Here is a 44,206-nt window from a genome sequence, read left to right on the forward strand (position 1 = left end):
AGACACGTCGGATGTTGAAACCAACGTCTTTACCATTAGCTTCTCGGATACAAATCTAGGTCAATACACATTTACGTTACTTGAAGCACTAGACCATGTAGATGGCCTCGCAAATAATAATTTGAGTTTCGACTTACCGGTTTACGCGGTCGATAGCGATGGCGATGATTCACTGGTGTCTCAACTGAATGTGACCATTGGTGATGATGTACAGGTCATGCAAAACCAAGTGCTTAATATTATTGAGCCAACGGTTGCTGATTTGGCTGCAGGTACTCCGACGACAGCCACTGTTGATGTGATGCCTAGCCAAAGTGCCGATGGCGCGACAATCACTCAGTTTACTTACGATGGCGGGGCGGCAATAACACTCGACCAAAACGACACCGGTGAACAGAAGTTTGTATTTACTGAAGGTTCACTGTTCATCACCTTGCAAGGTGAAGTGCGTTTCGAGCCAAATCGCAATCTAAACCACACAGCGAGCGAAGACATCGTGAAGTCGATTGTGGTGACTTCAAGTGACTTCGATAACGATCCCGTGACAGCAACGGTTACGCTGACGATTACCGATGGTGATATCCCAACCATCGATGCCGTGACAAGCGTTACTCTATCTGAAACTAACCTTAGCGATGGCTCTAGCCCGAGCGGTAGCGCAGTAAGTCAAACCGAGACGATTACTTTCACTAACCAAAGTGATGATGTGACGAGTTTCCGCATTGAACCAACTGAGTTTAATGTCGGTGGTGTACTGAAATCGAATGGGTTTGCGGTCGAGATAAAAGAAGATTCTGCTAATCCGGGCACTTACATAGGCTTTATTACCAACGGTTCGAGCGCTGAAGTCCCCGTGTTTACCATTAGCTTCTCTTCAGCCACGTTAGGTGAATACACTTTCACTCTACTTGAAGCGCTAGACCATGTTGCTGGCCTAGCGAACAATGATCTGAGCTTTGATCTGCCTGTTTATGCGGTAGACAGTGATGGTGATGATTCACTGGTATCGCAGCTTAATGTAACGATTGATGATGATGTTCAAATCATGCAAGGTGGTGCGCTCAATATTACCGAGCCGACCGTCGCTGATTTAGCGGCTGGTACACCGACCACGGCTACTTTTGATGTCATGCCAAACCAAAGTGCTGACGGCGCGACCATCACTCAGTTCACTTATGATGGCGTCGTAAACACCCTCGATCAAAATATTGCAGGCGAACAGAAGTTTATCTTCGCAGAAGGCAAACTGTACATTACCCTCGAAGGTGAAGTTCGCTTTGAGCCTAATCGAGATCTTGACCATACGGCCGGCGATATTGTTAAGTCGATAGTGGTGACCTCAAGCGATTTCGACAAAGACTCAGTCACGTCAACCGTTACGTTAACGATCACCGATGGTGATATTCCAACCATTGATGTTATTCCAACGGTTAGCTTATCTGAAACGAACCTGACGGATGGTTCAGCCCCAAGTGGCAGTGCGGTAAGTCAAACCGAAACCATCACCTTCACTAATCAAAGTGATGATGTGGTCCGCTTCCGCCTTGAACCAACAGAGTTCAATACCAATGATGCACTCACATCGAATGGTTTAGCTGTTGAATTACGTGAAGATCCGCAAGGGTCGGGCAACTACATCGGATTTACAACCAGCTCGTCGAATGCGGTAACCACAGTATTTACGTTGAGTTTTTCTGGGACAACCTTAGGTGAATACACCTTTACCTTAATCGAAGCCTTGGATCATCAAGATGCACGTGGCAACAACGACCTGAGTTTTGATCTGCCTGTGTATGCGGTGGATAGTGACGGCGACGATTCGTTAGTCTCGCAGCTTGGCGTGACCATTGGCGACGATGTGCAGTTGATGCAAGACGGCACAATCACCAGTCGTGAGCCTGCAGCAAGTGTTGAAACATCAAATACCTTTGATGTGATGCCAAACCAAAGTGCTGATGGAGCCAAAGTCACTTCATTTGTTTTCGATGGTAAGACTGCAGAAAGTCTTGATTTGAATGTGAATGGTGAGCAAGAGTTCGTCTTCACCGAAGGTTCGGTATTTATTACGACGGAAGGTGAGATACGATTCGAGCCGGTACGTAATCAAAATCATGCTGGTGGTGATATTACCAAGTCGATTGAGGTGACGTCTGTTGACCTCGATGGCGATATTGTCACATCGACAGTGACACTGAAGATTGTTGATGGTGACCTTCCTACTATCGATCTTGTTCCCGGAATTGTGTTATCTGAAGTGGATCTGGCCGATGGCTCTGTGCCAACCGGTAATCCAGTGACAATGACACAAACCATTACCTACACAGCGGGTAGTGACGACGTAAGCCATTTCAGAATTGACCCTACGCAGTTCAATACTTCAGGGGCTTTGAAATCGAACGGCCTAGATGTCGAAATAAAAGAGCAGCCAGCTAATTCTGGTAATTACATTGGCTTCGTCAAAGACGGTTCTAACGTAGAAACCAACGTCTTCACGATCAGCTTCTCGACGAGCAATTTAGGGCAATACACGTTCACACTGCTTGAAGCGTTAGATCATGTAGATGGATTACAAAACAATACTCTAAGTTTCGATGTCCCTGTTTTAGCGGTTGATACCGATGGTGATGATTCTGCAATGTCGCCAATGACCGTGGTGATCACCGATGATGTACAAGGCGTTCAAGATGGGGCGTTAAGTATCACTGAGCCTTCACTTGCTGATATAGCAGCAGGTACGCCAACCACGCCAACAATCGACGTTATGCCGACACAGAGTGCTGATGGCGCGAAAGTGACTCAGTTTATCTACGATGGTGGCACGGCTGTTACGTTAGACCCAACTGTGTCTACAGAACAAGTTTTTACCGTAACCGATGGCTTACTGTACATCACGATTGAAGGTGAGGTGCGCTTTGAACCAAGTAGAAATCTAGACCATTCATCTGGCGATATCGTGAGAACGATAGTCGTGACGACCAGTGATTTTGATAACGATACCGATACCGCGGATGTCACGTTGACGATCAAAGACGGAATTGATCCGGTTATCGATGTAGTGCCAGATATTAACCTATCGGAAGTTGGTCTTGCTGATGGCTCTATGCCGAGTGGTTCAGCGGTTAGCTCGACACAAACGATCACTTATACCGTGGGTAGTGATGATTTAAGCCACTTTAGAATTGCAACCAACGAGTTCAATCCTGGCGACCTACTCAAATCAAATGGTCTTGTTGTTCAGTTAAAAGAAGATCCTGCTTCACCTGGCGACTACATCGGGTTTACTGATGACGGGGCCGGTAACGTAACTAATGTATTCACCATTGATTTTGATAGCGTTAATAAAGGGCAGTTCACCTTCACTTTGATTGAGGCGTTAGATCACCTTGATGGTGATCTTAATAACAGCCTCAACTTCAACCTGCCTGTTTACGCCGTTGATACCGATGGTGATGATTCGGTTAAACGCGATGTCATGGTAACGATACAAGATGACATTCAACAGATGCAAGATGGCACGTTAAGCATCACAGAGCCAAATACTGGCACACCAACCACTGCTACTGTTGATGTAATGCCTACACCAAGTGCTGATGGGGCGACCATTACTCAGTTTACTTTTGGTGGCGGTTCAGCGATCACCTTGGATCAAACTAACAATGGCGAGCAAGAGTTTACCTTCACTGAAGGCTCATTGTTTGTCACGCTAAGCGGTGATGTAAGGTTCGAACCAAACCGAAATCTAGATCATTCTGCGGGCGACATTGTTAAGTCGATTGTGTTTACGTCTTCTGACTTTGATAAAGATACCTTTTCATCAACAGTCACGCTTACGATTGTTGATGGCGATGGACCAACAATCAACGTTGTGCCAAGTGTCAGCTTGTCGGAAAGCTTACTTGCGGATGGTTCGACACCTAGCGGAACGCCTGTCAGTGTGACTCAGACTATCACCTCGCTAGCGAGCAGTGATGACATTGGAAAAATAGTCGTTGAAGCTGGGCTGTTCAATACCAACGGCGTGTTGAAGTCTGATGGCCTTGAATTGAGTTTACGTGAGGAGCCTGCGGGTTCTGGCGACTACATTGCGTTTACGACGGATGGTTCGGGTGGTGAGAAAATCATATTCACCCTAGATTTTGATGATACTAATCCTAGCCAGTATACCTTTACGCTGCTTGAGCGTTTGGATCACGTTGATGGCTTAGGAAGCAACGATCTGAGTTTTGATCTTTCTGTTTACGCGCAAGACACCGATGGCGATATTTCAGCGTCTAAACCGCTTTCAGTAACCATCACCGATGATGTCCAGTTAATGAAGTCTGGTGCGCTTAGCATCACTGAACCAAGCACGGGCACACCTACCACAACGACATTTGATGTGATGCCTGCGCAAAGTGCTGATGGCGCCACCATAACCAAATTTACTTATGGTAGTCAGCCTGAAGAGTCTCTGGTGCAAACCAACACTGGTGAGCAAGAGTTTGTATTTACGGAAGGTTCGTTGTTTATCACGCTTGAAGGTGATGTGCGCTTTGAGTCTAATCGAAACCTGAATCATTCTGGTGGTGATATCGTTAAGACGATTACCGTGACATCAGAAGATAAAGACGGTGATATTGTTACTTCGACCGTGACATTGACGATTTCAGATGGTGCTCCACCGGTAATTGATACTGTACCAACGGTTGCATTGGAAGAAGCGAATCTCGTGGATGGTTCATCTCCGAGCTTACCTGTGAGCCAAACTGAAACCATTGCTTTCACAGCGGGAAGTGATGATGTGAGCTATTTCCGTATTGATACCACTCAGTTCAACACGTCTGGTGATTTGAAATCGGATGGCCTAGTGGTTCAGCTTAAAGAAGATCCAGCCAACAGCGGAACCTATATTGGTTTCGTTGAGAGTGGGGGTGTTCAAACGGATATCTTTACCATCACTTTTAATAGTGTAGTGCTAGGCGAATACACCTTCACTTTGTTGGAAGAGCTCGATCATCTGCCTGTGCAAGGCAACAACGATCAAGTATTCACTCTGCCAGTGATCGCGGTCGACCAAGACAATACCGACTCTGTGATGAAACCTCTTACGGTGACCATTACCGATGATGTTCCAACCATCACTGATACTACTGTCGCCAGTACGTTTGTGGTTGATGAAGATGATTTAGGAGCTGTTGTGACTCAGGCTACAGGCTCGTTTGTGACCATAGAAGATGCAGATAAAGTTGAGGCTTATGAGCTACGTAATATATCTGACCTAGAAGATGATCTGACATCAGGTAACGAAGCGATTTCGATCACAGAGGTCACCGGGGCTGCGAACACAACCACCTATCAAGGAACCACCACAAGTGGAACACCGATTTTTACTCTTGCTTTGGGTAACGATGGGTCATACACCTTTACCTTGCTTGGTCCTCTAGACCATGAGCCTAGCTCAGAGGCGAGAAATAAGCTGCCTATCTTCTTTGATGTAGTGGCTGTTGATAGTGATGGCGATGATTCCAACCAGTATCAATTACCAATTCAAGTCATTGATGATGTTCCGGAAATGACGCCGCCGACGGGCGAAACGGTTGTCGATGAAGACGATCTTACAGGCATAGGTTCGGATCAATCTGAAGATACCGTTATTAATGGACTGTTCACGGTCGATGAAGGTGCTGATGGTGTTGTTAAGTACGAATTAGTCGATGAAGATTTGGTTCTGACTGGCTTAACTTCCGATGGGGAAAATTTAGAGTGGCTGCCTGTTTCTATCTCAGGAAGCACGTTTACCTATGTTGCTCAAACGGTGACCAGCAATGAGGCCGTGTTCGAGATTATTTTCGATACCTCGGATAACAGCTATCAGTTTGAATTGTTTAAACCTCTTAAACACCCTGATGGTGCCGATGAAAACAACATCGAACTTGGTTTCTCGGTCGTGGCTGAAGACTTTGACCAAGACCAATCAAACGCAATCAATCTGACAATCACAGTGACGGATGATGTTCCATTAGTGACAACTCAGTCGATTACTCGTATTGAAGGTCAGAACTATAATGGTTCTAAAGTCGATATGTTTGCTGATGCGACTGATGTGGGTTCTGATGGCGCAGTACTGAGCAAAATTGAGGCCTTTGACGGAAGTGGAATTGTTTTCCGAGCTGAGAACAGTGGGCCTTACAGTAGTGACTTCGATTTAAACATTGGCAGCCAACAGGTTCGCGTTTACGAGCAAACGGATGATGGTAATGGAGGCGTTGATACTCGACAGCTTGGTCGACTTCGTATTAACTCAAATGGCGAGGTTGAATTCAGAGCTAACGGTTATCTCGATCATGACGGTCTTGACACCATCGACTTCTCGATTAACGTGATTGCGACGGACGGCGATTTAGATACCTCTGAAACACCGTTAGATATCACGATTACAGATAGGGACTCTACAAGAATCGCGCTGAAAGTGACTACCTTCGAGGATGCGGGTAGAGATTTAACGATACCTTACGCAACGGGTGATGAACCGACTCTTGAGAACGTTCAAGATAACCAAAATGGTTTGCCTAATGCACCAGCTCAAGTTGCGCTGCAAGTTAGTCTGTATGACCAAGATAATGCTGAATCTATTGGGCAGTTGACGATTAAAAGCCCGAACGGAGGTGATAGTCACCAAGGTACTTTTTATTACTTTGATGGTGCTGATTACATTGAATTGGTACCTGAGTCAAATGGAAGCATTATATTTGGTTCTCCTGAACTTGAACAAAGCTTTGCTCCAAACCCGAGTGAACCAAGACAAACTATCGCGACGATAGACAACCTGTTCTTTGTTCCGGACCAACACGCTAGTTCGGATGAAACTGGTGGGCGAGTTCGTTATGAGCTTGAAATTGAGAAAAATGGCTCCACGGATCACACCATCAACTCAAACTTCAGAATCGAGATTGAAGCGGTGGCTGATATAGCGACTTGGGATGATTCCAACAGCACTTATCATTATCAAGTGAACGAAGATGAAGACAACGTTACTTTGCAGCTGAACGCAGAGTCGCAAGATAACAGTAATACTGAGACGATTACCTATGAACTTGAGGCTGTTCAAGGTGATGGGAAGTTCGAGCTGCTTGATAAGAACGGCAATGTGCTTACGCTGACGACGGATGGTGTATATGAAATAGCGGCAGAAGACATTAACAGCACCGTAGTTAACCCGATCGATAACTTCTCTGGTCAGATTGAATTCAAAGCAATAGCGGTTACAAAGGAAACACTGAACCCTTATGAAGATACCGCCAATGGCGGAGCAAATGATAAAACTCAAGCTCGTTCTGTAGAGCAAAACATCATTATTGATGTCACTGCTGACGCCGACCCAGGAAAATTCAGTGTGAGTCGTATCAAGATCAACGAAGACAATATCGATGACCCTGATTACATTGGCCCTTTGGACAACAAAGACGCATTCACGTTAGACGAAGTCATTACCATGACAGGGTCGGTGGACACAGATGGCTCTGAAGAACTGTTTGTCCGTATCAGTAATATCACAGAAGGCGCAGTGCTTTACTTTGTAGGTACAACCACGGTAGTTCCTACCGTTAATGGTACCAATTATCAAGAAATCGCATATTCCGATTTGGCTAATGTTGAGGTTGTTCCAACTAAACACAGTAATGTAGATTTCACCTTTGATGTTACCGGTGTAGTCAAAGATACTGCAAACCTGTCAACCAACCCTCAACAAGTTGATGAAGAAATCCTAGGAACTAAAACGGTTAACGTTGAGGTTAAAGGGGTTGCAGATATTCCTTATGGCGGTACAAACGGTTCGGCTTGGACAGCAATCACCGATGGCACAACACCTGGTGTTCAAACCACGATCCAAGAGAGCCAGAATGGAGACAGCTACGCCGAGCTTGATTTCACCGTGTTGTCGGGAGAGAGAAGACCTGATCCTGCAGCAGTAGATCAAACCCCATTACCTGACGATGGTTCAGAATCCATAACCGTTATCCTCTCGGGTATTCCTGATGGCGTTATTCTGGAAGACGGTGACGGTACCATTATTGACCTTAACTTTGTCGGTTACGAAACCGGTCCGGGTGGTAGCCCCGATCTTTCTAAACCTATCTACGAAGCGAACATCACTGACGCAGGTAAAACCTCAGGAATCCGCATCAGACCTGTCGATTCTTCAACAGAGAACATTCACATTCAGGGTAAAGTGATCGTGACTGAGAATGACGGTCATACGCTTACGTTTGACCAAGAAGTGCGAGTGTTGGTCGAACCTAGAATCGATACCTCAGCGACGTACAGCACAGTCACTAATGGCGATGAAGATACGGCGATCAGTATTGATTGGCACCCAGAGGGTACTGATTATATTGATGATGATGAGCATTTCACTTCTATTGTGATCAGTGCCATTCCGACAGATGTTGAAAGTGTTGTGGTTAATGGCGATGTAACTTGGGTTTACGATGCTTCAGCAGGCACTTTAACCATTACGCCGAAGAGTGGACAGACGGCAGAAGAGTTTACTCAAATTGCACTGAACAATAATTTTATTCAGATCACACCTGAACAAGACTCGAGCACCGACTTTACGCTTAATACGGTTGTCATGATCGAAGAGCGAGATCATGAGTATGTTGATGCGACTGATCCTGGTCAGGGCATCGCTACCGCGACAATCACGGGCTCGATTGATGTTATCGTACGTCCAGTCGTTGAGCCGAAAGACGCTAGCAACAAGCTTATCGTCGATGATGTGCTGGGTACTGGAGCACTAGCAACCGTAGTTGCTGATGCAAACACTGGCGTGCTTAAGTTCACAACCAACAGCGATAATACATTGGTTACGGATGAGTTCGTCATTCGATATCAAGAAACAGATGCTTCGTCCGCTATCGAAGAAGTTGACCAGTTAGTTATTGAATTAACAAACGTGGACGGTTCGGAGCTATCAGATGCTGTACTCAATCAACTGCTCGTTATTGGCGCTGCTTATGAAGGCAATGGGCGCTGGGTTGTAACGAATGAAGACATATTTAGCATCAGTGCATCGAACGGCCTTGTTCTTCCTTCAGGAAACAGCGGGGCAGGAGGGTTCAATGACATCAAGATGGATATCTTTAGCACGGTAATAGACCGAGGTGATGGTGCTGAGGTTGAGTCATCTACGGCCGCTCGTAGGGACGGAGAAGTCACTCTGTCATTCCCTCAAGTGGTGGCTGGGAGTACTAAGGTTGCAGCCGATATTGATATAACACCAGACAGTGTTGTTGATGCGATTGAGGACACCCAGTTAGATCTAGGTACGGCATTGAATGGTTTAATTACTTTCTCGGGCGAAGATGACTCAACTGATCAAGTGACCATCATTATTGATGACAGTGTGACCATTAATCCAGGAGCGGTGAACGAAGTCACCTTCCCAATTAGTTTATCGGGAAGCAGCGACCTAGACTTTGTTAATGGCAAATATGTATTCCAGACTACCGTCGATCAAGGGGTCTCGACCGACCTCTCTGGACTACTGCTTAACTTACCAGTCGACTACTCCGGCGACTTTAGGTTGCCGTTGACGATAGTAACTAAAGACGTATTGTCGGGGGATGAGAAAACTCTAGTGACAGAAGTAGTCATTAAAGTTGCTCCTGATGTTGAAGGTAACCCAGATATTGACGTTACTGTCGTTGGTTCGCTTGACGATTCGTTTAACCCTGTCGATACCGACGGTCAAGCAGGGCAAGATCCAGTCGGCTACGAAGATACCTATATCCAACTTGATTTCAGCTCGACCATTGATGACCAAGTAAGCGGAGTTGAAGGTGGTGACGAAAAATTCACCTCTATCACACTGACGTTAAATGACACGAGTGTTGGGGCTTTCTATACCAGCGCAGGGGTATCGCTTGGCACATCGGTGACCTTTAATGAAGCTGAGATTAATGCAGGCGCGTTGGATAATGTACTATTCCGACCGGCGTTAAATTACCCAACAGATAATGACGTAAATCAGGTGCAAGTGAATGTCAGCGGGACGATTACCGATACTGCTACATACAATGATGCAGCTTCGCCAACTGGCAGCGCGACTGATACCGATACTTTCTCTACCAATGTCAGTTTTGAAGTCGTTCCTGTGGTGGATGACGTGTCTGTCACTGGCCCGGGTAGCGATCCTGATGTTATCGAGATTACGGGTACTGAGGACCAGCTGATTTCTTTGTCGGGCACAGGGCCTGTATCGATTGCACTGACTGACCTTGATGGCTCAGAACAGTTTGTGTCGATTAAGTTTACAGATGTACCTGATGGCTTCCAGATGCGTGCAGATGCTGGTTCGGCATACACGGTGAAGAATAATGGTGGTGGTGAGTGGAGTGTTCAACTACCTCAAGCATCAGGGTTATCGTTCGACTTGAGTGAGATTTCGATTTTACCGCCTAAGGACTTCAGTGGTACGGCTGAATTTGGTGTTGCCGTATTTACTCAAGAATCTTTGTTGGGTGTGCCTACTGCAGCATCAAATCTGCCAAGCTTTAAGCTGCATGTGGTACCTGTGGGTGATGATGTTGATACTAATCCAACAGATTCTGTGACAGGTAACGAAGGTCAAAACATTGATATCGAAATCAATGCGACGATTTTGGATAAAGAGCTATCTGCAACGGGCAACGGCACTTATACCGAGAATGCACCAGAGACACTTCGAGTAGAAGTTGCGGGCGTTCCTCAAGATGCCTCTATCTATTATCCAGACGGCACAACCTTGGCTAGTTATGATCCAGTTACGCAGCTTTGGACACTTGATGTTCCTGCACAGTCGCTCGATAAGATCGTATTCAATTCAGGTGAACACAATAGCGATACGGGTAATGTATTAGGCATTAATGGCCCGCTGCAGATTACCGTTCGCTCTGTGGATACTGACGCTGATAACACCGAATATTTGGGGACGCCAACCAGCTTCGATGTTGATCTGGTGATTGATCCTATTAACGATCAACCGATCTTTGTGAACGTAACGAATATTGAAACATCGGAAGACATTAGTGTTGCTATCGACAACTTTAGTATCTACGACGTTGATGCTAACTTTGATAATCCAGACGCTCCGTATGTTCTTACGTTGCAAGTCGATCAAACACTTCCGGGAGCGCAAGGTGTGTTTGAGTTTACGAGCTCACCTGACGTGACGTTTGTATTGCAACCTGGTGGCTCATTGGTGATTACCGGTAAAGAAGCCGACATCAATACCGCATTGACTAATGGAGCCGTGACTTTCAAACCAGACCCAGACCAGAACTATCTCAACCAGAGTGGTTTAGTCACGATTAATGCAACACTCGATGACGGCGGTAATAATGGCTTGATTGATGCGGGTGATCCGAATACAGCACAGACCAACCAAACTACTTTCACCATTAAAGTAACGGAAGTGAATGACGCTCCTGTGGCAACTGATGTTGATTTAGGTTCGATTGCTGAAGATGGTCAAATAGTGATTGTGGAAGGAGACTTGATTTCAGTAAGTTCTGACATTGAAAACCATAACCTGACGGTTACGGGTGTAACCCTGACTCAAGGACAAGGCCAATTAACGCGCTTTGAAAACGCAGGTGGCGCCGATAACGCGGCGATTACCGGACCATTCTGGCTGTTCGTTGCAGATAATGATTTCAACGGTGATGTGAAATTCAACTATTCCATTATCGATGATGGCACAACCAATGGTGTGGATGATTTCTTGACCGATAGCGCTGAAATTAGCCTCATCGTAACGGAAGTGAATGATGCACCTGTCGCGACAGACGTTGATTTAGGTTCGATTGCAGAAGATGGTCAAATCGTCATTGTTGAAGGGGATTTAATTGCAGCAAGCTCTGACCCAGAAAACCACAACTTAACAGTAACTGGTGTAACTCTGACTCAGGGACAAGGCCAACTAACCCGCTTTGAAAATGCAGGTGGCGCCGATGACGCGGCGATTACCGGACCATTCTGGCTATTTGTAGCGGACAACGACTTTAACGGTGACGTTAAATTCAATTACTCAATTACTGATGACGGTACAACTAATGGCGCGGATGACTTCCTAACCGACAGTGCTGAAATTAGTCTTGAAGTAACGGAAGTGAATGACGCTCCTGTAGCAACGGACATCGACTTAGGCAACATCCTTGAAGAAGGTCAGTTGATCATCAAAGAGGGCGATTTAATTGCTGCGACGAGCGATCCGGAAAACGACACGATTACCGTGACTAATCTGGCGCTCGATGAAGGCCAAGGTCAACTACAACGCTTCGAGAACGTAGGTGGTGCTGATGATGCTACGATCACTGGCCCATACTGGGTATTTACGGCAGCTGATGAATACAACGGCAACGTTAAGTTTACCTATACCGTAGAGGATGATGGTACAACCAACGGCGCTAATGACTTCCTAATGGATACAGCGGAGATCACCGCGATTGTCGATGGAGTGAACGATACACCGGTCGTTAATGGTGACAGTGTCACTACGGTTATTGACGAGGATGCTGGTCAACTGTTGAGTGGTATCAATGTCAGTGACCCTGATTATGTAGATACATTTTCTGATGATCTGATGACCGTCACGCTGACGGTGGATTACGGTACATTGAATGTATCACTTCCAGCAGTGACGACGGTTGTTGTTAACGGCAACAACACGGGTTCAGTCATCTTAGTGGGGACATTGAGTGACCTGAATGCGTTGATTGATACGCCAACCAGTCCAAATGGTGTTTTCCTTGATGCGAGCCTGTCTCCAACCAATAGCATTGGATTAGAAGTTGTTGCCAAAGACAGCGGCAACCCTTCAGGTATTGCGATAGAGACAGCACCTGTGGTTTACAACATCGCGGTGACGCCAGTGGCGAATGCACCAACCCTGTCTATCGATAGTGCGACTAACTACGTGAGAAACATTACTGCGAGTCAGTCTGTGAGTGCGAGTGGCATTCCTTTAGTTGGGATTATCGCAGCCTTAACGGACATTACAGAAGAGCTAACGCTGCATATCAGTGATGTACCTGCTGGCGCTCAAATCACCAGTGCTGCGGGTTCTGTGACGGATCTTGGCGGTGGTGTTTGGGTAGCAACGGCAGATGCAATTGAAAGCTTGCAAGCGGTTGGGCTTTCTCAAACTCCAGGTAACTACACACTGAAAGTCGAGGCGGTTTCTGAAGAGACTGACAACAACGATACAGCAACCTCTGCATCGATTGACCTTAACTTGAACATTGTGTCTAACGCAGTTGATATTAACTTGGCTTCGGAAACCGATGATGTTCAGTTACTGGCTGGTGCTAATGCGACTGACTTAACGGGTGGTTCAGGGAATGATCGACTTGAAGGTGGCGCAGGTGACGATACGCTTGTTGGCGGTGACGGTAACGACACCCTGATTGGCGGCGGAGGCTCAGACATTCTGACTGGTGGTGATGGTATGGACTCGTTCGTATGGCTTAACATCGAAGATGGTGTTGAAGATACGATTACCGACTTTGATTTGTCGGAAGGGGACAGCATTGACTTGAGAGAAGTGTTGCCGGAGCTTAAAAATACATCTCCAGACATGACCGCGTTGCTAAAACAGATAGACGCGAAAGTGGACGGGGATGATATTGAGCTTACGATCAACCCGGATGGCTTAGGTACTACGGAACAGGTGATTGTGGTTGAAGACCTTGCGCCAAAGCTAACCTTAAGTAGCACCATGCCTTCGGATATTTTGGATGCGTTAGTGCAACAAAATGTCATCACTCACGGTTAACGCTAAATTGGAGGCTAGCTATTAGAATCTAACGATTAAACTAAAAGCGAACCATTAAACCATAACGAAAGAGGCCAGCATTGCTGGCCTCTTTTTTGTTACGGTATAAATTGAAAAGAGTTACTTAAGGGAGTTGTGGATCAGGAACTCTTCTTCAACACCTTTCAATTTCATCTCATCCATAATGAAGTTCACCGTGTTCAACAAACGTTGTTCACCTTTAGGAATCAGATAGCCGAACTGACTGTTGGTGAATGGAGTTTCGCAGCGTGCCGCTTCAAGACGTTCATCAGTTACTTGATAGAATAGACCTTCAGGCGTTTCTGTTACCATCACATCAACTTTGCCTTCTGCTACTGCTTTCGGTACGTCGAGATTGTTCTCGTAGCGTGTGAAGCTTGCATTCTGCAAGTTCGCGTCGGCAAAGATCTCGTTAGTACCGCCAATGTTCACGCCCACACGAACAGAAGAGAGGTTCACTTTCTCAATGCTGTCGTACTGTTCTGCGGTGCCTTTTGCAACCAAGAAACACTTACCAAAGGTCATGTAGCCTTGAGTTTGTTCCGCGTTTAACTGACGCTGCATTTTACGTGTAATGCCGCCCATTGCGATGTCGTACTTATCGTCGTCTAGATCGGCCAGTAGATCTTTCCATGTGGTACGAACAATCTTCAATTCAACGCCTAATTGTTCCGCGATGTGCTGTGCAACGTCGATATCGTAGCCAGAGTAGCTTTTACCATCGAAGTAAGAGAAAGGCTTGTAGTCACCTGTGGTGCCCACACGCAGAGTACCTGATTTTTGAATGTCTTCTAGCTGGTCAGCGTGTGCGACACCAGAAAGTGCCAGAGCAATGGAAGCAAGTAATAGTGATGTTTTTTTCATTGTAATTGTCTGTTGTGTTTGTGTTGTCATTCAAAGTAACAGAAACAATCAGAGAAAGAGATCAAACCATTGGAAAGGTTGGAAAAGAAGATGAAACGAGGGCAGGAGATAGGTATTTCTATGGTTTGTGAGCATTGATCGAGGTGCGTTTCATATTCCGTTTTGATAAACCGAAGACAAACAAAAAGCCCATGTTATCGAATAACATGGGCTTCATTTTGGTTTAACTTGTTAGCTGCTTATTTAGCTATTTAGCAACTGACTCGTTGTTCATCTTAGCCGGAGCTTTAGATGCGTTAACCAATAGGATACCAACGGTTAGTACCATTGAACCACATAGTAGGAACAACAAGCGTCCTGTTGGTTCGTTTGGAATCAGAGCCATTGCTAGGATACCGAAACCTGCTGTGCTGATAAGCTTACCAAGCATTGAACGCTGTTTAGTATCTAGGTTTTGTTGCTCTTCACCTTCCGCTACAAGCGGCGTGTTCCAGTTAGTGAATAGTTGGTCAACTTCTTTCTCACGCTCTGGCGATAGGCCTTTGTAGAAGCGAGAAGTCATGATGAAGTAACCACCAGTAAACACTACGTGAGCAGCTAGGCTAAGACCCACTTTCAAGTCGCTCCATTCACGGCCAGTAAGCGCTGTTTCTAGACCAAATAGGTGCTCGATGTCTTCTGCTTGAAGCGAGATACCGAAGATGTAAGAAACGAAGCCACCAACGATTAGCGTAGACCAACCAGACCAGTCAGGCGTCTTACGAATCCACATACCAAGTAGTACAGGGATAAGCATTGGGAAGCCAATTAACGCACCTACGTTCATTACGATATCGAACAAGCTTAAGTGACGCAGAGAGTTAATGAACAAGCCAATCGCGATGATGATAATACCCATCATGATAGTGGTTAGCTTGCTGACAATAACCAGCTCTTTCTGAGTCGCGTTTTGACGAAGAATCGGGCTGTAGAAGTTCATTACAAAGATGCCAGCGTTACGGTTCAGACCTGAATCCATAGAAGACATTGTCGCAGCGAACATTGCTGACATAAGAAGACCAACCATACCTGCTGGCATTACGTTCTGTACGAATGCTAGGTAAGCAGCATCACCGGCTTTGTCGCCCATTGATGTGTATTGCTCAGCGAACTCAGGCATGAATGCACTAACGTACCAAGGTGGTAGGAACCAAATTAGTGGACCAATAACCATAAGGATACATGCTAGGCCTGCCGCTTTACGTGCGTTTTCACTGTCTTTTGCACATAGGTAACGGTATGCGTTGATGCTGTTGTTCATTACACCGAACTGCTTCACGAAGATGAATACAACCCAAAGGATGAAGATGCTCATGTAGTTTAGGTTGTTACCTAACATGAAGTCGCCGTCGAAGTTAGCAACAATGTTAGTTAAGCCGCCACCGTGGAAGTAAGCTGCTACCGCACAAGTGATTGTCACGGCCATGATTACAAGCATTTGCATGAAGTCAGAAGCAACAACCGCCCAAGAGCCGCCGGTTACTGCCATCAATACTAGAACCATACCCGTTACCACAATGGTAGCTTCCATTGGGATGTTGAATACCGCTGCTACAAAGATAGCTAGACCGTTTAGCCAGATACCTGCAGAGATAAGGCTGTCCGGCATACCTGCCCATGTGAAGAACTGTTCAGACGTTTTACCAAAGCGCTGACGAATAGCTTCGATCGCCGTTACCACACGAAGTTGGCGGAACTTTGGAGCGAAGTACATATAGTTCATGAAGTAGCCAAAAGCATTGGCTAAGAATAGGATTACAATAACGAAACCGTCATTGAATGCGCGTCCTGCGGCACCTGTAAACGTCCATGCTGAAAATTGTGTCATGAAGGCAGTTGCACCAACCATCCACCACAACATTTTGCCGCCCCCTCTGAAGTAATCACTTGTAGAGGTGGTGAACTTACGGAACATCCAACCAATCGCGATTAAAAAGAAGAAGTAGGCGAGAACAACAAAAGTATCAATAGTCATCTTTTCAGCCTTTTAAATATCATAATTAACTGGGCTTAGATTAACGCGTCTCAAGGTTTATTTGTACTACAATATGTCTTTAGTATGATCTAGGTCGCATTGATTTTTCGGCCTCTAACACGTGGTTATATAAGTATTTGTTTTAATTGAATTTAAATGTGAGTGTATTTTGTTTGAGATCTAAAATAAATTGAGGGTTAAATGTTTATATGTATTACAATATAAACAAAAGCGCTTACTTTGCCGTATCTATAAGATTTTAATTATAACCGTAACAAATGTGCTACAAATTGGTGTGTTGTGCGACGACATTCACGTTAATTTGGAACTCTATACTGAAAAATTCTGTATTGGGATTTCAAGTGTAGCTCATTGTTTTCACTTCGCTATTTTGTATTTGTCTGCGGCTCTGTAGCCTTTCTATGCTATTTATTCATTTTTTCGTGCCATAGAGGTGCATATTTGGAATTTTTGTCACTGAGTGGGCGTTAAACTGGACGGACGGGACACATTTTGCGGTGCACTTTGTCTATTGTGACCTTCATTAGATGCCACGAGAGATGTTTGATGACGTATCGAAAAGGAACATTGCTGGGTAAGGGGCTGGATAAGAAGCTGGATAGGCGATAGGGGGCACCAGTAACGCTTCGTTAGATGCGTGCTGAAGTCGATTGAAAGCTTACATTACTTGTTATTGCCTGTCTTAGTCGCGGAGCTGGACGAGCCCATAGAGAGAAAGGCGATAAGGTGTGGGGGAAACATAATGTTGATTGAGCGTGTTTTACGGTTAGTCAGCGCAATAAACGCCAGATAACAAAAAGCCCCACCGAGGTGAGGCTTCATCACTCAATCTAAAATAGATTAAGCGTTAACGTGATCAACTGCGTCACGAACCAGCTTGCCTAGTTCGTCCCACTTACCTTCGTCGATAAGGTTAGTTGGAACCATCCAAGTACCGCCACACGCAAGTACAGAAGGGATCGATAGGTATTCATCAACATTCTTCAAGCTTACGCCACCAGTAGGCATAAATTTAACAGGGTAAACCGCTGTTAGTGCTTTAAGCATACCAGTACCGCCAGAAGGCTCAGCAGGGAAGAACTTCAACGTGCGAAGGCCCATTTCCATTGCTTGTTCAACTAGGCTTGGGTTGTTAACACCCGGTACGATTGCAACGCCTTTATCGATACAGTATTGAACAGTGCGCGGGTTGAAACCTGGGCTTACGATGAAATCAACGCCAGCTTCGATAGATGCGTCAACTTGCTCGTTAGTCAGTACAGTACCTGAACCAATTAGCATGTCTGGGAATTCTTTACGCATGATGCGAATCGCTTCGATTGCACATTCTGTACGTAGCGTGATTTCTGCACATGGCATGCCGTTTTCAACAAGTGCTTTACCTAGAGGGATAGCGTCTTCAGCACGGTTGATAGCGATTACAGGAATTACTTTTAGGTTTGCTAGTTGTTCATTTAATGTCGTCATGAATTCTTTCTCACGTTAAATGTGGGCTTGCTTTCAACTAAGCAAACCCTTGATTAATAGTTAAAGTGCGTAATTATAGAGACAGATCAGGCGTCGCTTCTAGAGGAATGATAGCACCTGGATGCTGAATCACAGTCCCTGCCACAATATGACCTGCTAACGCTGCATCACGTGCATTGCCACCGCTTAAGCGCTTAGCTAGGAAGCCCGCGCTGAACGAGTCGCCAGCCGCTGTAGTATCAACAATGTTGTCTACTGGGTTTGGAGCAACGTACTGAGCGCTTTGGCTTTCAACTACTAAGCAGTCTTTAGCACCACGTTTAATGATGATCTCTTTCACACCAGATTCAGACGTACGTGCAATACACTGTTCAATGCTTTCGTCGCCGTACAACTCTTGCTCGTCATCGAACGTCAGTAGAGCCGTGTCAGTGTACTTAAGCATCTTCAAGTACCAAGAAATCGCTTCTTGTTGACTTTCCCAAAGTTTTGGACGGAAGTTATTGTCGAAGAATACTTGGCCGCCTTGCGCTTTAAATTTGTCTAAGAAGTTGAATAGCTGCGTGCGTCCATTCTCTGTCAAGATAGCAAGCGTAATACCACTTAGGTAAACCGCATCAAAAGAGAATAACTTATCAAGTAGAGCAGGCGTGTCTTCCTGGTCAAACATGAACTTTGCTGCAGCATCATTACGCCAGTAGTGGAAACTGCGTTCACCAGTTTCATCGGTCTCGATGTAGTAAAGCCCTGGTTGTTTGTGATCAAGCTGAGCAATTAAGCTAGTGTCGATACCTTCCGCTTGCCACTTTTCTAACATGTCGGTACTGAATGGGTCAGTGCCTAGCGCTGTTACGTAGCTCGTGTTGATATCTTGCTCTTTTGTTAAGCGAGACAAGTAAAGTGCAGTATTTAGTGTATCGCCACCGAAACTTTGCTTAAGCCCGTCTTGTTTCTTTTGTAGCTCAACCATGCACTCGCCAATGACCGCGATGTTTAATGATTTCATATGCTTACCTTAGCAACTGAGGTTGCGCTGTTTATTATTTTAGGAAATCTTCACGCGCAGGGTTGAAGATATCAAGAAGGATGCTGTCTTGCTCTAGTGCAACTGCACCGTGCATCATGTGTTTACGAGCGAAGTAAGCATCGCCTTCTTTAAGGACTTTCTTTTCGCCTTCAATCTCAGCTTCGAAGCTACCACGAACTACGTAACCGATTTGGTCATGGATTTCGTGAGTATGAGGGTGGCCAATCGCGCCCTTATCAAAACATAGGTGTACTGCCATTAGATCGTCAGTGTAAGCAACGATTTTACGCTTAATGCCGCCACCAAGTTCTTCCCATGGGTTTTCATCTAGGATAAAGAAAGAGTTCATTGTGTATCTCCTAATCTGTTTAAATCTTTTAAGTGTTACTTAACTTGCATCCATCATAAGGGAATGAGCCTAATTGTAATACAATATATCTAAATTTGTGTGATATCGATCAAGCGATACTTTATATAGCGTAAATAAATCAACAACTTAATAAATGGCTAATATTTACCATTAGCCAGCTACATCAATGACTTATGGCTAATTATGTGACTCTACTCATCATTTAGCGACGAATAGGTATAATTAAAGCTCATATTGTATTACTTTATATGGAGTTTGAAAATTTAATCAAAGTTTAAGCAGATAAACTCTTTATTGAGGGTGACAAAGAATATGACGACTAAACCAGTATTGTTGACTGAAGCAGAAATCGAGCAGCTTCATCTTGAAGTGGGCCGTTCTAGCTTAATGGGCAAAACCATTGCAGCGAACGCGAAAGATCTAGAAGCATTCATGCGTTTACCTATTGATGTCCCAGGTCATGGTGAAGCTGGGGGTTACGAACATAACCGCCATAAGCAAAATTACACGTACATGAATCTAGCTGGTCGCATGTTCTTGATCACTAAAGAGCAAAAATACGCTGACTTTGTTACTGAATTACTAGAAGAGTACGCAGACAAATACCTAACGTTTGATTACCACGTACAGAAAAACACTAACCCTACAGGTCGTTTGTTCCACCAAATCCTGAACGAACACTGCTGGTTAATGTTCTCAAGCTTAGCTTACTCTTGTGTTGCTTCAACCCTGACACAAGAACAACGCGACAATATTGAGTCTCGTATTTTCGAACCAATGCTAGAAATGTTCACAGTTAAATACGCACACGACTTCGACCGAATTCACAACCACGGTATTTGGGCTGTAGCCGCTGTCGGTATTTGTGGTCTTGCTCTTGGCAAGCGTGAGTACCTTGAAATGTCGGTGTACGGCATTGACCGTAACGACACTGGCGGCTTCCTAGCGCAAGTTTCTCAGCTGTTTGCACCGTCTGGCTACTACATGGAAGGTCCTTACTACCACCGTTATGCGATTCGTCCAACGTGTGTGTTCGCTGAAGTGATTCACCGTCATATGCCTGAAGTGGATATCTACAACTACAAAGGCGGCGTGATTGGTAACACAGTACAAGCGATGCTTGCGACGGCTTACCCGAACGGCGAATTCCCAGCTCTGAACGATGCATCTCGCACAATGGGTATTACAGACATGGGTGTTCAGGTTGCAGTGAGCGTTTACAGCAAACATTACTCATCTGAAAACGGCGTTGACCAAAACATTCTTGGTATGGCGAAGATTCAAGACGCAGTTTGGATGCACCCATGTGGTCTTGAGCTATCTAAAGCTTATGAAGCGGCGTCTGCTGAGCAAGAAATCGGCATGCCTTTCTGGCCAAGTGTTGAATTGAACGAAGGCCCTCAAGGTCACAACGGCGCGCAAGGCTTTATCCGTATGCAGGATAAGAAAGGCGACGTTTCTCAGTTAGTGATGAACTACGGCCAACACGGCATGGGTCACGGTAACTTTGATACGCTGGGTATTTCTTTCTTCAACCGTGGTCAAGAAGTACTGCGTGAATACGGCTTCTGTCGTTGGGTGAACGTTGAGCCTAAATTCGGCGGCCGTTACCTAGACGAAAACAAATCTTACGCTCGTCAAACAATTGCACATAACGCAGTAACGATTGATGAAAAATGTCAGAACAACTTTGACGTTGAACGTGCAGATGCAGTACACGGCTTGCCACACTTCTTCAAAGTAGAAGATGAGCAAATCAATGGCATGAGCGCATTTGCTAACGATCATTACGAAGGTTTTGACATGCAACGCAGCGTGTTCATGCTAAACCTTGAAGAATTAGAATCTCCGCTACTATTAGATCTTTACCGTTTAGATTCTGAGAAAGGCGGTGAAGGTGAGCATCAGTACGACTACTCACACCAATATCAAGGTCAGATTGTTCGCACTAGCTTTGAATACCAAGCAAACAAAGAGCTGAACACGCTAGGTGAAGACTTCGGTTACCAACACCTATGGAACGTGGCAAGCGGTGAAGTGAAGGGCACAGCACTGGTAAGCTGGCTACAGAACAACACCTACTACACGTGGCTAGGTGCAACGTCTAACGACAATGCTGAAGTTATCTTTACTCGCACTGGCGCTAACGACCCAAGCTTCAACCTACGCTCAGAGCCTGCTTTCATTCTACGTAGCAAGGGCGAAACAACACTGTTCGCTTCTGTTCTTGAAACGCACGGTTACTTCAACGAAGAGTTCGAGCAATCAGTCAATGCACGTGGTGTTGTGAAAGACATCAAAGTAGTGGCTCACACCAATATCGGTTCGGTAGTTGAGATCACCACAGAGAAATCAAACGTGACAGTGATGATCAGCAACCAACTTGGCGCGACTGACAGCACTGAACACAAAGTAGAGCTGAACGGCAAAGTATACAGCTGGACAGGCTTCTACTCAGTAGAAACAACTTTAAACCCAGAATTAGCAAGCAGAGCAGAGCAGGGGAAATAATAATGAGCTATCAACCACTTTTACTTAACTTTGATGAAGCAGCAGAGCTTCGTAAAGAACTTGGCAAGGATAGCCTTTTAGGTAACGCACTGACTCGCGACATTAAACAAACTGACGCGTACATGGCAGAAGTTGGCATCGAAGTACCAGGTCACGGTGAAGGTGGCGGTTACGAGCACAATCGTCACAAGCAAAACTACATCCATATGGATCTAGCGGGTCGTTTGTTCCTGATCACAGAGGAAACAAAGTACCGTGATTACATCGTTGATATGCTAACTGCGTACGCGACGGTATACCCAACATTGGAAAGCAACGTAAGCCGTGACACTAACCCTCCGGGTAAGCTGTTCCACCAAACGTTGAACGAGAACATGTGGATGCTTTACGCTTCTTGTGCGTACAGCTGCATTTACCACACTATCTCTGAAGAGCAGAAGCGTCTTATCGAAGACGATCTTCTGAAGCAAATGATCGAAATGTTCGTTGTTACTTACGCACACGACTTCGATATCGTACACAACCACGGCTTATGGGCAGTGGCGGCGGTAGGTATCTGTGGTTACGCGATCAACGATCAAGAGTCTGTAGATAAAGCACTTTACGGCCTGAAATTGGACAAAGTAAGCGGCGGTTTCCTAGCGCAACTTGACCAACTGTTCTCGCCAGACGGCTACTACATGGAAGGTCCTTACTATCACCGTTTCTCTCTGCGTCCAATCTACCTGTTCGCAGAAGCGATTGAACGTCGTCAGCCAGAAATCGGTATTTACGAATTTAACGATTCAGTGATCAAGACAACGTCTTACTCAGTATTCAAAACTGCATTCCCAGACGGCACATTGCCTGCTCTGAACGATTCATCGAAGACGATTTCTATCAACGATGAAGGGGTTATCATGGCGACGTCTGTGTGTTACCACCGTTACGAGCAGACTGAAACTCTGCTTGGTATGGCTGATCACCAAAAAAATGTTTGGGTTCATGCTTCTGGTAAAACACTGTCTGATGCGGTTGATGCAGCAGACGACATCAAACCATTCAACTGGGGTAGCCTGTTTGTAACAGACGGGCCTGAAGGCGAAAAAGGCGGCGTAAGCATCCTTCGTCACCGTGATGTGCAAGACGACGACACAATGGCGTTGATCTGGTTTGGTCAGCACGGTTCAGACCACCAGTACCATTCTGCGCTAGACCATGGTCACTACGATGGCTTGCACCTAAGCGTATTCAACCGTGGCCACGAAGTGCTGCACGATTACGGCTTCGGTCGTTGGGTAAACGTTGAGCCTAAGTTTGGCGGTCGTTACATCCCGGAGAACAAGTCTTACTGTAAGCAGACGGTTGCTCACAACACAGTAACGGTTGATCAGAAAACGCAGAACAACTTCAACACAGCATTGGCTGAGTCTAAGTTTGGTCAGAAGCACTTCTTCGTAGCAGACGACCAGTCGCTACAAGGTATGAGCGGCACAATTTCTGAGTACTACACTGGCGTAGACATGCAACGCAGCGTGATTCTTGCTGAACTACCTGAGTTCGAAAAACCGCTAGTAATTGATGTGTACCGCATCGAAGCTGACGCTGAGCACCAGTACGACTTACCCGTTCACCACTCGGGTCAAATCATTCGCACTGACTTCGATTACAACATGGAAACAACGCTTAAGCCATTAGGTGAAGACAACGGTTACCAACATTTATGGAACGTTGCTTCAGGCAAAGTGAACGAAGAGGGCTCTCTAGTAAGCTGGCTACATGACAGCAGTTACTACAGCCTAGTAACCAGCGCGAATGCGGGCAGCGAAGTGATTTTTGCTCGCACTGGTGCTAACGATCCAGACTTCAACCTTAAGAGTGAGCCTGCGCTTATCTTACGTCAGTCTGGTCAAAACCACGTGTTTGCTTCTGTACTAGAAACGCATGGTTACTTTAACGAGTCTATCGAAGCCTCTGTAGGCGCTCGTGGTCTGGTTAAATCAGTATCTGTTGTGGGCCATAACAGTGTCGGGACTGTTGTTCGCATTCAGACTACTTCTGGTAACACTTACCACTACGGTATTTCAAACCAAGCTGAAGACACGCAGCAAGCAACTCACGCTGTTGAGTTCGCGGGTGAGACATACTCGTGGGAAGGGTCATTCGCTCAACTGTAAATGATCAACACACATACCGTTTAACGATGGTGTGTGCTGATGTGGTGCTTTGCGGGAACGAAGCGCCATATCATGTTCGATTGTAAGGGTGTTCGCATCTAAGTAACTGAACGAAATTAATGTCGATGACAAAGAATATCGGAAATAAGTCAAACCGAGTAACTCGTTGTGAGTTGCTCGGTTTTTTTATGCGTGTAGGACAGAGGCTGATGTAATTTGGGAAGGGGATCTCATTTAATAATCTCTGGCGGTTAATGAATTGCGCTTCTAAAGGTGTACCTTTTTCCCATGGTTTTTCGAGGCTGTGCTGGTGGTTTTCATACCGATACAAAGAGGGTTAGTTTTGAGTACGGATTTATGAGTGATTTAAGATAACGTTTCTCACAGGATGTTTTTTAAATCTCTGATTATAAAAATTTGCAGGTTGTGATTCGTTTGGATTTTACTCAATTGGCTGTAGGTTGAAATACTGTTATAGTAATCCTTAAATAATACATAAACATAACATATAAAATAAGTGAACTTATGGTTAGCACTTTTAATTCAATTTCGGGCTCGAAGCGTAGCCTGCACGTGCAAGTAGCGCGTGAAATCGCTCGTGGAATCTTGTCTGGCGATCTGCCGCAAGGTTCTATTATTCCTGGTGAAATGGCGTTATGTGAACAGTTTGGTATTAGCCGAACGGCACTACGTGAAGCAGTTAAACTATTAACTTCTAAAGGTTTGTTAGAGTCCCGCCCGAAAATCGGTACTCGTGTAGTCGACCGCGCATATTGGAACTTTCTTGATCCTCAGCTGATTGAATGGATGGATGGTCTAACCGACATAGATCAATTCTGTTCTCAGTTTTTAGGCCTTCGCCGTGCGATTGAACCTGAAGCGTGCGCACTGGCGGCTAAATTTGCAACGGCTGAACAACGCATTGAACTTTCAGAAATCTTCCAAAAAATGGTAGAAGTGGATGAGGCTGAAGTATTTGATCAAGAGCGTTGGACAGATATTGATACTCGTTTTCATAGCTTGATCTTTAATGCGACAGGTAATGACTTCTACCTGCCATTCGGCAATATCTTGACTACGATGTTCGTGAACTTCATCGTGCACTCTTCTGAAGAAGGAAGCACGTGTATCAATGAACACCGTAGAATCTATGAAGCAATCATGGCTGGTGATAGTGATAAGGCACGAGTTGTGTCTGCTGCACACTTGCAAGATGCCAACCACCGTCTGGCGACGGCGTAATAGAAATAATCTAGAGCGTAGGTAGATGAGTCACCTCATATAGAGATGAACAGCATTACGCTCGGATAAACGACTTAAAAGGGTATGCCAAGTGCATACCTTTTTTGTTGTCTACCGTTTACGAAAATTGGCTGCTTTCATGTATGAAAAAAGCCAGAGACTGTTGTCTCTGGCTTTGAGTTGTTTCAATATTCTAGCTTAAACAAGCGGCTAATCATGATGTTCGTAAGTTTGCTTTTGTTTCTGCTTTTTCTTCATTTTTAACGTTGAATAAACCGAGAATACAGCTAACACGATAAACGCGAGAGCAATAGGACGCTCATAAAGGAAAGACCAACTGCCATCGTACATCAGCAGTGATTTTCTAAGGTTTGTTTCTGCCATTGGCCCTAAGATGATCGCAAGCAGAATCGGTGAAGAAGGGATATCCAGTTTAGTTAAGATAAAGCCAAGTAGACCGAAACCGATTGCAATACCCACATCAAACATCGAGTTGTTAATTGCGTAAGCGCCGACAATTGAAAGGAAGACAATGATTGGAATCATGATGATCTTCGGTACTTCAATGATTCGACAGAAGAAGCGAATACCCATTAAACCAATCACTAACATCACAAGGTTAGCGACCAACATTGAGCTGAACACGCCATAAACCACTTCGGGGTTTTGGGCGAATAGCAGTGGGCCTGGTGTGAGTCCTTGTACTATAAGTGCACCAAGAAGAACCGCTGCCACGGCATCTCCAGGAACACCTAGTGTTAATAACGGAACTAGCGAGCCACCCGTTACGCCGTTGTTTCCAGATTCAGCGGCTGCAAGGCCACGAACCGAGCCTTTACCAAACTCTTCTGGGTTCTTAGACGAACGTTTTGCTTCGTTGTAACAAACAAATGCAGATATATCAGCACCAGCACCCGGTACCGAGCCGATAGTTGTTCCCATCAAACCACTTTTTATGGCCGTTGGTAGCATTTCTTTGAGATCACTTTTACTTAATAGTTTGTGGTCAAATTTCGGTGCAACGACTTTCTTTTCAGAGAACAGCTTCTCTAGTTGGTTTAATGCCTCAGATAGAGCGAATAAACCAATTAAGACAGGGATGACATTGATTCCGCTGTAAAGATCCATGATGTCAAAAGTAAATCTTGGCACACTGCTGATTGGGTCGAGTCCAACAGTTGAAACCAATAATCCAATGGTTCCCGCAAGTAACCCTTTAAAAATGTTGTTCGAAGAAACACTCGCAATAATCGTTAAACCAAACAGAGCGAGTGCAAAATATTCTGGCGCATTAAAACGCAGTGCAAAGGTCGCTAATTTAGGCGCAATCGCGATGAGGACGATAGTACTTAACAGCCCGCCAATAAATGATGCAACAGCAGAAATACTTAATGCTCTTGCTGCTTGTCCTCTAACAGCCATAGTGTGACCGTCGAGTACACTTGCTGCAGAAGCCGGTGTTCCTGGGGTTTTAAGTAAAATTGCGGCAATTGAGCCACCGTAAATCCCACCAATGTATACACCAATTAACATCACAAGGGCTGAAGTCGGTTCCATGCCAAAGGTAAATGGAAGGAGAATTGCCACGCCCATTGTCGCTGTAAGTCCGGGTAGTGCGCCTAAAATAACGCCGCCCAGTACGCCAAAAACAAGGACAGGAAGCACTGCAAAGCTAACTGCAGTTGCGAGACCATCGATTAGATATTCAAACATATGACCTCCTAAGACCACGTTGCTTCAGGAAGCGCGATGTAGAACACCTCGCCAAATAGATAGTAAACCGCGAACACAAAGACAACGGCGACAACGTAATAGATTGGCTTCTTCACTTTGAAGTAAACGAGGTAGAACATAAATGCAATCAAACTAGCATAAAGGTAGCCAACTACACTGATGAGTAATGCGTAGCCAATAAGAAAAGCAACGCCGAAAATCGACATCTTGCTTATCATCACTTCTTGTTGTTCAGAGGCACCTTTTAATTTGTGTTGAACGATGAGAACAATACAGATAGCAATTTGGGCAATCACAATCACCATCGGGAAGAATTTTGCATCGACACTTGCATCTTGGTACATCGGACGATCAAATTGAGTGATCAGCGCGAACGCGATTGCGCTAAGGATAATGATGATAGAAGGGAAAACGACGTTTCGGTTTAAGTAAGAGTGAGAGTTAGACATGGAGTTTACCCCTAAAAAGTAAAGCAAGGGAAAGGTACAAACTAGTAACAGAGGCACAACTGATAAAAGCTGTGCCTCTGAACAAAGGTTATTGAATTAATTGAGTCAATGATTTTGTATCTTCTGCAACAAACTCAGTGAAGGCTTTGTCATCAAGATTGTGAATCGTCATTGCACCTTTCGCCATGAAAGTTTTGAACTCTTCACTTGCCATTGCTTCATCAAATGCAGCCCCCAACTTTTCGATTACTGCATCAGGTGTATCTTTTGGAGCACCAATACCGCGCCATGTACCTGTTACTACATCAATGCCTTGCTCTTTCAAAGTAGGAACATCTGGAATGTACTGAATACGTTCTTCAGACATGACACCTAATGCTTTTAGTTGGCCTGAACGAAGTTGAGCGATAGCTTCACCAGGAGTAACCATAGTGACGTCTGTGTGATGGCCTAGTACAGCAGGAATTGCTTCTGATGCACCGTTGTAAGGGATAGCGTTTAATTTAATGCCTTGATCTTTTTCAAGAGACATTAGGTAGAAGTTTGGCGCAGCGGTTGAAGCGAATTTTACGCTGCCTGGTTTTTCTTTGGCTTCCTTAATCAGGTCGTTAATCGTGTTGTATGGGCTATCTGCTGCAACCAATACGACCGCAGGATCTAAGTTAACTAAACGAATGAGTTTAAAGTCGTCAGCGGTATGACGCATCAAACCCATTTGAGGAAGTGAAGCGATTTCACGTGTTACTACTGTTAATGTGTAACCATCCGCACGCTGCTGAGCACCAAAGCTCATCCCAACTGCGCCTGCGCCACCAGTACGGTTCATGATTGAAATATTTTGCCCAAGAATGTCTTTCGCGCTATTTGCAAGAGTACGACCAACGGCATCGGTGCCGCCGCCCGCGCCAAATGGCACAACTAAGCGAATGTTTTTGCTTGGATAGTCAGCTGCAATTGACGTTGCAGAAACAAGTATACCGGCTGCTAGCATAATGGATTTTAATAGTTTACTCATAATAAGTACCTTCTGTTTCTAATTATTAGCGATATGTTTTTGTAGGGTTTTCTGCTTTTTCTGTTTGGTATTCGTGCATTGCTAACTGTTCAATAGCTACCGCTATCCAGCCACTGATCAGCATGTCATACCATTGTTGTACACCACTGCAGGCAACAACCACGTTTCCGTAAACAAACGAACCATAAAACAGTAAGTCTTCGTCACGTAGTGAAGATGGGTGTTGGGAGTGCAGTGTTAGATTGCTTGTCGATTCTCGCCACGCTTGTTGTGCTTTCTTACGGGCAAGGTGATCAAACTTGATTGTCCAGTTGTCAGGAGCTCCTAACGACTCTTCATATAGAATGGCGTCTTCAAAAGAGGCTTCCCAAGGCTTGAGGTGTGGATTCATAACGACAATATGCAGTTCTTTTCTATTCGTTCTTTCAAACAGCTTGTCGATAGAGGGTTTAACGATATCGATAGCGTCTTGAGTGATATCTTTCATTGATCGCATTCCACATGTCCTTACGTTTGGTAGATGAATATAGAATATTGTATGACAATAATTCTTCAATTAACGATGACTTGGAAGCGGGGAGCGATCACAAGTGAAAGTCTTCTAACTAGACTTCGATCTTGTTTTAACCATATTGTTTCGGAAATAGTGTGATTCTGGTCTTTTTTTGAGCTGGGTGTAAATGGACACAGATCCAGTTTTATTTTGGCTGATTTCCTAGATATAAACTCACCACCATATGCTCGCCGTTCTGTTAATTCATATGGGAGAAAATTTTGGCTTGATAATCGAGCGTCCTATAACACAACGAGTTATATGCGAACATGTCAGCGGCTCACCTGCAAGACGCTAACCACCGTTAAGCTAAACGGGTGTTTCAACTATTATGTGAACCACTTAAACGTCCCGATGAACCATTTATAGGTTCATCAAAACCAGTCAAAAAGGTATACCAAGTGAATGCTTTTTTTGTTTTTAAGAAGTGTGTTGCACCATGTGTAGCACGGTTTTGGTTCACTCCCGATTAACTCTTTCTTAAGGCAATTTTTCTTGTATACGTTTAGCGGTAGTTCTTTTTACCATCGTAATTAAGAGAATATTGCGGCGAGATTTGTGTTTTAGACACTCGATCTCTCCTCAAATAATTATGCACCATCCATGATTTTTCAATTTTTATCTTTTGAATCCATCATCATCTCAACAAGATATGTGGCTTCTATATTGAGTAACTTACGTAGAATTCTAATAGAATTAGCTACTCTCAATTGATATAAAACACTGGTTTATTGTGTGATAAATGAGGGTGATTCAGCTCTGATTTGGCTTTTATTATTTTTGAGAATTTTATATCTATATGTGTTTGGTTGTATTTGTTAATAAGTGTGCAAAGTCTCGCTTTTTTATAAGTCTTTGATTTTAATGGGTATGATGTTCTTTGGTCTTGGTTTTTTGAGTTTTCATCTCAAACACCAGTAATTTCCTTAATGGATTGGCCATATTCCATCCTATGTCATATATATAATTAACTTAATCAATCAAAATAAGATCGCCATCACTTATTTAGATTATTGTACTACAAATAAAGTTTGAGATTTCCTATAGTCCTCGTAACAAAATACAACGGACAAAGGATACACGATGGAACTCAACACGATTATTGTCGGCATTTATTTCCTATTCTTGATTGCGATAGGTTGGATGTTTAGAACATTTACAAGTACCACCAGTGACTACTTCCGCGGGGGCGGTAACATGTTGTGGTGGATGGTTGGTGCAACCGCCTTTATGACCCAGTTTAGTGCATGGACATTCACCGGTGCGGCAGGTAAAGCGTATAACGATGGTTTTGCAGTAGCGGTCATCTTCGTAGCCAACGCATTTGGTTACTTCATGAACTTCGCATATTTTGCTCCAAAGTTCCGTCAACTACGTGTAGTAACGGTAATCGAAGCAATTCGTATGCGTTTCGGTGCGACTAACGAACAAGTGTTCACTTGGTCTTCAATGCCAAACAGTGTTGTTTCTGCCGGTGTATGGTTAAACGCACTAGCAATCATCGCTTCTGGTATCTTCGGTTTCGACATGACAGCAACTATCTGGATTACCGGTTTGGTTGTATTGGCAATGTCTGTAACGGGTGGTTCATGGGCGGTAATTGCATCTGACTTTATGCAGATGGTTATCATCATGGCAGTAACCGTGACATGTGCTGTTGTTGCTGTTGTTCAAGGTGGCGGTGTTGGTGAAATCGTGAATAACTTCCCTGTAGCGGAAGGCGGTTCTTTCCTTTCTGGTAACAACATTAACTACTTAAGCATCTTCAGCATTTGGGCATTCTTCATCTTCGTGAAGCAGTTCTCTATTACTAACAACATGCTTAACTCTTACCGTTACCTAGCGGCTAAAGACTCAAAGAACGCGAAGAAAGCGGCGCTACTAGCGTGTGTGCTAATGCTTTGTGGTGTATTTATCTGGTTCATGCCTTCTTGGTACATTGCAGGTCAAGGTGTCGACCTAGCAGCAGCTTACCCAGATGCAGGTAAGAAAGCGGGTGACTTTGCCTACCTATACTTCGTACAAGAGTACATGCCAGCAGGTATGGTTGGCCTTCTAGTTGCGGCGATGTTTGCAGCGACAATGTCTTCAATGGATTCTGGTCTAAACCGTAACTCGGGTATCTTTGTTAAGAACTTCTATGAACCAATCGTTCGTAAAGGTACGGCTAGCGAAAAAGAACTAGTAACGGTTTCTAAGATTACTTCTGCCGTGTTTGGTATTGCTATCATCCTTATTGCACAGTTCATCAACTCGCTTAAAGGTTTGAGCCTGTTCGATACCATGATGTATGTAGGCGCACTGATCGGCTTCCCAATGACAATTCCTGCATTCCTTGGCTTCTTTATTAAGAAGACTCCGGACTGGGCTGGTTGGGGTACGCTAGTGGTTGGTGGTTTTGTTTCTTACTACGTGGGTTTCGTTGTTAACGCTGAAATGGTGTCTTCAATCTTCGGTCTAGAAGAGCTAACAAGCCGTGAATGGTCTGATGTTAAGGTTGCTATCGGTCTGATTGCTCACATTACGCTGACAGGTGGTTTCTTCATCCTATCAACTCTGTTCTACAAGCCATTAACTGAGAAGCGTCAAGCAGACGTTGATAAGTTCTTCGGTAACCTGTCTACTCCATTAGTTGCGGAGTCAGCAGAGCAGAAAGTACTGGATAACAAACAGCGTGAAATGCTTGGTAAACTGATTGCGGTAGCGGGTGTCGGTATCATGCTAATGGCTCTACTCACTAACCCAATGTGGGGACGTCTAGTCTTCATACTTTGTGGTGTGATTGTTGGTGGTGTTGGTGTGCTATTGGTTAAAGCGGTCGATGACGGCGGCAAGCAAGCGAAAGCAGTAACTGAAAGCTAATACATAGAAAACGATTATAATAGAATGCGACGACTCGAAAGGGCGTCGCATTTTTTTGCTCTGCGAAACGGAAAAACGGTCAGGTGGAAGATATCTGACCTAAATCACGAAAACTGTACAAAATGGTTCAATCGAACCGAAATAGATTTAATTGTCCTACAATAAGACGTATATTATTGCTAATTCCTTTCAATCAACTTGAAAAATAAGTGAGTTAGAATGAGCGACCAAAAATCTCTTGATGCAATCAGGAAGATGAAGCTGGAGAATGATACTTCAGCAGGTAATCTTGTAGACCTACTCCCTATCGAAGTACAGAAACGTGACTTCGACCTATCATTCCTAGACAACTTGAGCGAAGCACGTCCACGTCTTCTTGTTCAAGCAGATCAGTTAGAAGAATTCAAAGCGAAAGTGAAAGCTGATGAAGCTCACTGCATGTTTGATGATTTCTACAATAACTCGACAGTTAAGTTCCTTGAGACTGCTCCTTTCGAAGAGCCTCAAGCGTACCCAGCTGACACGGTAGGCAAAGCTTCTCTATGGCGTCCTTACTGGCGTCAAATGTACGTTGATTGCCAAATGGCACTAAACGCGACACGTAACCTAGCAATTGCTGGTGTTGTGAAAGAAGACGAAGCGCTAATTGCTAAAGCAAAAGCTTGGACTCTAAAACTGTCTACGTACGATCCAGAAGGCGTGACTTCTCGTGGCTATAACGATGAAGCGGCTTTCCGTGTTATCGCGGCTATGGCTTGGGGTTACGACTGGCTACACGGCTACTTCACAGATGAAGAACGTCAGCAAGTTCAAGATGCTTTGATTGAGCGTCTAGACGAAATCATGCACCACCTGAAAGTGACGGTTGATCTATTGAACAACCCACTGAACAGCCACGGTGTTCGTTCTATCTCTTCTGCTATCATCCCAACGTGTATCGCGCTTTACCACGATCACCCGAAAGCAGGCGAGTACATTGCATACGCACTAGAATACTACGCAGTACACTACCCACCATGGGGCGGTGTAGACGGCGGTTGGGCTGAAGGTCCTGACTACTGGAACACGCAAACTGCATTCCTAGGCGAAGCATTCGACCTATTGAAAGCATACTGTGGCGTAGACATGTTCAACAAAACATTCTACGAAAACACAGGTGATTTCCCGCTTTACTGCATGCCTGTTCACTCTAAGCGCGCGAGCTTCTGTGACCAGTCTTCAATCGGTGATTTCCCAGGTCTAAAACTGGCTTACAACATCAAGCATTACGCAGGTGTTAACCAGAAGCCTGAGTATGTTTGGTACTACAACCAACTGAAAGGCCGTGATACTGAAGCACACACCAAATTCTACAACTTCGGTTGGTGGGACTTCGGTTACGATGATCTTCGCTTTAACTTCCTTTGGGATGCACCTGAAGAGAAAGCACCATCGAATGACCCACTGTTGAAAGTATTCCCAATCACGGGTTGGGCTGCATTCCACAACAAGATGACTGAGCGTGATAACCATATTCACATGGTATTCAAATGTTCTCCGTTTGGCTCAATCAGCCACTCTCACGGTGACCAAAACGCATTCACGTTGCATGCATTCGGTGAAACGCTAGCGTCAATCACTGGCTACTACGGTGGTTTCGGTGTTGATATGCACACTAAATGGCGTCGTCAAACGTTCTCTAAGAACCTTCCACTATTTGGCGGTAAAGGTCAGTACGGCGAGAACAAGAACACGGGCTACGAAAACCACCAAGATCGCTTCTGTATCGAAGCGGGCGGCAACATCTCTGATTTCGACACTGAATCTGATGTGAAGATGGTTGAAGGTGATGCGACAGCGTCTTACAAGTACTTCGTTCCTGAAATTGAATCTTACAAGCGTAAGGTCTGGTTTGTTCAAGGTAAAGTATTCGTAATGCAAGACAAGGCAACGCTTTCTGAAGAGAAAGACATGACTTGGCTAATGCATACAACTTTCGCAAACGACGTGGCAGACAAGTCTTTCACTATCCGTGGCGAAGTTGCGCACCTAGACGTAAACTTCATCAACGAGTCTGCTGATAACATCACGTCAGTTAAGAATGTTGAAGGTTTTGGCGAAGTTGACCCATACGAGTTCAAAGATCTTGAAATCCACCGTCACGTTGAAGTGGAATTCAAGCCATCGAAAGAGCACAACATCCTGACCCTTCTTGTTCCTAATAAGAACGAAGGCGAGCAAGTTGAAGTGTCTCACAAGCTTGAAGGTAACACGCTAATGCTAAATGTTGACGGTGAAACGGTTTCAATCGAACTGTAATTCGCTGAAGCAACAGAAGCTAGATATTAAAAACTCCGAGTGAAAGCTCGGAGTTTTTTTGTTTTGTTAGCTAGCAAGTTGGATACTCAGTTAAATTGTATTAGTTGGCAAAGTTGGGAACCCCATCAGGTTGAAACGAAACTAATTGGCTGAGAAATCAATCGCTTCTCGATGCCAAGTCAGTAGATCGAGGGCTAAACCTGGAAGTTGATATACACAAAGACTGTGTATGTACTTAGCCACTATGCTTAATGAAAGGTGCAGGAGTAGTATACGAGACCTATATTTATCGTTCTGTTAAAAGAATAGGGCGCCAACCCCTTTTTCGTAAAAACTGATATGACTTACTTCTGCGTGAACAGTCTAATCACTGGCTGAGTAGGGGAGTCGTGAACTATACATAGGTAAAGGCGTAGCTTGTGCTTACTAATCGTATGACATTTAACGTATGTTATTTCATCAATAGACGGTTTTTAAACTGGCAAATAGTTCCTGTAAGTACAAAGCGTGCCCCATATTTTCTCGTAAAGTGAACCCCCGTCACAACTTGCGTCTAAGCATTGAAGGATTACCCTAAAACTATTGCGTAACGAGAAAGACGTAGTTATTATAATGAGCATATAATCATACAATACTATATTTGGAGTTTGAACATGACTAAACCTGTAATCGGTTTCATTGGCCTAGGTCTTATGGGCGGCAACATGGTTGAAAACCTGCAAAAGCGCGGCTACCACGTAAACGTAATGGATCTAAGCGCTGAAGCTGTTGCTCGCGTTACAGATCGCGGCAACGCAACTGCATTCACTTCTGCTAAAGAACTAGCGGCTGCAAGTGATATCGTTCAGTTTTGTCTTACAACTTCTGCTGTTGTTGAAAAAATCGTTTACGGCGAAGACGGCGTTCTAGCTGGCATCAAAGAAGGCGCAGTATTAGTAGACTTCGGTACTTCTATCCCTGCTTCTACTAAGAAAATCGGCGCAGCTCTAGCTGAAAAAGGCGCGGGCATGATCGACGCACCTCTAGGCCGTACTCCGGCACACGCTAAAGATGGTCTTCTGAACATCATGGCTGCTGGCGACATGGAAACTTTCAACAAAGTTAAACCTGTTCTTGAAGAGCAAGGCGAAAACGTATTCCACCTAGGTGCTCTAGGTTCTGGTCACGTTACTAAGCTTGTAAACAACTTCATGGGTATGACGACTGTTGCGACTATGTCTCAAGCTTTCGCTGTTGCTCAACGCGCTGGTGTTGATGGCCAACAACTGTTTGACATCATGTCTGCAGGTCCATCTAACTCACCATTCATGCAATTCTGTAAGTTCTACGCAGTAGACGGCGAAGAGAAGCTAGGTTTCTCTGTTGCTAACGCTAACAAAGATCTTGGTTACTTCCTTGCTCTTTGTGAAGAGCTAGGTACTGAGTCTCTAATTGCTCAAGGTACTGCAACTAGCCTACAAGCTGCTGTTGACGCAGGAATGGGTAACAACGACGTACCAGTAATCTTCGACTACTTCGCTAAACTAGAGAAGTAATCGACGTACGACCTCGCTAGGGTATTGCCTGTCTTTTTAGGCGGCGATACCTCAGCGAGGTTCGTTTTTATCTGCCATACCCAACCCTTTGTTCCCTCGTTAAACTCTTCTACTTCTACTTCCTCAGCTACACCGACTCAAAACTCTGTTCAACTTTGTTACTGCCTCAATTCCTATTTTTGTATCTATATCTATATCTATATCTATTTGTAAATTCAAAGCCTTTCTAGCACCAACTCACTCACTTTTCCTCGCAAGCTTAAACCAGTGCACTTAACTGATTGTTGGCGATGGCTTAACACCGCTCGTATATCGGGTCTGAAAAGAAAGTAAAAAAAACCCACACAGCTGGTGACTGTATGGGCATGTTCGGACGAGCCGTCTGGAAAAACAAATGATCAATAGAAAGTGAAAAAACGAATAACGAGATCCCCCGACAGTTTCTACGTTAAACGAGTTCAATGACCTTAAAGCGGCTGCTTCAATTATCACTTTGAACTGAACAAAAGCATCCAGAAAGAACTTAAGTTATGATTCAAATACACCATAAATTAAGGCTTATTGTATTACAAATAAATTTTAAGATTGAATGCCTTGAGTGAATGGTTGGTTAGTGAAAATGTGACCTAAGGCTCACTTTCCTAATCAGGTGACCGAAAGTGATATGAATAATTTGAGTGGAGGCATTATCGGCGAAGTTGTGAGGTAATAATCTGAAAGTTGATCATTTTTAATTGGTTAATTATTCCTTTCTAATCATGTTAAAAGTTCAAACTCATAAATGATACCTATGTCACAGGGTGATTTTAACCAGTTTTGATATGTCAAGATTGCTCACAGAAAGTGCAGTCAATTAAACATACAATATTAATTAAATTGATGGTTGTGACGATGGAACGGCATGAACAAGTTTTGCTTCCCGTATCTTCGAATATCTAAAAAATGACCATTTCATTCGGATAAAAATAATAGACATAGGTTGATATGGATTATGAGTTTTATGAATTCAAAATTGTCTCTAGGGTTTAAAGGAAAATTGATTTTAATGGTGGCGATCGTCAGTTCCAGTGCCTTGGCATTTACGAACTGGTTCACGCTTAACTTGGCGACTGATCAAGTAAACCAAACGATTTATAACGAGATTGATCACTCGTTAACGATAGAAATTAATCAGATTGAAAGCACCGTCCAGCGCACCATCGATACGGTCAATTCCGTTGCACAAGAGTTCATGAAATCCCCATACCAAGTACCAAACGAAGCGCTGATGCATTTTGCCGCTAAGCTCGGTGGTATTGACAAGATTGTAGTGGGTTTTGATGATGGTCGTTCTTACACTTCTCGTCCTTCAGAGTCTTTCCCAAACGGTGTTGGAATCAAAGAAAAATACAACCCAACGACTCGTCCTTGGTATCAACAAGCGAAATTGAAATCAGGTTTATCTTTTAGTGATCTGTTTTTCACCAAGAGTACTCAAGTACCTATGATTGGTGTGACTTACACCTATCAAGATCGCGTCATCATGGCAGACATTCGATTTGATGATTTGGAAACTCAGCTCAAACAGCTAGATAGCATCTACGAAGCCAAAGGTATCATCGTGGATGAGAGAGGGATGGTAATTGCATCCACAATAGAAAACGTGCTTCCACAGAGCAATATATCTTCTGCTGACGCCTTAATGAAACTCAATGAAGCTATTGAACTACCTGACCAATTCATTGAAGGTATGATTGATGGTAATCAGCGAATCTTGATGGCTAAGAAGGTCGATATTGGCAGCCAGAAAGAGTGGTACATGATTTCTAGTATTGATCCTGAACTTGCGCTCGATCAGCTGAATGGTGTGATGTCGGATGCTCGAATGCTGATTATTGCCTGTGTGTTGGGGTCGGTCATATTGATGACTTTACTCCTGAATCGTTTCTACCGCCCAATCGTGTCATTGCGTAAGATTGTTCACGACCTTTCTCAAGGTAATGGCGACCTGACCCAAAGGCTCGCAGAGAAAGGTAATGACGACCTAGGACACATCGCCAAAGACATCAACTTGTTCATCATTGGTCTGCAAGAGATGGTTAAGGACGTCAAATTTAAGAACTCGGATCTCGATACTAAGGTACTGAGTATTCGTGAAGGTTGTAAAGAAACCAGCGATGTACTGAAAGTTCACACTGATGAAACGGTTCAAGTGGTCTCTGCAATTAACGGCTTATCTGAAGCATCAAACGAAGTCGAGAAGAACTCACAGTTTGCGGCAGAAGCAGCGCAAGATGCGGCCGTGTCCAGTGACGAGACTAAGCAAATTAACACTGTGACCGAAACGTACATCAGTGATCTTGAGAAGCAAGTCTGCACCACCTCTGATGATATTCGCTCAATGGCGAATGAAACGCAGAGCATCCAGTCTATCGTGTCTGTGATTGGAGGAATTGCGGAACAAACTAATTTGCTGGCATTGAATGCGTCAATTGAAGCGGCGAGAGCGGGTGAGCATGGTCGAGGTTTTGCTGTCGTGGCTGACGAAGTCCGTGCGCTAGCAAACCGAACTCAAATCAGCACCTCTGAAATCGAAGAGGCGTTATCTGGGTTGCAATCTAAATCGGATGGCTTGGTTAAATCGATCGAGTTAACGAAGAGCAATTGTGAGATGACTCGTGCTCAAGTTGTGCAAGCGGTAAACATGCTAGCGAAGCTGACGGAACAGATGAAAACCGTGAGTCACTTCAACAACGATATCTCTGCTTCTTCTGTCGAGCAAAATGCCTTGATTCATAGTATCGCTAAGAACATGCATAAGATTGAAAGCTTCGTTGAGGAACTCAATAAGCTAAGCCAAGATCAACTGACAGAGTCGGCTGAAATCAAAACACTGAATGGCAGCGTTAGCGAGCTAATGAGTAGCTTTAAAGTCTAACGTTTCTATTAATAAACACTAAAAATCAATGTTTTAATTGTGGCTTTTAGCCTGAGAGCCACTCCAAACCTGTCGAGTTTAGAGTGGCCTTTCTGCGTTGTTTTTGTCTCTAAATCCTCGGTAGCGCCACCTCATATCACCTCATTTGTCGCATCTCACATTATGATAAATAGATAATTGACATAAAATAGTACAAATATATCTTATCACTCTACTCTTATGGATAAGTGAGATAAATGTGAATAAGCCAACCCTCATCGTCGCTCTCGCTTCACTCACCTATGGCTGCGGTGGAAGCAGTTCAAATAGCTCAAGTGATAGCGATGACCCTTCTGATAACACCAGTCCAGGAACGTCTTATGGCGTTGTTGCGCCTTATGATATTGCTAAGTATCAAAACATCCTCTCCAGTTCTGACCTTCAGGTATCGGATCCTAACGGCACAGAGGGCAACAAAACCTCTGAAGTGAAAGATGGCGATTTCGATGGTTACATCAGTAATTACTTTTACGCAGATGAAGAGACGGAAAACCTAATTTTTAAAATGGCGAACTATAAGATGCGTTCTGAGGTTCGTGAGGGAGAAAACTTCGATATCAATGAAACGGGTGTAAGACGAAGCTTGTATGCGGAAATAAGCTTACCTGATATCGAGCATGCAATGGCGAGTTCACCTGCCGACCATGATGAAGTGACGTTGCTGCAGATACACAATAAGGGGACTGATGAGAGTGGTACGGGTTATATCCCTCATCCGCTATTGCGTGTGGTTTGGGAGCAAGAACGAGATGGCCTCACAGGTCACTACTGGGCAGTCATGAAAAACAATGCCATTGATTGTAGCAGCGCTGCTGACTCTTCGGATTGTTATGCCACGTCATACAATCGCTACGATTTAGGTGAGGCGGAATTGGACAGTTTTACCAAATTTGATCTTTCTGTTTATGAGAACACACTGTCGCTCAAAGTGAATGATGAAGTAAAAGTGAATCAAGACATCGCTTACTGGCAGCATTTATTGAGCTACTTCAAAGCGGGTATCTATAACCAATTTGAGAATGGTGAAGCGATTGCTTACTATCAGGCGTTGAGATACACCACGACTCAAATCGATGGATCAAACGATTGGGACATTAATGATTGGAAGCTGACTATTCCACCGAGTAAGGATGATTGGTATGGAAGCGGTGGTGACAGTGCTGCTGAGTTAGAACCAGAACGTTGTGAATCGAGTAAAGATCTTCTTTCAAATGACAGCGATGTGTACGACAGTGATATTGATCTTTCTTACTTCAATACTGATGAAGGAAGAATGCACTTTAGAGCGGATATGGGATACGGCACCTCTACCCAAAACTCTAGCTATATTCGCTCTGAGCTCAGGGAGTTGTATCAAAGCAGTGTTCAACCGGATTGTAGCACCAGCGATGAAGATACAAGTTGGTATTTGGACGACACTAGAACGAACGCTACCAGTCACGAGTTAACCGCAAGCTTGCGAATTGAAGATTACCCGAACATCAACAATCAAGATCCAAAAGTGGTACTTGGACAAATCCATGGTTGGAAGATCAATCAAGCATTGGTGAAACTGTTATGGGAAGGCGAGAGTAAGCCAGTAAGAGTGATACTGAACTCTGATTTTGAGCGCAACAACCAAGACTGTGATCATTGTGACCCGTTCAGTGTCGAGTTAGGGACTTATTCGGCAAGTGAAGAGTGGCGATATACGATTCGAGCCAATCAAGAAGGTATCTACTTGGCGACTCATGATTTAGATGGAACCAACACCGTTTCTCATTTAATCCCTTGGGGACAAGATTACACAGATAAAGATGGGGACACGGTTTCGTTAACATCAGATTGGACATCGACAGACATCGCTTTCTATTTCAAAGCAGGCATCTATCCACAATTTAAGCCTGATAGCGACTATGCGGGTGAAGTGTTTGATGTGAGCTTTAGTTCTCTTAGAGCTGAACACTATTTGAATTAGCTAACGTTTGAGTAACAACAATGACTGCTTTAAAGACCATATTGATTCCTAACAATGTGGTCTTTTTTTAACTGCTGCGACACTGTTAAATGAGATGTTCTGAACGATAAATGCTCTGCTCGAGTGATGCACATTCTCACCATTACCGCTCGGATTTTTCGCCCTTGATAGCCCATTTCGCATTCTAAATTTTCATATGTTGTCTTTTATCAATAGGAAGTGTGATCCAGTTAAAGTATGGAAAAATCGGAAAGTGTTCCTAGTCTCATTTATCCAACGAAGTGTTTTATTTGTATTATAAGATTACGTAATATTTTCATGTTATCGCAAATACTGATAGGTGAATCGCCTTATAGCTCGTGTTTGCTGATTTAGCTTTCACTTACGAACGCTGTCTTTGTATTATAATAATGGATTAAATATGAAACAAATTACTCTAAAAACTTTACTCGCTTCTTCTATTCTACTTGCGGTTGGTTGTGCGAGCACGAGCACGCCTACTGCTGATTTTCCAAATAACAAAGAAACTGGTGAAGCGCTTCTGACGCCAGTTGCTGTTTCCGCTAGTAGCCATGATGGTAACGGACCTGATCGTCTCGTTGACCAAGACCTAACTACACGTTGGTCTTCAGCGGGTGACGGTGAGTGGGCAATGCTAGATTATGGTTCAGTTCAAGAATTTGACGCTGTTCAAGCATCTTTCAGTAAAGGTAATGAGCGCCAATCTAAGTTTGATATCCAAGTGAGTGTCGATGGTGAAACCTGGACGACGGTACTTGAGAACCAACTGAGTTCTGGTAAAGCTATCGGTCTTGAGCGTTTCCAATTTGAGCCTGCGGTAAAAGCACGTTACGTAAGATATGTTGGTCACGGCAACACCAAAAACGGTTGGAACAGTGTGACAGGATTAGCCGCAGTTAACTGTAGCATTAACGCATGTCCTGCTAGCCATATCATCACTTCAGACGTGGTAGCAGCAGAAGCAGTTATTATCGCTGAAATGAAAGCGGCAGAAAAAGCACGTAAAGCAGCGCGTAAAGATCTACGCTCTGGTAACTTCGGCGTAGCAGCGGTTTACCCTTGTGAGACGTCAGTTGAATGTGATACTCGCAGCGCACTACCTGTTCCGACAGGCCTACCAGCAACACCAGTTGCAGGTAATGCACCGAGCGAAAACTTCGACATGACTCATTGGTACCTGTCTCAGCCATTCGATCATGACAAAAACGGCAAGCCTGATGATGTGTCTGAGTGGAACCTTGCAAACGGTTACCAGCACCCAGAAATCTTCTACACAGCGGACGATGGCGGCCTAGTATTCAAGGCTTATGTGAAAGGTGTACGTACCTCTAAAAACACTAAGTACGCACGTACTGAGCTTCGTGAGATGATGCGTCGTGGTGACCAGTCTATCAGTACGAAAGGTGTTAACAAGAACAACTGGGTATTCTCAAGTGCACCTGAATCTGATTTAGAAGCTGCGGCAGGTATCGATGGCGTTCTAGAAGCGACATTGAAAATCGACCACGCGACAACAACGGGTAATGCGAATGAAGTAGGTCGCTTTATCATTGGTCAGATTCACGATCAAAACGATGAGCCGATTCGTTTGTACTACCGTAAATTGCCAAACCAACCAACGGGCGCAGTTTACTTTGCACACGAAAGCCAAGACGCAACAAAAGAGGATTTCTACCCTCTAGTGGGCGATATGACGGCTGAAGTGGGCGAAGATGGTATCGCGCTTGGTGAAGTGTTCAGCTACCGCATTGATGTTAAAGGCAACACGATGACTGTAACGCTAATGCGTGAAGGCAAAGACGATGTTGTACAAGTGGTTGATATGAGCAACAGTGGCTACGATGCAGGCGGCAAGTACATGTACTTCAAGGCCGGTGTTTACAACCAAAACATCAGCGGCGACCTAGACGATTACTCACAAGCGACTTTCTACCAGCTAGACGTATCGCACGATCAATACCAAAAGTAATCTAACCGAATAACACTTAATATTAAAGCTATCGCAATAGCCTCCAGCTCGTAGAGTTCGGAGGCTTTTTTGTGTCTGCTGGTTGAGTGGAAGTTATCAGTTACCATTAAACGTCCAACTAACGTTTTGACCAGTGAGCTCAATTCCTATTTTGAGATTTCCCTGTTCTACTTTCCTTAGCGAACCTTGGGTTTATCCTCGATAGTTTATTCTAGAAAGCTTAACGTGAGAAAAGGGGTATCAATTTATGATTAGCCCCAAATATTGGCTTAGTCACTTCTGGACCATGAAGCTGAGGAGCATACCTCCCGTAGGCGTTTCGATCGACCTCTTGAACCTTAAAGGTCAATGTGTTGTAACTAGCGATTGGTAGCTATTGCAGGGAGTACAGAGTCCTTGGTGGAAACTCAGGTCATAGGAGTCTCGTTGTCACCTTCAGAGGACTTTACGAATGGTCGAATAGAAGAGATAGATGTAAAATATTATTCTCAGTTGCTTATGGGAGTAGGTGACTTTGGTCTTATAAAGGCAGAAAGAAGAGTAGTATTCACTAGGTTATTTTGAGGTTTACCTCTTTTGTTCACTGTCATGATTTTATAGTTACAAAAAAGCCAGCAACAAACGCTGCTGGCTAGAGTACTTAGTTATGAATTTAACTATTCTGCATTAAAACCGAATTGGTTTGCGCGTGCAGCCACTTCATCAGCAGTTAACACATCGTTAAAGAACGCTGCATTATCAATTACACCCTCTAAGTTTTTCTGAGAGCTGTTAGAGCCACCGCCAATATAGACTTTATCGCCGTCTTTAGTATTAGGAACAAAAGTTAAACCAGTTGCTTCTTTCTCAAGTACACCATTGATGTATAGCTTGGCTTCGCCATTATTGAACGTCGCTAGGATATGCATGAAGGTATCATTTGTTAAGACCGTTTCTGCTTCCACTGATGTCGAACCAGAGCCATCATATATGCGGAATTTAGGTTTTAAGGAAGTTTTATCAATAATTAACTTGTAGCCGGTGTTGCTGTCTGTATTTTCTAGCAACTGTAGATCTTGGTCAACAGTAGGGTTGAAGGTTACATCATCAACACTAAACACGATTTCCATAGAGTACGTACCATCTTCAAACGCTAGTGGGTCTGAGGTACTGTCCATTGTCGTGTAGTAATAACCGTAAGATCCACTATCAGTTGATTGAGTAATATGTACAGCGCCACCAGTTGATGCAGCACCATCTACAACCTGTTTAGGGTTACTGTCGTCTTTACTTGTTGTGAGAGTTTTGCCAAGTGCAGTACCGCCGTCTACATCTGAGAAGTTCCATTCAAAATCCGCTTGTGCAATATTTCCGTCACCGTCACCGTCAC

General features: G+C 44.3%; 20 protein-coding genes. 10 read left to right on the forward strand and 10 right to left on the reverse strand.

Annotated elements, in window-relative coordinates; all coding sequences use genetic code 11:
• A partial coding sequence (locus AB4323_RS20855) for a cadherin-like domain-containing protein (RefSeq protein ID WP_372153263.1) occupies positions 1-13,795 on the forward strand: 13,795 nt, incomplete at its 5' end.
• Between the two features lie 120 nt (positions 13,796-13,915).
• Here the strand turns inward: AB4323_RS20855 and AB4323_RS20860 are convergent.
• The 5 genes from AB4323_RS20860 to AB4323_RS20880 form a co-directional block, all read right to left on the reverse strand.
• Positions 13,916-14,680: a transporter substrate-binding domain-containing protein gene (locus AB4323_RS20860; protein ID WP_017067326.1), complete on the reverse strand. Its 765-nt coding sequence runs from the start codon at positions 14,678-14,680 to the stop codon at positions 13,916-13,918.
• Positions 14,681-14,927: 247 nt separating this feature from the next.
• The gene (locus AB4323_RS20865) at positions 14,928-16,694 is read right to left on the reverse strand and encodes a sodium:solute symporter family transporter (RefSeq protein ID WP_102332113.1); all 1,767 of its coding nucleotides are present in this window, start codon (positions 16,692-16,694) and stop codon (positions 14,928-14,930) included.
• Positions 16,695-17,555: 861 nt separating this feature from the next.
• Positions 17,556-18,182, reverse strand: a complete 627-nt coding sequence (locus AB4323_RS20870; protein WP_017069898.1) for a bifunctional 4-hydroxy-2-oxoglutarate aldolase/2-dehydro-3-deoxy-phosphogluconate aldolase — start codon at positions 18,180-18,182, stop codon at positions 17,556-17,558.
• Between the two features lie 73 nt (positions 18,183-18,255).
• Positions 18,256-19,188 (reverse strand): sugar kinase, encoded by a 933-nt coding sequence (locus AB4323_RS20875; protein WP_017061485.1) that lies wholly within the window; start codon positions 19,186-19,188, stop codon positions 18,256-18,258.
• A 34-nt stretch (positions 19,189-19,222) separates the two neighbouring features.
• The gene (locus AB4323_RS20880; protein WP_009846518.1) at positions 19,223-19,558 is read right to left on the reverse strand and encodes a cupin domain-containing protein; all 336 of its coding nucleotides are present in this window, start codon (positions 19,556-19,558) and stop codon (positions 19,223-19,225) included.
• 333 nt (positions 19,559-19,891) lie between these two features.
• On the opposite strand from AB4323_RS20880, the gene AB4323_RS20885 reads away from it, so the two are divergent.
• The 3 genes from AB4323_RS20885 to AB4323_RS20895 all read left to right on the forward strand — a co-directional run bounded on the left by AB4323_RS20885 (position 19,892) and on the right by AB4323_RS20895 (position 25,488).
• On the forward strand, positions 19,892-22,090 hold the full coding sequence (locus tag AB4323_RS20885) for a heparinase II/III family protein (protein ID WP_372153265.1): 2,199 nt from the start codon (positions 19,892-19,894) through the stop codon (positions 22,088-22,090).
• 2 nt (positions 22,091-22,092) lie between these two features.
• The gene (locus AB4323_RS20890) at positions 22,093-24,246 is read left to right on the forward strand and encodes a heparinase II/III family protein (RefSeq protein WP_372153267.1); all 2,154 of its coding nucleotides are present in this window, start codon (positions 22,093-22,095) and stop codon (positions 24,244-24,246) included.
• Between the two features lie 525 nt (positions 24,247-24,771).
• Positions 24,772-25,488, forward strand: a complete 717-nt coding sequence (locus AB4323_RS20895) for a FadR/GntR family transcriptional regulator (protein ID WP_010438348.1) — start codon at positions 24,772-24,774, stop codon at positions 25,486-25,488.
• 210 nt (positions 25,489-25,698) lie between these two features.
• Here the strand turns inward: AB4323_RS20895 and AB4323_RS20900 are convergent, their stop codons facing one another.
• From AB4323_RS20900 to AB4323_RS20915, 4 genes are all read right to left on the reverse strand, one after another.
• Positions 25,699-27,201: a tripartite tricarboxylate transporter permease gene (locus tag AB4323_RS20900; protein WP_372106155.1), complete on the reverse strand. Its 1,503-nt coding sequence runs from the start codon at positions 27,199-27,201 to the stop codon at positions 25,699-25,701.
• Between the two features lie 8 nt (positions 27,202-27,209).
• Positions 27,210-27,671, reverse strand: a complete 462-nt coding sequence (locus AB4323_RS20905) for a tripartite tricarboxylate transporter TctB family protein (protein WP_372106156.1) — start codon at positions 27,669-27,671, stop codon at positions 27,210-27,212.
• An 88-nt stretch (positions 27,672-27,759) separates the two neighbouring features.
• Entirely contained in the window at positions 27,760-28,686 is a 927-nt protein-coding gene (locus AB4323_RS20910) for a tripartite tricarboxylate transporter substrate binding protein (protein ID WP_010438355.1), read from the reverse strand.
• A 25-nt stretch (positions 28,687-28,711) separates the two neighbouring features.
• The gene (locus AB4323_RS20915) at positions 28,712-29,182 is read right to left on the reverse strand and encodes a hypothetical protein (protein ID WP_016785024.1); all 471 of its coding nucleotides are present in this window, start codon (positions 29,180-29,182) and stop codon (positions 28,712-28,714) included.
• Between the two features lie 1,140 nt (positions 29,183-30,322).
• On the opposite strand from AB4323_RS20915, the gene AB4323_RS20920 reads away from it, so the two are divergent.
• From AB4323_RS20920 to AB4323_RS20945, 6 genes are all read left to right on the forward strand, one after another.
• The gene (locus AB4323_RS20920; RefSeq protein WP_102332117.1) at positions 30,323-32,101 is read left to right on the forward strand and encodes a sodium:solute symporter family transporter; all 1,779 of its coding nucleotides are present in this window, start codon (positions 30,323-30,325) and stop codon (positions 32,099-32,101) included.
• Positions 32,102-32,320: 219 nt separating this feature from the next.
• Positions 32,321-34,399, forward strand: coding sequence for a DUF4962 domain-containing protein (locus AB4323_RS20925; RefSeq protein ID WP_017061476.1), 2,079 nt, complete (start codon positions 32,321-32,323; stop codon positions 34,397-34,399).
• Between the two features lie 653 nt (positions 34,400-35,052).
• A complete protein-coding gene (locus tag AB4323_RS20930) occupies positions 35,053-35,934 on the forward strand; it encodes an NAD(P)-dependent oxidoreductase (protein WP_004733521.1) in 882 nt (293 codons plus the stop codon).
• Between the two features lie 1,045 nt (positions 35,935-36,979).
• Positions 36,980-38,851 carry a methyl-accepting chemotaxis protein gene (locus AB4323_RS20935; protein ID WP_372153279.1) on the forward strand — a complete coding sequence of 624 codons (1,872 nt, stop codon included), beginning with the start codon at positions 36,980-36,982 and terminating at the stop codon, positions 38,849-38,851.
• 238 nt (positions 38,852-39,089) lie between these two features.
• Positions 39,090-40,847 carry a polysaccharide lyase family 7 protein gene (locus AB4323_RS20940; RefSeq protein ID WP_372153269.1) on the forward strand — a complete coding sequence of 586 codons (1,758 nt, stop codon included), beginning with the start codon at positions 39,090-39,092 and terminating at the stop codon, positions 40,845-40,847.
• Between the two features lie 421 nt (positions 40,848-41,268).
• On the forward strand, positions 41,269-42,837 hold the full coding sequence (locus AB4323_RS20945) for a polysaccharide lyase family 7 protein (RefSeq protein ID WP_372153271.1): 1,569 nt from the start codon (positions 41,269-41,271) through the stop codon (positions 42,835-42,837).
• Between the two features lie 656 nt (positions 42,838-43,493).
• Here AB4323_RS20945 and AB4323_RS20950 read toward each other — a convergent pair.
• The coding region (locus AB4323_RS20950) for a LamG domain-containing protein (protein WP_372153273.1) at positions 43,494-44,206 on the reverse strand (713 nt) is incomplete at its 5' end.

Origin of the sequence: Vibrio sp. 10N.261.52.C11, assembly GCF_041471405.1 — a bacterium.
Taxonomy (GTDB): domain Bacteria; phylum Pseudomonadota; class Gammaproteobacteria; order Enterobacterales; family Vibrionaceae; genus Vibrio; species Vibrio crassostreae_C.

Coding starts and splice junctions, on each gene's coding strand:
- AB4323_RS20860 (WP_017067326.1), bottom strand. CDS start 14,680: ATGAAAAAAACATCACTATTACTTGCTTCCATTGCTCTGGCACTTTCT.
- AB4323_RS20865 (WP_102332113.1), bottom strand. CDS start 16,694: ATGACTATTGATACTTTTGTTGTTCTCGCCTACTTCTTCTTTTTAATC.
- AB4323_RS20870 (WP_017069898.1), bottom strand. CDS start 18,182: ATGACGACATTAAATGAACAACTAGCAAACCTAAAAGTAATTCCTGTA.
- AB4323_RS20875 (WP_017061485.1), bottom strand. CDS start 19,188: ATGAAATCATTAAACATCGCGGTCATTGGCGAGTGCATGGTTGAGCTA.
- AB4323_RS20880 (WP_009846518.1), bottom strand. CDS start 19,558: ATGAACTCTTTCTTTATCCTAGATGAAAACCCATGGGAAGAACTTGGT.
- AB4323_RS20885 (WP_372153265.1), top strand. CDS start 19,892: ATGACGACTAAACCAGTATTGTTGACTGAAGCAGAAATCGAGCAGCTT.
- AB4323_RS20890 (WP_372153267.1), top strand. CDS start 22,093: ATGAGCTATCAACCACTTTTACTTAACTTTGATGAAGCAGCAGAGCTT.
- AB4323_RS20895 (WP_010438348.1), top strand. CDS start 24,772: ATGGTTAGCACTTTTAATTCAATTTCGGGCTCGAAGCGTAGCCTGCAC.
- AB4323_RS20900 (WP_372106155.1), bottom strand. CDS start 27,201: ATGTTTGAATATCTAATCGATGGTCTCGCAACTGCAGTTAGCTTTGCA.
- AB4323_RS20905 (WP_372106156.1), bottom strand. CDS start 27,671: ATGTCTAACTCTCACTCTTACTTAAACCGAAACGTCGTTTTCCCTTCT.
- AB4323_RS20910 (WP_010438355.1), bottom strand. CDS start 28,686: ATGAGTAAACTATTAAAATCCATTATGCTAGCAGCCGGTATACTTGTT.
- AB4323_RS20915 (WP_016785024.1), bottom strand. CDS start 29,182: ATGCGATCAATGAAAGATATCACTCAAGACGCTATCGATATCGTTAAA.
- AB4323_RS20920 (WP_102332117.1), top strand. CDS start 30,323: ATGGAACTCAACACGATTATTGTCGGCATTTATTTCCTATTCTTGATT.
- AB4323_RS20925 (WP_017061476.1), top strand. CDS start 32,321: ATGAGCGACCAAAAATCTCTTGATGCAATCAGGAAGATGAAGCTGGAG.
- AB4323_RS20930 (WP_004733521.1), top strand. CDS start 35,053: ATGACTAAACCTGTAATCGGTTTCATTGGCCTAGGTCTTATGGGCGGC.
- AB4323_RS20935 (WP_372153279.1), top strand. CDS start 36,980: ATGGTGGCGATCGTCAGTTCCAGTGCCTTGGCATTTACGAACTGGTTC.
- AB4323_RS20945 (WP_372153271.1), top strand. CDS start 41,269: ATGAAACAAATTACTCTAAAAACTTTACTCGCTTCTTCTATTCTACTT.